Origin of the sequence: Paenibacillus terrae, assembly GCF_000943545.1 — a bacterium.
GTDB classification, from domain to species: Bacteria; Bacillota; Bacilli; order Paenibacillales; family Paenibacillaceae; genus Paenibacillus; species Paenibacillus terrae_A.
The window spans coordinates 1-47,144 of record NZ_JTHP01000055.1 but is presented as its reverse complement, the minus strand read 5'-3'; the positions used below and the strand labels follow the sequence as shown (position 1 = coordinate 47,144).

Here is a 47,144-nt window from a genome sequence, read left to right as displayed (position 1 = left end):
CCTATCGGTTGGAGGGGCTTTTTTTTGAATACTTTTCTAGGAAAAAAGTTTCACAAAATTTAGTGGGAGTTGAAAGGAAAGCTACATTCCTTGTCGAATAGTTCCGATAGATATGATATAGATAATAGATACATAACGGATACGTGGATCAGGAAACTAATTATAGGGTGGTAGGTGAGAGAGATGGCTTTTTGGAAAAAAGAGGGGAATACAACGAAGAAGCAAGCAAAAAAAACGGCTATCATTAAAGGAATCAAGGGCAGTAAGGCGACAACGGCTAAAGGAGACAAAACAGTTGGGGGGTCTTCGAAGGTCGCTCCCTGGTTGTCTAAGGCTACTCGTGTAGGCGCATACAATTTAAAGCGCTTACTCAAGCCGGAAAAATACAGTAAGGATTTTATGCATTTGGTTAAAAATTATAATCCGGTCCGTTCAGTTGGCATGAAGCTGTTTTTGATCTTTTTTACAGCGATTATGTTGTTTGTGATCAGTCTGGGAATGATTTCATATTTTAAAGCCAAAAACACAATTGAGCAAAATGCGGCTACGGCTTATCAGCAAACGGTTCAACAAACGGCAGAGAAGTTGGATATCATTTTGGAGCGCTTTCAAGATACCTCGACGCAGGTGTTTTTTGATACTGAATTAAGTGATCAGCTACAAAAGGCGGCAAAGCAGGAGAAAAATTCGTTTGATTCCTTTGTCGCTATGGGGGAAGTAAACAAGAAGTTAACGAATATTGCATTTACAAACAAGGAAATTGACTCGCTTTATCTGTATCCTGAACAAACAAATCTGGCTGCTATGGGCACAGGAACACAAAAAGATGTGCGGCAGGAAGCATGGTTCAAGGATATTTTAAAAAATAAAGGGATTGTCTGGTTGCCTACACAGGTAAATGAAAACGGCAGTAAGACCTTTCGTCTGGCTCGTTCTATGAACAGCATGTCGGGCTTGGGCGGGACTTACGTCTTGGTCATGGATTTGAAGTCCAGTGCCGTGGATGATCAGTTGAAGAGTATTGATTTGGGCGCGGGCAGTATGATTAGCCTTATTACACAGGATGGCGTTTTTATAGGCTCCAACATTGATGCTCTGGCAGGAGGAAAACAAAAGCTGGATTACGTTTCACAGCTCCAGGGTGTTGAAGGAAATCAAATTTTGGAGCAGTCTGCAGATGGGAAAGTGCAAAATGTGCTGGCCGTGCATAATACACTGGGCACCTCCAAGTGGATTCTCCTGGGTGTCGTACCTGTATCAGTGCTGGTTAAAGATGCCGAAGGGATTTTAACGGCGACCTGGATTTTTGCTATAGTGGCCGCACTGATTGCGTTGTTCATCGGCTTGTGGATGGTGCGACTTGTGGCGCTCCCTTTAACGCATTTAAAAGATCTGATGCTGGAAGGAGCCAAAGGCAATCTGCAAGTTCGTACCAACTATAACGCGCAGGATGAAATCGGACAGTTGTCTGTAAGCTTTGATACGATGATGGAGCAGATCACTTTGCTGGTAGAGCAGACGAACGTTTCAGCTCAAGAAGTGCTGGATACAGCGACGGAACTCAGTAATGCCTCGAAGAAAACGGCCATCTCAGCTAAGGAAATTGCAGCGGCTACTGAGGAGATTGCTCACGGATCTGCCAGTTTGGCGACAGAGGCTGAACGTGGCAGCGGACTGACAGGAAACATATCACAGCAAATGGATACGGTTATAGCTTCCAATCATGAAATGAGTAAGGTTGCACACGAGGTCGAGCAATCCAGTGAACAAGGAACGGTTCAACTGAAAAACCTCCTGAGTAAGACCCAGGTCACCGAAGAAACGACGCATGCGCTTGTGAGCAAAGTAGACAAGTTGAAGGAGACGACATCCGATGTCTTCAAGGTGCTGGACGTGCTACAAGATATTGCGAAGCAAACAAATATTTTATCGTTGAATGCTACGATTGAAGCGGCAAGGGCTGGAACGGCAGGGCGTGGATTTATGGTGGTGGCAAATGAGGTTCGGCAGCTGGCTGAACAATCACGTCAAGCCATTCGCACGGCGACGGGAATTATTAATAACATCGTCGGTGAGATGAATGAGACGGTTCAGGCGTTATCGGAGGTGTACCCACTGTTCCGACAGCAGATGGGAGCGGTACAGGAGACGACGGACATTTTCCAATCGGTACAGCAGCAAATGGGAGAATTTGCGCTTCGATTGGGTACGGTTACCTCATCCATTCAGGAGCTGAGTGAATCGCAGGCGATCTTGTCGGAGGCGATGACCAATGTGAGTGCGGTAGCCGAGCAGTCCTCCGCCACTTCGCAGGAAGTCGCTTCTCTCAGCACCGAGCAGGCGAATATCGGGAATCAGCTGGTAGGATTGTCTGATAAGCTGGAAGGGGTATCTGTCAATTTGAAGGAGCAGCTTTCACGGTTTACCGTGTAAAGCATGGGTCTTCATAAATTGTAGGAGCTTGCTCTCGTTTACAGGATTATCTTGTTATATGAATTTATTGTTTACCCAGAAGCCCTTTCCTTAGCCAAGACCTTGCATAGCCTATACAGTACGTTAAAACAAAGGAGGCGTTCTTGTGGGGGAAATGGAAAGAGGCTTCGGAGGAGTGTGGACATCAATAGCTGCTATCCTGACACTGTTTATTTTGTTAGTGATCATCTTGAAAACATTTCTCTTATAACATTGTGGGCTCTACTGCGTTGTACTGGTAGAGCCTTATTTGTTTGCCTGAATGCCCTGCCCTTGAGTAATCTCCTACATATGCTGAAGTGTACTACACATCAAAGGAGGGATCGAGCCATGGGTGGATTTGAAGGTGGTTACGGCGGTTGGACTTCTACTGGTGCAATTTTGGTACTCTTTATTCTGTTGGTTATCATCACTAAAGCAATTTGGATTTAGTTCGTAAATAATCGTGAAGGCAATGTTTAATAACTAACCACTCGGCTTCCCAAGCTGGGTGGTTTTGCTTTTCAACAAAACGACATGCCATATAGCATACAGATTGGAAAAAACAATTACAGGACATACTACTGGAAAAAAGATGAAAGAAGGATGCGTGTGCCGAGGCGTGGCAGCAGTTTCATTCGAAAACGTCGAATTGCATATATGGCTGTAGGCATTACGGCATTGCTACTCCTTTTGCTATTACGGCTGGCCTGGATACAGGGGACGGCAGGTATCCACATGTCCGCTTACGGAGGGCATTCGCTCAAGGAAATGTCTGTACGACAGCGACAGGAGGGAATTGCAATCGACTCGGGGCGGGGGCAATTTACGGATCGGTACGGACGCCCGTTAACTGGGAGCGTGGCATGGACACCAGTGCTTTTTCCTGATGTGGATGGTAAAACAGCCCTGCACGGAGAACAGCTTGCCAAGCTGCTGCGGACAAACAAGAACGAGCTGCTGTCTCGATGGAAGAGGCTGCAATCCCCGTTGTTATGGCGAGATGGGCGTGGAGAACCCCTGCATATCAAGCCTGATGAAGTGGACCAACTGCTTAGCCTCGCACCTTCTCTGGTAGAGCTTGTACCGTATTCGATACGCTACAATAATGTACCCAATGACAAGCAGTGGCTTGGATTTCTGTACGAACGACCAGATCGACCGGGGCAATTGCCAATCGGGGCAGCCGGGCTGGAAAGAACGCTGGAGCCACTCCTGAGTGGTGTGGGTGAAACCTTCGTTTCCCGATTTGTGGATGCGCAGCGCCGTCCGCTGGCTCATGCGCCGTTACGGGTCAGTGCGCCATCCAATGATCACTATCCTCTACAGGTCCAGACGACCATTGATCTTCCATTACAGCAGCAGCTTGAAAAGCTGACGGAAACCAATCATCTGGCAGAAGGGGCGGTGGTTGTGCTGGATGCAGGGAACGCTGATGTACTGGCGATGGTGTCTCGTCCCTTTTATAACCCTGGTCGCGTCGATCCGCAGCAGACAACAGGCTGGTCTAATCGTGCTCTTAAGGCGGTGACGCCCGGCTCTATCTTCAAGCTTGTTACGGCTGCTGCTGCGCTTGAATCGGGGGTAGCTCAACCGAAGGAGCAATTCCATTGTCATGGGACCTATGGGAAGTATGGTTTGGCATGCTGGAAAAAAGAAGGACACGGTACCCTGAACCTGGAGGAAGGGCTCGCCGTATCCTGTAATATCGTGTTCGCTCATCTGGGTGAACGGCTTAGCCCTGCCCAAATTGAGGCCACAGCCTCTGCGCTCGGATTGAGCCGGACCGTCGGCTGGCAGGAGCGGAATCTTGCAGGCATGGCGCAGTTCAGTCCGTTGGATCACGAAGAAAAGGGAGCCATTTTCGGCTCCCATACGCATGCGACTGATCCGGGTGTGCGCGTTCAAACAGCTATCGGCCAGCGAGACGTACTGGTCACACCCCTCCAAGCCGCCAATCTCATCGTGACATTGCTGCATAATGGTCAGGTGCATGCTCCACGGCTGGTGAAGCACATCGGCTATGCGGACGGAGGTACGTTGCTGGATCTGCCAGCTCACGCTTCTCCATCACCCGAAGGAAGCCATCCGATTCACGCTTCTACAGCTCGTACGCTTCGCGAAGCGATGGAAAAGGTCGTAGCCCATGGTACAGGTGCATCCTTGCGTGGCAAGTCGTGGCATCTGGCTGGAAAATCGGGCACAGCCCAGGCTCTAAAGGATGGTCAACCCGTGAATCACCAATGGTTTATCGGGTATGGCCCGGTGGAGCACCCTCGTTATGCCGTTGCCGTCTTGGTACAAAATGCGCCACAGCATTCTGCAAATCAGGCAACAGCACTGTTCGGTCAAGTGATGGACCTGTTAGCTCAATTTTCCTCGGTCCCACGAGAAGCTACACGCTCTTCCTCCTGAATTTTGACGATAAAGGGAGGCTCCTCGAATTCTTCTGTCGGAAATCGAATCCATTGCTGCAAATAGCCTTGCTGCCATAATTCCTTCAGTAAAATGATCAGGATTGGAGACAGCATCAACCCGGCCAATCCGAAGATAGACAACGAGATGATGGCAAAAGAAAGCATCAGATAAGCGGATGAAACACCGATGGAATTACCGGTGATTTTAGGCTCTGCCAGCTGGCGGACGATTACCGTAACAGCCATGACAATGAGCAGCCCTACAGCAAGGCTGGTGTTGCCTGTGATGAACAAATAGACTGCCCACGGAATAAAAATAACAGGTACACCCAGTAAGGGTAAAATATCGAACAAAGCCGCCACAAGAGCCAACGACAGGGCATTATCCACCTGCAAAATGAGTAAACCTATAAATACGAGAACAAAGGTAATGCTTACCAGCATGGCTTGTGCCTTTAAAAAGGCCGAAATTGCTTTGAGTACATGATTTTTAAGAAAAAGATAAGCGGTTTTAAGCGTCTTGGGTGTTTTACTACGGGCAATGCCTTTCCAAAGATTGATCTCCATACTTAAAAAGAAAGCTAAAATAATGGCAACTGCAAAGTTGCCCATAAAGACAGTGAAGGAGCTGAGAAACTGTATGAAAAAGGAGAGTCCCAGTTGCGCCCATTTGGTGGCAATGGCGGTCGCAGTTTCAAAATAATCGTTAACACGTTCGGTAATCCCCGGCGGTAAAGCGGCAATTTTATCTTGGGAAAGATGAAGATACCGCGTGAATTCCGTTTGGATAATCTGGGTATACTGTGGGAGATTTTGCGCCACTTTCGTAAATTGCGTAACCAGAATCAGACCTAATCCAAAAAAAATAGCGAGTAAAAGGATGATAAACAGCAAAACAGAGAGTGCGGAAGCGAAGGGCTTCTTCATACCTTTACGGTGGAAATAACGGGCCACAGGTTCAATGCACCAAAACACAACGAACGACAGGAACACAGGGGCCGCGAGCTGATACAGCTTACTGGATACGAACATAATTAAATACACGGTTAATACAATCAGGCCGATATCAAAAACGGTCCGCCAATATTTTTTGTACAATGGAAGCATATGTATACAACGACTCCTTTAAGATTTTCACCTATTGTACACTAAATTGGATCTCTATGGTGCTTACACAGTGCTAAAATACAGAATCAAAACCAACAGTATAACCGCCTAAAGCAGCAACGGGTTAGCCCAGTAGTTGATCGTTATGCTCAAGAAAGAATGCAGCAAAATCTCGGCACGCTTACGTCTTTGTGATAACATATAAGTAAGTGAGTTTTCCTCAGGAAGCCTGCTTGGTAGTCCAGAAATAGAAAAGTGGGGATAAAACGTGCAGACTTTACTGTTATGGATGTTTTACATTTCAACTTTTTATGCTTTTATTCCGGCGCTGGTCAGTCGAATGTTTGGATTCCGGGTGTTTCGGCGGGGCAAAAGTAAGCAAGAGTATGCGCTCACCTTCGATGATGGTCCTGATCCAGTGTATACGCCGCAGTTGCTTGATTTGCTGAAGCGTTTTGATGCCAAGGCTACTTTTTTTGTCGTAGGCATACATGCGGAAAAACACCCGGAGCTTTTGAAACGCATGCATGACGAAGGTCACTTGATCGGTATTCATAATTATGTGCACAAATCGAATTGGCTTATGCGGCCCGTCACGGTCAGAAGACAAATTGCCCGGACAGAGGCTGTTATTCGCCGGGTAACCGGGGAAGGAACGACCTTTTACCGCCCACCATGGGGAATTGTGAATTTCTTTGATATTTCCAACTCGAATGGTCGCCGAATCGTATTATGGTCCTCCATGTTTGGGGATTGGAAGGCAAGCATCGGAGCAAAACAGTTGGCTGAGCGGATGCTCAAAAAGCTGAGGGGTGGAGAGGTGATGCTGCTCCATGACTGCGGTACAACACTGGGGGCAGACGCAGGCGCTCCGCAAAACATGCTGATTGCGCTGGAGAAGCTGTTGGTGGTTGCCCAAGAACGGAAGCTGCGCAGCGTACGTGTTGATACCTTATTTTGTCGTGAGTCTGCCAGCAGACCTGCTACTACCGAAAGATCCAATACGAGTTGGTTTAAAAGAACGTTAGTATTCGGATGGTTGCTGTATGAGCGGCTATTTCACGTTCTGTTCCGTCTACGTCCGGTGCGTAAGGAGGACACGATCTTTTACTACAAGCGTAGTACCTATCACGGGCCAAATGTGAACATGGAGAACGGTAGGTGGCTGGAAAAAGGGGACGCCGTGGTTGAGCTGCATTTTGATAATAAAATGCTGTTTCAGTTAGGCACAACCGCCAAGTCTATGGTGCATTTGGCCATTCAACTGATTCGGATTGTAAAACGACAACTTCCTGATCTCGCCTATCGAATTGCGGATGACCCGAAAATGAACGGTATTAAGGCCATCTATGCAGTGAGTATGATTAATCGGGGACCGGAGAAGCTGGGTTTTCAGATACGAGAGCTTCCCAAGGGACTGTTCAGGATAGTGTCAACCTTATATTTAAAGCTGTTATTTAGTGTTATCCATCCTTCCGGCCCAGAGCGGTTGAATGAAAAAAGGGACGAGATGGTGCCGAAGATGATTGTGATGCCGATTGATACTCTGTTTGACCGTTTTTGGATAGGAGATTCATACCATACGAGTCAAGGCCAAAGCACAACAGACTCAAGGGATGCTGCTCCTGTTCTCCACAGCGGAGTGACCCAGGATGCTAACGCTATTCAGGAAACAGTCAGAGCCTCACAAGCTGCGGATACGAGATCAAGTAGTTGAAATTAATGCTAAAAAGCCTCCCAACCCCTGTGATCAGGGTGTCCGGGAGGCTTTTGTTTATTCGTTTTTAAAACATATCATGATAAAGATTAGATTTTCATAATACCGCCGTTGCTTGCATTGGTCACCAGCTTGGAGTAACGTGCCAGGTAACCTGTTTTAACCTTAGGCTCGAAGCCTTTCCAGTTTGCGCGACGACGTTCAAATTCTTCGTCACTAATTTGCAGCTCAATCGTACGATTGTTCAGATCCAGCTCGATAATATCGCCGTCCTCAACAAAAGCGATAGGGCCGCCTTCTGCTGCTTCGGGGGAAATGTGACCGATGGAGATACCACGGGATGCGCCTGAGAAGCGTCCGTCTGTAATCAGGCCGACCTTGGCACCAAGTCCCATACCGACGATTTGCGAAGTTGGAGCGAGCATTTCAGGCATACCCGGTCCACCCTTAGGACCTTCATAACGGATAACAACAACGTGGCCTTCTGCGATTTTACCATTGGCAATACCAGCCAGCGCATCTTCCTGTGAATCAAAGCAGATGGCAGGGCCTTTGTGATAACCACCAACAGACGGATCAACTGCACCGACTTTAATGATGGAGCCTTGCGGTGCCAGATTACCGAATAATACAGCCAAACCGCCGCGTTCGGAATAAGGGTTGTCCAGCTTGTGGATAACATTGGTATCTAGAATTTCCTGACCCTCTACGTTTTCACGGATCGTTTTTCCGGTTACGGTAATACAGTCACCATGCAGGGCGCCCGGCTTCTTCAACAATTCATTCAGCACTGCGCTGACGCCGCCTGCATTATGAACATCCTCGATATGATAGTCGGAAGCAGGTGCCAATTTGGACAAATGAGGTACGCGGTTCGCCACTTCATTGATCCGTTCGATAGGGTAGTCTACTTCAGCTTCATGAGCCAGTGCCAATGTGTGCAATACCGTATTGGTGGAACCACCCATTGCCATATCCAGCGCAAATGCGTTATCAATAGCTTCTTTAGTCACGATATCACGTGGTTTCAGGTCCAGCTTGATCAATTCCATCAATTGACGTGCAGATTGTTTAACGAATTCTTTACGTTCTTCCGCTACTGCGAGAATGGTGCCGTTACCAGGCATAGCCAGACCCATTGCTTCAGCGAGACAGTTCATGGAGTTCGCTGTGAACATACCTGAGCAAGAGCCACAAGTTGGACAGCCGTATTGTTCTAATTCCAGCAGGCTTTGATCGTCGATTTTACCAGCCTGATATGCACCTACGCCTTCGAAGACGGAGGTCAGGGAGATGGAGCGCCCGTTCTTGTCTTTACCAGCTTTCATGGGGCCACCGCTGACGAAAATAGTCGGGATGTTCACGCGCAATGCGCCCATCATCATGCCAGGTGTGATTTTATCACAGTTTGGAATGCAGACCATGCCGTCAAACCAGTGAGCGGAAACAACAGTTTCCAGAGAGTCGGCAATAATTTCGCGGCTTGGCAGAGAATAACGCATACCAATGTGTCCCATGGCAATGCCGTCATCTACACCAATGGTGTTAAACTCGAAAGGTACTCCGCCTGCCTCACGAATGGCTTGCTTGACAATTTTGCCGAATTCCTGCAAATGGACGTGGCCCGGTACGATGTCGATATACGAGTTACACACCGCGATAAATGGTTTGTCAAAATCTTCTTCTTTAACGCCCGCTGCGCGCAGCAAGCTGCGGTGAGGAGCGCGGTCAAAGCCTTTTTTAATCATATCGGAACGCATTTTCGTCTTAGCTGTCATGATGCTGGTTTCCCCCCAAAGTAAAAAAATGGTATGGCGTTCGAATGACGCCGAATTAGCGCAGATGTTTTCTAAAGAGTCTATCATACATGTGCGCATATTTCTACATATATAAGGATTTTGCAAAAATCCAAGAGCGACTGTAATCGACAATATATAGATCAAAATGGTTTGGTTCGTCTATATATTGCACCTTGGAGCGGCTGGAATCGAATTTTGTGCAAAATCCTGATGATAGAAAGTAATCAATTGGATTTTTGTGATGTCGGCAAAATATGAAAAAGCCCACTCCGCAATAAAGCGGGAGGGGCTTGAGCTTGCTTTTATAGTTTACGAAGGGTGTTTTATGTGGTACTGCACATTAATTTCTGCCGCCTTTGCGTCCAATGTCCCTGTAGAAATCTTTGTCATGGGACTCAGCCGTAGCATCGCCGCCACGTTTACCAATTTCTTGATAAAATTCTTTATCGTGGGAGTTAGCGGTAGCTTGCCCGCCTTTTTTACCAATCTCCTGATAAAATTCCTTGTTGTGCTTCTTGGATGTAGCTTCTCCACCCATACGACCTGCCTCTTCGCGACTCATTTTACCCTGATCCTGATTACGTGCCATTACAAATCACTCCTTTATGAAAAGTTGTTTTTTGTTGCGCGCATCCATTACTTACCACATCACGCCTTGATGAAACAGGCCCTTTGCTAAGTAAAGAGGGTCAGGGTCCGCCTGATTTTTCTTCTGATAGCGGATTGTCGCGTGCAGATACTTGAATCAGAATGGACATAAAAAGTTATGCGGATCGTTTAAAAAGATACGGAGACGGTTTAAGCATCCAGTCAACCCGTGGCTCGATTAAAGGATGTGTTGCATTCCGCACCCAAGGCAGAGTCAGCAGACAGCACAGACCCGCAGCACACGCTACAATCAGCATCACTTCTACCGGAGTGTCTATATAATCGTAAATTCCCTTGGCAACAGTGGTACGGACAATCAGACCATGAAGTAAAAAGACGTATAATGTCCGCCGCCCCATTTCAGTTATACGTCCAGTGACGGCTGGAACAAAGCTCAGAAACGCGATAGCCGCTATGAATTGCACTCCGTAAATGCCAATGCGGTAAATCCCCGCATACCATTCGGTATGGCCCAGCTCACCATAAGTCATGCTGCCATACAGCCAGCCTGCCGGAATGCCGTAGTACGACGTTCCCGCCAGTACCATAAGCAGAAGGGACACTACGCCTGCGATCACACGAACTGGAGTCGTGAAGAAGCGTCGAACATCTGCATAATGCAGATGATACCCTGCTACGAAAAAGGGCAAATAAACAAAGGTTCTGCTTATGCTGAGCCAGACGCCATCCACCGGGAGATATCCGACAAGGATACCCAGCAGCACGGAGATACCTAATTGGACAACAGGCGACATTCCCTGGAAAGCAAGCATCAGCAGTCTCCAGCAGATATGGCTGGCGAGGAACCATAGCAGCAGATAAGGTGCAAAAAAAGAATGATGAATATGGGGAACATGGAAGAGTGCAGCATCCAATATCGAATAGAGGGTTTGGAAAATAAGATATTGCATACCGATCTGAAGCAAGACTTTCCGGCCCGCGTACCCAGCTAACGATGTTTTGGCAAAGTACCCAGTAACGAGCACGAACAACGGCATATGAAACATGAATATCCAGCTAAACCATTGTTGGGCGATGTGAAGCGAGCCAACCAAGGGCTCCAGAGCATTGCCTGCAAATACGCATATGATCAGCATAAAGCGCAAATTGAGAAAGAAGCTTTCTCCTTGTATGTCATGGCTTGTCGTCATGTAATTCCCTCCGAACGGCACTTAGCCGAGTAAACTCTGTATAAAATAATCCTTACAAGGAACAAGGTACGATACTCTGAGCCTTACCATTGTGATTTTATTCACAATGGTAAGCGCTATCATGTCCTTATTATGTGGCGGAAGCTTGAACAGGGGAAAAAGAGCAGGCTAATGTCTGGAAATGTCTTCTTATTTGACCCTGTGTGCGCAACGATGGTACCCTAACTAGGCTATAGATAAGCTGATTTGCGCAGAAAAAGATTTCATACACAAATCATCAAACATGAGGTACGAATTACGAAAGGAACCTTTAAAATGAGAAGAAGAACGAGAAGATCATACAGCTCATATGGGACACGCGGTCCCCGGAAAATATGGAAAATTCTTTTGGGTATCCTGATTGTCATTGTGCTTATCGCAGGCTGGGGAGCATGGAAGGTATTTACGCCCTATCAGCCTGACAGCACAGCTACTGCCGCATTAGCAGAAGTAGCCGATGCTGTGAAGGTGAACGAACAACAGCATTGGGTTGGTTTTGAGCCTGCAAAAAGAAATGGTATCGGAGTTATTTTGTACCCGGGTGCGTTGGTGAAGCCCGAAAGCTACGCTCCTTTGGCCCGCCGTCTGGCGGAAAAGGGTCATCATGTGATCATTGCAAAAATGCCGCTGAACCTTGCATTGACTTCCCCGGATTTGGCGGGTGAGGTGTTGAAGGCATATCCAAAAGAAACTTTTGTGATCGGAGGCCATTCATTAGGCGGTGTTATGGCTGCCCGCTATGCCGCTACACATCCCGATCAGGTCAAGGGCGTATTTTTCCTTGCTTCCTACCCGGACAGTAAGGGGAATTTGAAGGATAAAAATCTGCCGGTCATTTCCCTGCTTGGAAGTGATGATGGAGTTATTAAAATGGATAGTGTTCAAAGTGGAAGGGCTTATCTACCAGCCGATACGCTGTATTTTACAGTTGAGGGCGGCAATCATGCCCAATTTGGCAGCTACGGAGCCCAAAAGGGGGATAACCCAGCGAAAATTAGCCCAGCCGAGCAATGGAATCAGACGGTTTCAGCTTTGCAGGACTGGATGAAAGAGAGTGTAGATTCAGCTCCAAAAAACCAGTAATGAGGAGGCGGGCTGCATGTCTGAGTTAGTCGTTCAGGGACAGCGGTTTCCATGCCGTGGCATTTTATTGGACAAGGATGGCACGCTGCTGGATTTTATTCAGTTGTGGGGTCCCTGGGCCCGTTCTATACTGGATATGCTGGAACAGCATCTTGCCGTGGCAGGTACAGATTTTACGGTGGAAAAAGGCAGCATTCTGGGTACCATCCACGACCCTGAGGGGCGCGTGATCGGCTATGATCCTTCCGGCCCGCTGGCGATGGGGACAGTGGATGAAAGTACGGGCGTACTGGCTTGGCAGCTTTATACTGCCGGTGTACCATGGAATGAAGCAGTGAGGCTGGTTCGGGATTTTAACAAAACGGCGATGGCTGATGTACGGCGACATCGGGCCGCGAAGGTGTTTCCGGGCTTACGGACGCTACTGGAGCAAAGCCGCCGTGCCGGATTGAAGCTGGCGGTCGTGACCTCTGACAGTACAGAGGCCGCGCAGGAGCATCTGGAGTGGATGGGGTTGACGTCATATTTTGACGAGGTCATCGGACACGACAGGGTTACATACGGCAAACCGGACCCGGAAATGGCTGAAAAAGCCTGCGATTTGCTAGGACTGTCGCCAGCGGATGTAGTTGTCATCGGAGACAGCAACGGGGATATGCAGATGGGCAAGCGTGCCGGGGTGCGGCTGGCCATCGGATTTGCGCCAGAGCCGGAACGTTCCGGTCATTTGCTGGATGCGGACATCATCGTCCGCGGATATGAAGAGCTGGAGGTGCGTGAAACATGGACAAAATAAAAACGTTGGCTGATTGGATACAGCAATCCCAAAACATTGTTTTTTTCGGCGGGGCGGGTACGTCGACGGAGAGTGGTATCCCGGATTTTCGTTCGGCGGCTGGTCTGTATCAGAGTGAGGAAAAATTGCCTTATCCCCCGGAGGTTATGCTTAGCCGTTCTTTTTTTGTAAGGCATCCTGAAGTGTTTTTTGGCTTCTATCGCAGCAAAATGCTGCATCCGGATGCGGAGCCGAATGGCTGCCATCGTTTCCTTGCATCACTGGAACAGCAAGGGCGACTCAAAGCGGTCGTGACGCAAAACATTGACGGCCTGCATCAGGCCGCAGGCAGTGTGAATGTGCTGGAACTTCACGGCTCGGTGCACCGCAATCATTGTATGGAATGCGGGCGCTTTTACAGTTTGAACGAAGTGATGGACAGCTCCGAGGTGGTGCCCAAATGTCCAGTAGACGGGGGAATTATCAAACCGGATGTCGTTTTATACGAGGAAGAGCTGGATCAGGATACGCTTGTCCGATCCATTCAGGCTATCTCGCAGGCCGATCTGCTATTAATTGGAGGAACCTCACTGACGGTGCATCCTGCGGCGGGGCTGATTACTTATTTTCACGGTAAACATACCGTACTGCTTAATACAGACCCCACTTCATATGATCACAAGGCGGATCTCCTGATGACCGATCCCATCGGCAGGGTTATGGGAGAACTCGGCAATCAATTGGGTTTGTAATCGTTTTCTTGTCAACAGCCGGATAAAGGCGCTATGATGTTGTTGTAATGGACATAACAATGTTTCGAGAGAGGCTGGGATAGCATGGTTTATTTGGCTGGCGATGATCGTTATGAAAATATGAAATACAACCGCACAGGGAGATCGGGCCTTAAGCTTCCTGCCATTTCACTGGGCTTGTGGCACAATTTTGGCGGGATCAACAATGCAGAGAACGGCCGTAACATGGTTACTCGTTCCTTTGATCTGGGGATTACGCATTTTGATCTAGCTAATAACTATGGTCCTCCAGCGGGTTCAGCAGAGGAATTTTTCGGACAAGTGTTGGCTAGTGATTTGAAGCCATACCGGGATGAGATGGTCATTTCGACCAAGGCGGGCTACTATATGTGGCCAGGACCTTATGGTGATTGGGGCTCGCGCAAGTATCTGATATCCAGTCTGGATCAGAGCTTGAAGAGATTGGGTATGGATTACGTCGACATATTTTACTCCCACCGCTTTGATCCTGATACGCCGCTGGAAGAAACAATGCAGGCTCTGGATCATATCGTACGTTCCGGTAAAGCGTTGTATGTGGGCGTGTCTAATTATAGTGCGGAGCAAACGGCAGAAGCGGCTCGTATTCTAAAGGAACTGGGAACACCGCTGCTGATTCATCAGCCAAAATATTCTCTGCTCGACCGCTGGATTGAGAACGGGTTGCAGGATGTACTGGATGAAAACGGGATCGGCAGTATTGCCTTTTGCCCGCTGGCTCAGGGACTGTTGACCAACAAATATTTGAACGGAATTCCCGAGGATTCGCGTGCAGCGAGTACATCTGTCTTCTTGAATGAAAACAATGTGACACCGGAAACACTTCGTAAGGTGCGGGCGCTCAATCAAATGGCAGCTGCGCGCGGACAAAGCTTGGCTCAATTCTCGTTGGCCTGGGCTCTGCGTGGTGAGCGTCTGACCTCCGTCCTGATTGGGGCCAGCCGTGTGAGCCAAATTGAAGAAAACGTTGCTGCCTTGTCCAATCTGGACTTTTCACAGGAAGAACTGGATCGGATTGATTCGATTCTGAATGCCGGGAACGGACAGGACGGCGGCACAGCCTAAAGCCCCCCAAAAATATTCCATTATCATCGGTATAACGTGCATGTTCTCATATCCGAAATACACGCAACAGCCCGCATCGTTGAAGGATGCGGGCTGTTTGCCATGTTCCGAACCATACGGATTGGTCGTTGCTCATGCTGCAACGGAAGATCAATCCCCGAACGGGGCAGGTCAGAATAAATGAACGATCAAAGTCTGCTAAGGTTGCGAATATTGCTGAACCTTGCTTCGATACTGGGTTGGCGACTGACCGCAGAAGCGCTTGAATTGACGCGAGAAATACAAAGCGTCTGTCAATCCCACCGAAGCGGCCACCTGCTCCACCGAAAGCTCGGGACGCTCGCGTAGCAGTTGACGAGACTTGTCAATTCGTAGCTTGAGCAGATAGGTAACAGGGGAGACGCCTGTTTCCTTCTTGAATATGCGTGACAAATACGCACGGTTATAACCAAGTCCTTCGGACATTTGTTCGATAGAAACGGGATGCGCATATTGAGTGGACATATATTGGACCATCTGCTTGACCGTCCGCCGAATTTGCGAATCCGCCCCGGTCGGGTCAGACCAGTCGCTTAAATGATTACCCGCTTCCCCCATGATCAGATACAGGTAACCGAGGGCTGCAAGATGCGAGCTGGATTTTCGGCTGTAAAAGGCTAACTGCATCTGCTCCAGATAGCTGGGGATCAGGCTTTCACTGGAAGCGTGAAAGACAGGCTGGTGCACGCGCAGTCCTGCTTCCTGCACCATGGTTTCGGTATGCTGCCCTGTAAACGCAGACCAGCGATACCGCCATGGCTCCTCTTCATCGGAGGTGTAGCTTACGAGCTGACCGGGATGGATCAGGAAAAAATCGTTTTTCTCAAGCTGATATGAGTGCTGCTCTGTTCGGAAGATGCCTTTTCCAGATTCTACAAAATGAAGCAAATAGTAATCATAGAGCTTCGGCCCGACGGCATGACCGGATTTGGTTTGGCTCTCGCCGGCAAAAAGCACGTGCAGCGGGCTATTTTCATAAAACACCGGATTGGAGGCCACAGCATAGCTATATGAATGCGTTTGCAAATAGGGTCATCCTTCCTAGATTTGTGAATGGTTTATTAGATACGGTATACTTACATTGTACATATCCAAGTCACATTTATCCATAGCTTTAACACATGGATGCATTACATTATTTAACGCTTTCATTTATACTGAAATCATAAGAAGCGCCAACCTGATTAAGTTTGTTACAGGGAATTCAGGGGGCCTTTACTAACGGTGATGAGGTGGATGTGGATATGAACACTACTGAAATAAAGAAACGTTTTATCGACAAATATGGTGAGAGCAGCCATGAGCTGCGGATATTTCATGCTCCCGGGCGTGTTAATTTGATTGGGGAGCATATCGACTACAACGGTGGTTATGTACTCCCGGCTGCACTGGAATTCGGTACAACGCTGATTCTTCGTGCGCGTAATGATGATGAAATTCATTTTGCTTCGACAAACCTGTCATATGAAGTGTCCATACCGCGTGGAGAAATAGGTAACAACAAAACGGACGAATGGGTGGACTATCCAGTCGGTGTGCTGGTGGAACTGGCTGAAAAGGAAGTTTATCCGTCTAGCGGATACGACCTGCTCTATCATGGAGAAATACCAAATGGTGCCGGATTATCCTCCTCTGCCTCCATTGAGGTTGTAACGGGATATGCGTTCCTCACTACCGAAAAACAGGAAACGAACACAGTCGAAATTGCTTTATTGTCCCAGCGGGCAGAAAATAATTACGTTGGTGTCAATTGCGGTATTATGGATCAGTTCGCTGTAGCGAACGGTGCGGCTGATCATGCGATTCTGCTGATGTGCGATACGCTGGAGTACCGCAAGGTGCCTTTTCGTACGGGCGTTTATAAGCTGGTGATCGGCAATACGAATAAGCGCCGCGGGCTGGTGGATTCAGCTTATAACGAGCGCCGTAGCCAATGTGCCGAAGCACTGTCCATTTTGCAGCAGCAGGAGCCGACGCTGGAATACCTCGCTCAGCTGGATGAGGCCCGTTTCGGTGAACTCCAGCATTATATTGCGGATGAAACGGTACGACGCCGGGCACAGCATGTGGTAGAGGAAAACGCTCGCGTGCTGGCCTCTGTCGATGCTCTTGCGGCGAATGATCTCGAAGCTTTTGGGCAATTGATGAACGCTTCACATGATTCGCTACGCGATTTGTATGAGGTTAGCTGCACGGAGCTGGATGTGATGGTCGAGGAAGCACGGCGCATTCCTGGCACACTGGGTGCGCGTATGACGGGAGCCGGATTTGGGGGCTGTACGGTTTCACTTGTCCATGAGGACGATGTGGAACGGTTTGTGAAGGAAGTCGGCGAAGCTTATCAGACCCGGACAGGGCTGGAAGCCAGCTTTTATGTATGTAAGGCGGGAGACGGAGTTAAAGAACAGAAGGAGGACGAATAACATGGCCATTTTAGTAACAGGCGGAGCTGGATATATCGGTTCACATACCGTAGCAGAACTGTTGGATCGGGGAGAAGAAGTTGTGGTGCTGGACAATTTGCAGACCGGGCACAAGGCAGCACTGCTCGGAGGCAAGCTGTATGAAGGTGATCTGAGAGATAAAGAACTGCTGTCCAGACTGTTTTCCGAAAATAGTATCGACGCGGTTATCCATTTTGCAGCCAACTCGCTGGTTGGGGAAAGTATGCAAAATCCGGGTAAATATTATGACAACAACGTATTCGGCGCGTTGAGCTTGCTGGAGGCCATGAAGGATGCTGGTGTGCGCAGGATCGTATTTTCCTCCACTGCGGCTACCTACGGCGAACCGGAAAAGGTGCCGATTGAAGAGGGAGACCGTACAGAGCCAACGAATGTATATGGTGAAACGAAGCTAATGATGGAGCGCATGATGTCGTGGTTTGATAAAGTATTGGGCATCAAATATGTGTCCTTGCGGTACTTTAATGCGGCTGGTGCGCATGAGAGCGGCAAAATCGGTGAGGATCATCGTCCGGAAAGTCATCTGATTCCGCTGGTACTCCAGACAGCACTGAAACAGCGCCCGCACATTGCGGTGTTTGGTGAGGATTATGCCACGCCAGATGGAACGTGCATCCGGGATTACATTCATGTGAGCGATCTGGCAGATGCCCATGTGCGTGCGGTGAATTATTTGCGCGAAGGCCATGACAGCAACGTGTTTAATCTGGGTAACGGACAGGGCTTCTCGGTGAAGGAAGTTATCGAGACGGCGCGCAAGGTCACTGGACTCGACATTCCGGTCGTTACAGAGCCACGGCGCTCGGGTGATCCGGCAGTATTGGTTGCCTCTTCTGAAAAGGCACGCTCGGTGCTGGGCTGGAGTCCGGCGCGTACCCAACTGGAGGACATTATCAGCGGAGCTTGGGGCTGGCATCAGTCGCACCCTCAGGGCTACGGCGACGAATAGACGGGAGACGATGACATAATGAGCGAGAGTCAATCCGCAGCTAGAGGCCAAGACCGGGACCATTCCCGGCCTGCGGCCCATGACATCGACGAAACTGTACAGCAATCCGCTCTGTATGCGATTGAGCAGCTGGTTGCATTCGCACAAAACCGGGGATTGATCGGTCCGCAAGACACAGATTACAGCCGTAATCTGCTGCTGGAGCAGTTCGGGTTTTCGGAGCCTTATTCTGGCGGGGAGGCAGGGGGCATTACAGCCCCCGAAGTTCTCCAGCCTGTGCTTAATGTATTGATTGATTATGGCTATACGATTGGACTCATATCGGAAAACACAGCTACGTACCGTGATTTGCTGGATTCCAAAATCATGGGTCTCCTGATGGCAAGACCGTCTGAAGTCATCCGTGACTTTCGCCAAACGGAGGCTGAACGCGGCATAGAGGCGGCGACAAATGCTTTTTATCAATTGTCTATCGACTCAAATTATATCCGAATGGACCGAGTTGCCAGCAATGTGTACTGGAACCAGCAGACACCGTACGGAGATATGGAAATCACGATTAATCTGTCCAAGCCGGAGAAAAGTCCGAAGGAAATCGCAATGGCGAAGTTTCTTCCGCCGCCTGTTTATCCAAAATGTCAATTATGCCGTGAAAACGTTGGGTATGCCGGAAGGGTGAATCATCCGTCCCGCCAAAACCTGCGCATCATTCCGTTGGAATTGAACGGGGAACCGTGGTTTTTTCAATATTCTCCTTACGTGTACTACAATGAGCATTGTATTGTGTTCCATCACGATCATGTGCCGATGAAGCTTACGAAGGATACGCTGCGGCGGTTGCTGGCATTTACGAAAGCGTTCCCGCACTATTTTATCGGTTCCAATGCCGATCTGCCGATTGTCGGAGGATCTATTCTGACTCACGATCACTTTCAAGGTGGACGTCATACGTTCCCGATTGAAAAATCGGGTGTGGACGTCTTGTACCGCAATGAAGCCTTCCCGCAGGTCACAGCAGGGATTGTGAACTGGCCAATGTCGGTGATCCGCTTTACATCAACGGATGCCGAAGCATTGCTGGAGGCGGGGAATGCCGCTTTTGAAGCCTGGAAGGCTTACAGCGATCCCGCAGCCGATGTTCTCTCTCATACGGAGCAGGACGGAGAAGCGGTGCCGCATAATACGGTGACACCGATTGTACGCCGGGATGCGGAAGGAAAGTACCAGATGGATCTGGTGCTGCGCAACAACCGGACGAGTGATGAGTACCCGGAAGGTATTTTTCATCCTCATCGCGAGATGCATCATATCAAGAAGGAAAATATCGGTCTGATCGAGGTTATGGGACTTGCGATTTTGCCGGGGCGGCTTAAGGATGAACTGGATGGTATTGCAGATATTTTATGCGGTAACGACGAGCTGGCTGTAGCTATGCAGCAGGAAGGGCATCCGCTATTCAAGCATGCGGACTGGATTTACCAGTTGAACACCCGATTTGGTCGTCTGCCTGACAAGGAGACGGCTGTTCGCACTGTACAAAATGAAGTTGGACTGAAGTTCAGTGAAATTTTGGAGCATGCAGGAGTGTACAAGCGTGATTCGGAAGGTCAGCAAGCGTTTGGACGTTTTATAAAGCAACTGGGTTATACAACAGGGGAATAAAATAAATGTAGGCAGCGCATAATACTGTGCGAGAACCCTCCCAAGATATGACATGGAACCATGCTCCTTAAGGAGCATGGTTTTTTTCTGAAAAAGAAGCAAATTTGTTTCCTGTAACTGAGAAGGTTATAATAGAGTAGTTTCTTAACATTAAACTTTGAAAAATATTGGAGGCGAACGTTTGCGATGAAAGCATTCGAATTTTATAATCCTACTCAATTGATCTTCGGTAAAGGGCAATTAGAGGCTCTCAAGCGTGAAGTTCCTAAATACGGTAAACGTGTACTGCTTGTATATGGCGGCGGCAGTATTAAGCGCAGCGGCTTGTATGATAATGTAATAAGTCTGCTTAAAGAGATTGGAGCAGAGGTAACGGAACTGGCAGGTGTAGAACCAAATCCTCGCTTGTCCACAGTACATAAAGGCGTGGAATTGTGTAAAACACATCAAATTGACCTCGTACTGGCTGTTGGCGGCGGTAGTGTGCTGGATTGCTCCAAAGCGATTGCTGTCGGGGCGAAATATGATGGCGACATGTGGGATTTTGCAGAGCGTAAAGCGGCTCCACAGGCAGCATTGCCTTTAGGTACAGTTCTGACGATGGCAGCTACCGGTTCCGAAATGAACGCAGGTTCTGTCATTACGAACGAAGAAACACAGGAAAAACTGGGCTGGGGCAGCGTATTTGCGTTCCCTGCGTTTTCCATTCTTGATCCGGTGAACACGTATTCTCTGCCACAAAATCAAACGGTGTACGGAATCGTGGATATGATGTCACATACGCTGGAGCATTACTTCCATCTGGAATCTAACACTCCGATTCAGCTTGGCTGGTGTGAAACGATTTTGCGTACAGTTATGGATGCGGCTCCGGGCCTGGTCAACGATCTAGAAAACTACGAGCTGCGTGAAACGATGATGTACTGTGGTACGATGGCGCTGAACGGCTTCCTGAACATGGGGCTGACAGGTGACTGGGCGACTCATAATATCGAGCATGCGGTGTCTGCTGTTTATGATATTCCACATGGCGGAGGACTGGCGATTTTGTTCCCGAACTGGATGAAGCACAATCTGCATGTGAAGCCTGAACGCTTCAAGCAACTGGCTGTGAATGTGTTCCATGTGAACCCGGAAGGCAAGAGTGATGAAGAAGTAGCGCTGGAAGGTATTCAGGCGTTGCGTGATTTCTGGAACTCGATTGGTGCGCCAAGCCGTCTGGCTGATTACGATATTGATGATTCCAAAATCGACGTTATGGCTGATAAAGCTGTGAAATTCGGTTCTTTTGGTGGTTTTAACAAGCTGAATCGCGAAGATGTAGTGGAAATTTACAAAGCATCCCTGTAATCCAGTCATTTAGTCATTGGATAATTGCAAGCACGTTTGTACGTCATTAGACGTATGGACGTGCTTTTTTGGGCTTGATTTGGAATTTTAGAGGAAAATTTTGAAACTTTTTAAGGTTGAATACGTAAACATAGTTATAGGCTGGAAACTAGACTGAAAAGGTACATGGAAGGAGGAGCCGCATGGAAACTATATTTTGGTGGTTATTGGCAGGGGGAGCTATCTTTACCGTGGTCAGTGTGTTGATCGGGGATGTACTTGGTGGTTGGCTGGATGGATTGGAGCTGCCTGGCCTCGATTGGTTCAGACCCGTCGTTTTACTTGGAGCGATGACCGCTTTTGGCGGGGCGGGTGTGTTGCTGACGAAATATACCGGGTTGAGCATGAGCCGGGTTGTTCTGCTTGCCCTTGCGATTGCGTTTGTGATCGGAGTGCTTGTGTTTTTTGCGTTTATCAAGCCAATGGCGAACTCTGAGGTATCCAGCGGCTTCTCGATGCGTGAGCTGACTGGCAGAATCGGTGAGGTCACCGTTCCAGTACCTGAGGTTGGTTACGGGGAGGTTATGATCCGCTTGGGTGCAGGCAACACCATACATACAGCATCGAGCTTTGATCACAAACCGCTGGCTGCGGGAACCCGTATCGTCGTGGTTGAGGTCGCAGAGGGTGTCGTCCGCGTAGCGTATCTGGACACATAGACGGCGCATTCGCTTAACTTGAAGGGAGCGTGAACGGGAGTGTCAAGTTTGCAGGATATTGTGTTGGTCCCGGGGATTGTCGTCATCGTTATCGTCATATTAGGGATCGCCTTTTGGGCCCGTTACAAAACGGTAGGACCGGATGAAGGGATGATCGTGACGGGTTCATTTTTGGGAAATAAAAATATTTCCGAGGATGATTCCGGTCGCAAAATCAAAATTGTGCGCGGCGGTGGCGCCTTTATATGGCCTATTTTTCAGCAGTCCGAATTTATTTCTTTATTGTCCCACAAGCTGGATGTAACAACACCAGAAGTGTATACGGAGCAAGGAGTTCCCGTGATTGCGGACGGTGTGGCGATCATCAAGGTCGGTAGCTCCATTGAGGATGTAGCAACAGCAGCGGAGCAGTTCATCGGGAAGCCGCTGGAGGCCCTTAGAGGAGAAGCTCAGGAAGTGCTGGAGGGCCATTTGCGTGCGATCCTCGGCTCGATGACGGTGGAGGAAGTATATCGTAATCGGGATCGGTTTGCGCAGGAAGTACAGGGCGTGGCGGCTCGCGATCTGAAAAAGATGGGGCTGCAAATTGTCTCGTTCACGATTAAGGATGTGCGTGATAAGCACGGATATCTGGAGGCGCTTGGTAAGCCGAGAATTGCCGCTGTGAAACGGGATGCGGAAATTGCCGAAGCCGAGGCGGTTCGGGATGCCCGGATTCAAAAGGCGCGTGCGGAGCAGGAAGGGCAGAAGGCTGAACTGTTGCGTGATACAAACATTGCCGAGGCAGCCAAGGAGAAGGAACTGAAAGTGGCTTCGTTTAAGAAGGAGCAGGATACAGCCAAGGCGGAAGCCGATCAGGCTTATCACATTCAGGAGGCTCGTGCCAAGCAGACTGCCGTCGAGGAGCAGATGAAGGTCGAGCTGGTGCGCAAGGAGCGCGAAATTGATCTTCAAACCAAGGAAATTCAGGTGCGTGAAAAGCAATATGATGCGGAAGTGAAGAAGAAGGCGGAAGCGGATCGGTATGCGGTAGAACAAGCCGCGGAGGCGGATAAATCGCGTAAGATGCGTGAGGCGGAATCGCTGCAATACTCGATTGAGACACAGGCTAAAGCGTCAGCTGAACAAAAACGGCTGAATGGGCAAGCAGAAGCGGATGCGGAACGCGCCAAAGGTACGGCGGATGCTGATGTCATCCGTTTACGTGGTCTGGCGGAGGCCGAGGCCAAGGAAAAGCTGGCGGAGGCGTTCCAGAAATTTGGCGAGGCAGCCGTACTCGATATTATCGTGAAAATGCTGCCTGAGCTGGCCGGCCGGATTGCCGAGCCGATTGCGTCCATTGATAAATTAACGGTTGTGGATACAGGCAAGGGAGAAGGAGCAGCGCGTGTCAGCAATTATGTCACAGAGCTAATGGCTACGGCTCCAGAGATGCTCAAGAGTGTGTCTGGTATTGATGTGGAGCAGTTAATTAAGGGGCTGACCACGGGGAAAAAGGGCCTTCACTCCGTACCGTCCTCCGGTGAAACGGAAAAGCTGCACATTCATGCCCCGGTTGAGGTTGCGCCGCGGGATAAAGAATAGCCGCAGGGCTTTCAGGAGCGGATACCCCTTAACAGAAAGAATGCTTTTCATCACAGGTTTTCCCGGTTATTGTGATGAAAAGCGTTTTCTTTTTATTGACCTTTAGCGGAATATTTGGTACTTTAACGTGGATTCCTCTGAGCTTCATGCTCTAATTCTTAGGATCAAGGTTCAGATAAAAAGAGGTGCGGATGTGAGCAGCCTACAAGTGGCGAAAGCGCTGAATAACAATGTGATTATCGGGATGCATCCCGAGCATGATGAGGTTGTTGTGATTGGAAAAGGAATCGGTTTCAATCGCAAAAACGGCGATCTTATACCGTTGGATTCAGTTGAAAAATTATTTATATTAAAAAGCCATGAGGAGCAGGAGCAATACAAGCGATTGCTTCCCAAGCTGGATGAAAAGCTCATTGAGGTCATTGGTGAGGTGCTTCACCATGTTCAGCTTCAAGCGAAGAAGCCTCTGAATGAGCACATATTGATTGCTTTAACCGATCACATCGCCTTTTCCATTAATCGTCAGAAACAGGGCATTACGATCCATAATCCGTTTTTGTATGAAACGAGAGAAATATACCCTCAGGAATACAAGATGGCTGAACAGGCAGTCTCTTTGATCAAGGACAAGATGGGTGTGGATCTGGGAGAAGATGAAATCGGATTCGTAGCCTTGCATATTTACAGTGCCATGACGAATCAGCATATTTCCGAGGTCAGGAAGGATTCCCGATTGATTGCTGATATGGTACAGGTAGTAGAGACTACGCTGGAATATCGCATTCCTCTCCAATCCCTGGATTACTCACGTCTGCTGACTCATCTGAGGTTTGCGATTGAACGTGTACGTCGGGGAGAGATTGTGCAGGAGATTTACCGATTGGACAAGCTGTTGAATGAAGAGTATCCGGAAATGTATATGTTAGCCTGGAAGCTTACGAAGATTATGGAGAAAAGGCTTCGCAAATCCGTATATCCGGCTGAGGTCAGCTATTTGACGATGCATTTACAGCGGTTGTCCCAACGTAAAGAGCAGGGAGAGCAACGTTAGAACAGCTAGAATCGAAAAAAGTATTGCCTCACTTTTGGCAGAATGCTATAATAAATTTTGTAATAAGCAAGACAACAAATGAATATCTAACGTGTTACTGATTCGATCAGGCATGAGTTGTTTTAAATTATGATTGTTTACAGCCTACCGGGGTAAGCTATATCCCAAGGTTGTGTTCAAACATACTTAATTCGGCTCATGCCTTTTTTGTTGTTTTGCCTCTGTATTCTAATTTTCAGAGAAGGAAGTGGAATGTATGTTTAAAAAGCTTTTCGGTGTTTTACAGCGTGTCGGCAAAGCTTTAATGCTTCCTGTAGCCATTTTGCCGGCTGCGGGACTATTATTGGGAATCGGCAACATGCTGGTCAATCCCGATTTTCTCCAGTACATTCCGGCATTAAATGCGGGCTGGGTTCAATCGGTAGCGACGATCATGATGAATGCCGGACAAATTGTTTTTGATAATCTGGCACTGTTGTTTGCAGTCGGCGTAGCCGTCGGTCTGGCAGGCGGTGAAGGTGTAGCAGGTTTGGCTGCGATCATCGGTTACCTCGTCATGAATATTACATTGGGTACAGCTGTAGGTGTTACACCGGGTCTGATTGCTCAAAAAATCCCGGGCTATGCGAACGTGCTGGGGATTCCAACGCTGCAAACCGGGGTGTTCGGCGGGATTATCATCGGTATACTGGCCGCGGCCATGTACAATCGCTTTTTCAAAATCGAGCTTCCTTCGTATCTGGGCTTTTTCGCAGGTAAGCGCTTCGTTCCGATTGTAACAGCAGTATCTTCGTTGTTGATTGGACTATTGCTGGTCATTGTATGGCCTCCCGTACAATCTGGACTGAACGTCGTGTCTCACTTCATGGTTGATTCCAACCCGACACTGGCCGCTTTCATTTTTGGGGTCATTGAACGCTCACTTATTCCTTTCGGATTGCATCACATTTGGTATTCACCGTTCTGGTTTGAGTTCGGCGAGTATGTGAACAAGGCAGGTCAAACGATTCATGGTGACCAGCAAATCTTCTTTAACCAGCTTCGTGATGGAGTTACATTGACAGCAAGTACGTTCCAAGTGGGTAAATTCCCGTTCATGATGTTCGGTTTGCCAGCCGCAGCGCTTGCAATGTATCATGAAGCAAGACCGGAACACAAAAAATATGTAGCAGGTATTATGGGTTCAGCAGCTTTGACCTCGTTCTTGACAGGGATTACGGAGCCACTGGAATTTTCCTTCCTGTTCGTAGCTCCACTGCTGTTCGCGGTGCATGCTGTGTTTGCAGGGCTGTCGTTTATGACCATGCAAATTTTGAATGTTAAAATCGGTATGACCTTCTCCGGTGGATTTATCGACTTCCTGATCTTCGGGATTATTCCGAATCGTACGTCTTGGTGGTACGTCATCATCGTCGGTCTGATTTTGGCGGTTATTTATTACTTCGGATTCCGATTCATCATACGGAAGTTTAACCTGAAAACACCAGGGCGTGAAGAAGCTACAGAAAATGTTGAAGGAGCCGCAGTCGGTACCACAGACGAGCTTCCAGGCAATATTTTGGCAGCTTTCGGCGGGGCGTCCAATATCAAGCATTTGGATGCTTGTATCACACGTCTTCGTATTGAAGTTAACGAGAAGTCCAACGTTGACAAGGCTCGTCTAAAACAGCTTGGCGCAGCGGGTGTACTCGAAGTCGGCAACAACGTACAAGCCATTTTCGGTACACGCTCCGATACGATTAAAACGCAAATGGCTGATATCATGGCGGGACGTACACCTGCTCCGGCCCCGGCTCAACCTGCTCCGCAAGAAGAGAAGGAAGCTGGTGAACAAAAACAGACCATCATCGTTGAAGATATCGTGATGCCTGTTAACGGAGAATTGGTTGATATTTCGACTGTTCCCGATCCGGTATTTGCAGAACGTATGACAGGAGACGGTTTTGCTGTCGTGCCAAATGATGGAACGATTGTGTCACCTGTATATGGTAAAGTATTCAATGTATTCCCAAGCAAGCATGCCATTGGTATCCAATCTGATGGCGGTAAAGAAGTGCTTGTTCATATCGGGGTGAACACAGTAAAGCTTAAAGGCCAAGGATTTGACGTTTTGGTGAACGAAGGCGATCTTGTGTCAGCCGGTCAGCCTATTATGAAAGTAGACCTGGAATACGTGAAGCTTAACGCAAAATCCATCATCTCACCAGTCATTTTTACCAACCTTCCAGAAGGCTCTTCGGTAACTTTAAACAAAACTGGAGTATTGAAGGCTGGCGAAGATGGTATAATTACGATAAAATAAACTCTATGTGTTTCGGATTCGTGATGAGGCGGCTTAGGTCGCCTCACATCGACCCGGTTTCACTACACGTATACTGCGTGTAAACAAATATTATCCATTAGGAAAGTGGGAGGAACAATTATGCAAACAACTTTTAGAATTACAGATGAAGACGGTATCCATGCACGTCCTGCAACAGCGCTGGTAAATACAGCTAACAAATTCAGCGGTGCTGAATCTTTTGCCGAAGCTAACGGTAAAAAAGTAACTTTGAAATCCATTCTGGGTGTATTGTCTCTCGGTCTGGAACAAGGCGATACCATCAACATCATCTGTGAAGGCGCTGAAGCTGCTGACGCTCTGAAAGCTCTTGAAAATGTAATCGTTAACGAAGGGCTGGGCGAAATTCATGCTTAAAATTTCCGGGATTGCCGCTTCGGCAGGCATCGCCATTGCCCGGGCGTTTATCTTGGAGCATCCGAAATACGCTGTAGAGAGACGCGCGGTTGGTGATGCTGAAGCTGAAATTGCAAGATTGGATGCGGCTTTAGTAGAATCTCAAACCGAATTGGAAGCGATTAAGGAGAAAACTTTACAGGAGCTGGGCGAGAAAAAAGCAGAAATTTTTGCTTCTCACCTGTTGATCCTGAATGATCCTGAACTGATCGATCCAGTTAAAGCTAAGATCAGAGACGAGCAGCTTAATGCTGACTATGCTCTGAACGAAGTAGCTTCACAGTTTATTTCCATGTTCGAAAACATGAAAAGTGCTTATTTGCAAGAACGCGCATCGGACATGCGTGATGTAACCAAGCGGATCCTGAATCACCTGCTTGGTGTTCATTTTGTCAGTCCTGCAGAAATTGCCGAAGAAACGATTGTACTTGCAGAAGATTTGACACCTTCCGACACAGCTCAGCTGAATCGCGAATTTGTTAAAGGTTTTGCAACCAACATCGGCGGACGTACTTCGCACTCGGCTATTATGGCTCGTTCACTTGAAATTCCTGCGGTTGTAGGAACTAAAAATATACTGTCCCAAGCTAAAAGCGGCGATTTGATTATCGTCGACGGTCTGGATGGTCACGTATTCGTGAACCCTTCCGAAGAGATCGTTGCTGAATACCGGGCTAAACAGGTGGCATACGACAAGCAACGCGAAGAGTGGCGGAAGCTGCGCGGCGAAGCTACGGTTTCCGTCGATGGTGTTCATGTCGAACTGGCAGCCAATATCGGTACGCCTAACGATGTAGCTGGTGTACTGGATAACGGTGGCGAAGGCGTCGGCCTGTATCGTACTGAATTCTTGTACATGGGACGCGATAAGCTTCCATCCGAAGAAGTACAGTACACAGCATACAAAACCGTTCTGGAAAGAATGGAAGGCAAACCAGTTGTAGTCCGCACGTTGGACATCGGTGGCGACAAAGAGCTTCCTTATCTGGATCTGCCGAAGGAAATGAATCCGTTCCTCGGATTCCGTGCTATTCGTCTGTGTCTGGACCGTCAGGACATTTTCCGTACTCAATTGCGTGCTTTGCTGCGGGCAAGTGTACATGGTAACCTGCGGGTCATGTTCCCGATGATTGCTACGCTGAACGAATTCCGTGAATCCAAAGCTGTGTTGCTGGAGGAAAAGGAAAAGCTGGTAGCCGAGGGTGTAGCCGTATCTGAAGAAATTCAGTTGGGCATCATGGTAGAAATTCCTTCTACAGCGGTATTGGCTGACCAATTCGCGAAAGAAGTTGATTTCTTCAGTATCGGTACGAACGATCTGATTCAGTACACGATGGCAGCGGATCGCATGAACGAACGGGTATCTTATTTGTATCAACCATATAACCCATCCATTCTGCGTCTGGTGAAAATGGTTATTGATGCCGCTCACCGTGAAGGACGTTGGGTTGGTATGTGCGGCGAAATGGCAGGGGATACAACAGCAATTCCATTGCTGCTGGGTCTGGGACTCGATGAGTTCAGCATGAGTGCTACTTCCATTCTGCCAGCACGCAGTCAAATTTCGAAATTGTCCCGCGCGGACATGGAGAAACTGGCTGCAAAAGCTTTGGACATGCAAACAGCCGAGCAGGTTGTTGAATTGGTTCAAAGCATTGAAGGCTAAGGAAGGGTATCACATTTTCAAGGTATATCTTTTTCCAACAAAAATTGCTGTCTACATACAGCGGCCGGTATCTAACAGATACCGGCTTTTTTGTATGCCCAAAATTGGAGTTTGCTTTTAGCTGCATGAGCAATTCAATATAGGCTTGCGAGCTGCGGTTGCTTCGTCCAGTCGCGTGACTGGAGTGGTATATGGAGCATTCAGCACCAATTCAGGCGTTTCCTCCGCTTCCCGCGCAATTTGGATCATGGTGTCAATGAAGGCATCAAGCGTCTCCTTGCTTTCCGTTTCTGTCGGCTCGATCATGATACATTCCTCTACATTCAGCGGGAAATAAATCGTAGGCGGATGGTAGCCGAAATCGAGCAATCGCTTGGCAACATCAAGTGTACGCACTCCGAATTTCTTTAAGCCCCGTCCGGACATCACAAATTCGTGTTTGCAATAGCCTGGATAAGGGATGTCAAAATGCGGAGCCAGCCGATGCATCATATAATTGGCATTCAGTACGGCACATTCGGATACCCGCTTCAAGCCGTCGGGGCCATAGCTGCGGATATAGGCATAGGCACGTACGAGAATACCGAAGTTGCCGTAAAAGGCTTTGACCCGTCCGATGGAATCTCCCTGCTCTCGGTCCCAATGGTACGTGCCCTGTGGATCACGCACGACAAGCGGCTTGGGCAAATACGGAATGAGCCGCTGCTTTACCCCCACAGGTCCCGCGCCGGGACCGCCTCCGCCATGTGGGGTACTCATCGTTTTGTGCAAATTGAGATGCACCACGTCAAAGCCCATATCCCCGGGGCGGGTGATCCCCATAATGGCGTTGGAGTTCGCGCCGTCATAGTAGAGCAGGCCACCTGCTTCATGCACAATCGCGGCAATGTCAGCGATTTGCTTCTCGAACAGCCCGAGCGTGTTCGGGTTGGTCAGCATAAGCGCAGCGGTGTCGTTGCCTACGGCTTGACGCAGCGCGTCCAGATCCACCAGCCCCTGCGGTGTGGAGGGGAGGGTGACCGTTTCGAAGCCTGCCACAGCGGCGCTGGCGGGGTTCGTTCCGTGCGAGGAATCCGGCACGAGCACTTTGGTACGCCGCTCACCACGTGCTTCGTGGTAGGAGCGGATCATCATCAGCCCGGTCCATTCGCCATGGGCGCCCGCGGCGGGTTGAAGGGTGACGGCATCCATGCCGGTTAACGCGGCCAGATCGTTTTGAAGCGTATGGAGCAGCGCCATGGCCCCCTGGATGCTGTCCTCCGGCTGGTACGGATGGATTTTGGCGAAGCCTGCATAACGGGCGACATCCTCGTTTACCTTGGGGTTGTATTTCATCGTACAGGAGCCGAGCGGATAAAATCCGTTGTCCACGCCAAAATTGCGCCGTGACAGGGCGGTATAATGTCGAATTACGTCTACTTCGTATACCTCGGGCAATGCCGCAGGCTCGCTACGCTGCGCATAATCCGGCAAAAGCTCTGCTACCGGACGGCGGGGAACATCGCATTCAGGCAGGGAATAGGCGATACGGCCCGGTCTGCTCAATTCAAAAATGAGCGCCTGCTCATGCTTTTTCATCTGATTTCGACTGGACTCGACTTCCGGATTCGGTGTACCCTGATCTTGTCCTGTAGTATGCGTCATAGCAATCCCCCCAAGATGTGCACGAATTGGTCGATCTCTTCCTTTGTCCGTTGCTCTGTCACGGCAATTAGTATGTGACCTGCATATTCCTCATAATCCCGCCCTAAATCGTAGCCACCGATAAATCCGGCAGCAAGCAATCCGGCTTGCAGTTTATTTATATCCGTACCCTCAGGTAACCGAAGGGCAAACTCGTTAAAGGTGGGTGCGGTAAAAGAGGCGGTTACGCCCTTCAAGCCGAGTAATTGCTCCAATGCGTAGCGGCTTTTGTGCAAGTTTAGCTCGGCTACTTCCGCGATGCCCTGTCTACCCATGACGGACAAATACACAGAGGCAGATAAAGCGAGCAGCGCCTGATTGGAGCATATATTAGAGGTGGCCTTTTCCCGGCGGATATGCTGCTCCCGTGCCTGCAAGGTCAGCACGAAGCCGCGTTTGCCGTTGCGGTCTGTGGTCTGGCCCACAATACGGCCGGGGATACGACGCATATGAGCCTGAGAAACGGCAAAGTAGCCGCAGGTCGGGCCGCCGAGGGAGGAGGAGATGCCAAGCGGCTGCGCGTCTCCTACGACAATATCCGCGCCCTGCTTGCCGGGTGCTTCCAGCAGGCCTAACGCCAGCGGATTGGCGCTGACGACCATAAGCCCCTTGTGCGCATGGATCAGGTCAGCCATCGGCTTTAGGTTTTCCACGGCCCCGAAAAAATTAGGGCTTTGGACCAAAACAGCCGCCGTCTGTTCCGATACGGCTGCCGCTAATGCTTTCACGTCGGTTACACCGTCTGCACAGTCGATCTCCACGATATCCAAATCCAGCCCGCGCGCATAGGCAGCCAACACCTGACGTGCCTCCGGATGTACGGTCCGCGATACGATGAGCTGCTTGCGGCGGGTGGCAGCGGCGGCCAATGAGCCCGCTTCTGCCAGCGCAGTCGCTCCATCATACATACTGGCATTGGCTACAGCCATGCCTGTTAATTCGCATATATACGATTGGAATTCGAAGATGGCTTGCAGCTCGCCCTGGCTTACCTCCGGCTGATAAGGAGTGTAGGCCGTATAAAATTCCGAGCGCGAAGTGATATGCTGGATGACAGACGGAATATGATGATCGTAAATCCCTGCGCCGAGAAAGCTGGCGTGCGTGTCGGTATTGGCATTTTGCCCGGCCAGTCCTGATAAGTGGCGGGTTAAGGCTCTTTCGTCTAGCCGAGAAGACAGAGGAAGCTCCCCTTTATACCGGATAGCCTCAGGAATATCGCTGAATAGATCGTCGATAGACGATGCGCCGACCGCGCGTAGCATTTCGGCTTGATCCTGTTCAGTCATGGGAAGATAGCGATGTTGTTTCATTGGGTCTGGCTCCTTTCAACCAACAAAATCGTAAAAACGTAGAACGATTAACAAATGATTAATAAACGATTGCCAACTGGGCAGCGTTAGTAATGGATCACGATAGTTATAGTAAGCCGAGCATTTAAATCAGCGTGGACGTTTATAAAAGGGCGCTGCTACCACCTCGGCGCGCAGGCGCTTGCCACGAATCTCGACCTCCAGCGGTGTGGATAGGGAACTGAAACGACTGTCCACCAGAGCCAAACCCAGATTACGCTTTAAGGTGGGCGACTGGGTTCCCGTTGTGACCTCGCCAATTTGCTGTCCTTCCGTAAAAACGGGATAATGGGCACGCGGGATGCCGCGGTCGAGCATTTCCAGTCCGATCAGCTTGCGTGGAATACCTTGTTCTTTCTGACGTTGCAGGGCCTCTCTGCCGATAAAATCTCCCTTATTCAGCTTGACGAAGAAACCTAAACCAGCTTCCAGTGGCGAAATGGTAGCGGACAACTCCTGTCCGTACAGCGGTAGCCGCGCCTCGAAGCGCAGCGTATCCCTGGCTCCAAGTCCGGCGGGAACCAGACCATACGGCTCACCGATGCGAAGCAATCCGTCCCACACTGCCGGTGCATCCGCCGTGGGCACATAAAATTCAAAGCCGTCTTCCCCCGTGTATCCGGTGCGGGAGACGAGCGCTTTTGCCCCGAACAATTGCACATCCTCATTGAATCGGAAGGATGCCAGCTTCGTAATGTCCGTGTCTGTCACGGCTGCGGCAATACGCGCAGCTTCAGGTCCTTGCAATGCCAGCAGTGCTACCGCATCTGATACGTTTTCCAGATGAACGGATGCAGGAGCATGGCGAAGCAGCCAATCCCAATCTTTGTCGATATTGGAGGCATTCACAACGAGCATGTAACGCTCCGACCCTTTACAGTAAACAAGCAAGTCGTCTACTACACCTCCATCCGGGTAACACAGGAGCGAGTATTGGGCCTGACCTGGCTCCAACTGACTGACATCGTTCGTCGTCACCTGTTGCAGGAATGCTTCGGCTTCCTGGCCTTCGACCAAGAATTCACCCATATGCGATACATCGAACAATCCCGCACGTTGTCGGACGGCCTCATGCTCCTTTTGAATGCCACTGAACTGTACAGGTAGCTCCCAGCCGCCAAAATCAATGCAACGAACCCCCGACAGCGTGCCGTAGGAGGAATACAGCGGCGTTTTTCGCAAGTTAGTCATTTTTTCACTCCTATCCAGTGTGATCAGCTAAACAAAAAAGACAGGCCGAAAAAAACGTATGGACGGCAGTCCACACACTTTTTTTCAGCTCTGTCCTTGATACCTGAGAGTTACCCCGGTGCGTACCAGGTTTCCCCTTGGGTGATCCGCCTGTATGGCGAATGCTCTCCAGAGATGCGTCCGGCAGAGGTCCTTTTGCCTGAGAGATTCACCTGCGGTGCAGGTTTACTCCTTCGGCGCTGCCTCTGGAACAGCTATACGTCATCCGGTCCTGCCGGTTGGTTATAGCTTGATCCGACTCGCTTGCTGCCTTGTTTTACAGGCGGCAACAGCTATGCGAGTTTTGGCAGTCTCTCCCTCCACGTTCATCCGCGTTTACAGTTATCGGGTATTTCCAAAAGCACTTGTTATAACCCATTAATACGCAAATTTATTCGAAATGTCAACAAAAATGTCATCAATATCATTTTATAAAACATTTTATTCATAAATAAGGATATGTAAGCGTTTATTATATCCTGCCGTATTTTTAGTTAGAACGATATATGGAGAAATGTGAAATATTTTTGTTAGTATTATTGACATGAGAGTTCTTGTTGTCATAATCTTAACCTGTCACAGACGGGAAGGCGAAACGATGTAATCCATATGAAAGCGAGGCGGAGCAGGATGAGTGAAGTGAAGCAGCAATTGTGGTACACGGAAGAACATGAATGGGTTCAGCGCACAGAGGATGGAACGGTACGAATCGGTATTACGGACTTTGCACAGCATCAACTGGGGGATATCGTTTTTGTGGAGCTGCCTGGGGAAGGAGCAACGATTGAGCAGGGGGCAGAGATTGGTACTATTGAATCGGTAAAGACAGTATCCGACCTGTTCGCTCCGGTGACGGGAACGGTGTTGAAGGTGAATGAAGCGCTGGAAAGTACGCCTGAGCTGGTGAACGAGTCTCCCTATGAAAAAGGCTGGATGATCGAAGTGGAGATTGGAGAAGATGTAGAGAAAGCACTAAGCAAACTGCTGTCTGCGGATCAGTACGAGCACTTGACTGCCAATGAGTAATAATGGGGCAATGTAGGTTGGATAACTGAATAATAGCGGCGTTTGTCCGCTTGATTTTGTATAAAAATAGTCGCGATGAATTGGTACAGCGGCTATTTTTTGCTGTCTTTTTTGGCAAGCGTAATTACGTTCTTTTCTCTTTTTTAGAGGATAGATCTCATACATAAATTATGACAGGATGGTTTTTCGACTAAATACTCATGTTACAGACCAAATTAAGAGGAATTATGCAGAATGATTTCGCGCCTGTTTATCTTAAATTTAAATGTTGTCATCAACGTTCATGACGAAAGTACGTTTTCATTTCGTTGATGAAGATAGCGTTGTCATTTAGTATAAATTTTAAGAAAAGGTAGTGATGCTTTTACCTGAGTATTTTGCAACAATCCCAAGAGCGATTTCAAATCAGCAATAAATAGATCGAAACGGTTTAGTTCGTCTATCTATTGTACTTTCGAGCGTTGGGAATCGAATGATGCAAAATGCTGACCTATAAGGAGGATATGAATATGAGCACAGTGGACGCAAAGTCCAATTCAAACGGTGGCGCGCGCGTTGCCGTACAGCGTTTTGGCCGTTTTCTCAGTGGTATGGTTATGCCCAATATGGGGGCCTTTATCGCGTGGGGATTGATCACGGCACTTTTTATTCCGACCGGATGGTTCCCGAATGAGGGTTTTGCACAACTGGTTGATCCAATGAAAAATTATTTGCTGCCGCTGCTGATCGGTTATACGGGTGGCACGATGATTCACGGACAGCGCGGAGGTGTGATCGGGGCCATTATGACGATGGGTGTCATTGTCGGGGCGGACATTCCGATGTTCCTCGGCGCGATGGTAGCTGGTCCGCTGGCTGCATGGATATTGAAGAAATTCGACAAAGCGATTGACGGCAAAGTTAAATCAGGCTTTGAAATGCTGGTCAATAACTTCTCGGCAGGGATTATCGGGGCGATTTTAGCGTTGCTTGCCCATGTGGCAATCGGCCCGTTTGTACAAATTATCAGTCAAGTGTTGTCAGCAGGGGTACAGTTCCTCGTGAACGCAGGGCTGTTGCCGCTCGTCAATCTCATTATTGAGCCCGGAAAAGTATTGTTTTTAAACAACGCGCTGAACCACGGAGTATTGAGTCCGATTGCGCTGGAGGAAGCTTCAAGAACAGGCAAATCCATTTTGTTCATGCTGGAATCCAACCCTGGACCGGGGCTCGGTATTTTGCTGGCCTACTGCCTGTTTGGTAAAGGTTCTGCGAGGTCGTCGGCTCCTGGCGCGGTTATCATTCACTTTTTCGGCGGGATTCATGAAATTTATTTCCCTTATATTTTGATGAAGCCGATTCTGATTCTTGCTGCTATAGCAGGAGGCATGGTGGGAACGTTCTGTTTCATGCTGACAGGTGCCGGACTGGTTGCAGCACCATCACCGGGTAGTATCATCGCTTATTTCCTGATGACGCCAAAAGGCGGATATTTGCCAATGCTGAGCGGTGTGATTGCTGCTGCGGTCGTATCGTTTGCTGTGGCTGCTGTATTACTCAAGACAGGTAAGCAAAAAGAAGAGGGGCTTGAGGAAGCGGCATCCCGCATGAAGGATATGAAAACTCAAAGCAAAGGTGCAAGCGAAAACGTCGCTGTAACGGAAGATAACCGCGAAGCTGATATTGCTGCGAAGATTGCCGAAGTTCAAACGGTCAAGGATAAATCAGATGTGAACAAGATCGTCTTTTCCTGTGATGCAGGTATGGGCTCAAGCGCTATGGGCGCCTCGATTTTACGCAAAAAAATGAAGCAGGCGGGTGTGGACGTTACGGTAACGAACACGGCAATCAGTGAGATTCCGCAGGATACAGATATTGTCATTACGCAAAAAACGTTGACAGACCGGGCTAAAACGGTAGCTCCGAATGCCGAGCACATTTCCATTGACAATTTCCTGAAGAGCCCTGAATACGAAGCGCTGGTGGAACGTCTGAAATCCGATTCTTAATCCACCGTAGTAGTCAGGCCGCCTGTGTGCAGTAGGTATTCTGCGGAGGGGATGAGCTTGGGAAGGAACGGTATGCGCTTATGAATATTACGAAACGACAACGTGACATCGTGGAATATCTTCTGGAGCAGTCCAAAGAGGTAACTGCCGGGGAAATTGCCGAGAAGATCAATGTCAGCACAAGGACGGTTCACCGGGAACTCAGTGCAGTCGAGCATTGGTTAGCGGCTCATGAGGTAAAGCTGGAGAAAAAATCAGGGATTGGAATCTATGTGGATGCCGACTCAGATCAGCTTGTATGTCTGCGGGAGCAATTGATGCATACGAAGTCGGACGAATATTCGGCTGAGGAAAGAAAGATCGTGGTTCTCTGTATGCTGCTGGATACACAGGAGCCGATCAAGCTGCTGGCGCTGGCTGCTGATTTGAAGGTCACGGTAACTACTGTCAGTCATGATCTGGACGAATTGCAAGACTGGATCGGGGAACGGGGACTCGTGCTTGTGCGCAGACGCGGGTACGGCGTCGAGATTACAGGCCGGGAGACGGACAAAAGACGGGCGATTTCCGAGCTGGCTCTAGAGTATTTGGATGAATCGGATCTGTTTTCCAGCCGGGAGGAGCTTCGTCCTGTGACACGTGTCGCTAACAAGTTGCTGGAGATGATTGGCAGAGAGAACCTGCTGACCGTGGAAAATGCCCTCTGGCAGCCCCATGAGAAATGGCTGAAAAACATGGTGGAAAGCAAATATATGGAGCTGTTGATTCAAATTTGCGTTTCGCTGGCACGTCTGCGACTCGGATACGTTGTGGACCATCGTCTCTCGTATTCCAAAACAGATTCGGATGAGAATATCATGCTGCGCACAGCTATGGTGGAACGCATATGCACGGAATTGTCAGAGGCGCTGGATATTGATTTTCCGGAGCCGGAACGATCTTATTTCAGACTGCTGTTCCGTGATGCCGAGGATCATTCTACCCGGCTGCTGCCGTTGGATGATCTCGTACTGCTGGAGTCGGTTCATGAGTTGATTCGTCGTGTAGAGGAAGAGACAGACACGCCATTGGCAGAGGATCGTGTTCTGCGTGAAGGGCTGATTGCCCATATGGCTCCGGTACTCAAACGCTTGAAGGAAGGCAGATCCATCCGTAATCCCCTGCTCCAGCAAATCCGCAAGGATTACGGCAGCTTGTTCGACTCGGTGAAGAAGGCTGCGGCGGACATGACAGAAATGGAAGTGCCGGATGAAGAGATCGGATTTCTCGTCATGCATTTCGGGGCTTCGCTGGAGCGGCTGCGACAATTGCGGCGGGAGGTGCGGGCCATCGTCGTCTGCACGAGCGGCATTGGATCATCCAGGCTACTGGCAACAAGGCTCGCCAAGGAGCTGCCACAGATCAAAATCGTGGATAGGGCCTCATGGTACGAGGCGGCGCGGATTCCGAAAGAAGATTATGATCTGATCATTTCGACGGTGGAGCTACCGCTTGAACCGGATCGCTATCTCAAGATCAGCCCGCTGCTGACGCAGGAGGAGAGTGACCGTCTGCGACATTTTATCCAGCATATTACACTCAAGGATCCCAATGATCAGCAGCAGGAGCAGGCCGTTCAGCCCGGTCAGGGCATGGAGTGGCTCACCGGGCTGCGAAAAAGTCTTGAGGAAATTGTACACATTGTACAGCAATTTCAAGTGTATACGCTGGAAAATCAGGGGATGGATATGCGCGCTACCGTACAGGCTATCTGCATGCTGGAGGCGGGGCGGGGGAACGTCACAGAGCCTACTACCATTGCTGCACAGCTCATGGAAAGAGAGCGCCAGGGGAGTCAGGTTATCCCTGATACCTCCATTGCTTTGTTTCATACGCGCAGCCACTATATTCGCGAGCCTTCGCTAACGCTGTATAAGCTGGCAGAGCCGCTGCTAGCGGATACAGGCGAACAGGTAGATTGCGTGTTGCTTATGTTGGGACCTCGCGAGCTGCCGAGAGAAAGCCTGGAGGTATTGAGCGAGATTAGTGCATTACTACTTCGGGAAGACATGGTTACGCTACTGAAACACGGTAGCCGTGAGCATATCGCCAATTATATATCGAGTGAACTGGCTGAATTTTTTCACAGTAAATTAGGGACAGGGAGGAACCTACCGTGAGCATTATGACGATAGACAAAGTAAAAATGAACGCAACCGCCAAAGACAAATATGAGGCGATTCGCATGGCTGGACAAATTCTGCTGGATGCGGGACATATTACAGGTGAGTACATTGACAAGATGCTGGAACGTGAGGAGATCGTGTCTACCTATATCGGGAACGGGTTGGCTATTCCACATGGCACGAAGGAATCCAAGACGTTCATTCAATCGACAGGCATCTCGATCATTCAGTTCCCGCAAGGTGTAGATTTTGGGGAAGAAAAAGCATACATGGTGATCGGCATCGCAGCACAAGGCGGCGATCATATGGAGATTTTGACGAGTATCGCTGTGGTGTGTGCGGAGGAAGAAAATATGGAGAAACTTCGCAACGCGGTGACCCCTCAGGAAATTATGGATCTGTTCGAAAGCGAGATGGAACTATGAGAGCCGTCCACTTTGGAGCAGGAAATATCGGTCGCGGCTTTATCGGATTAATTCTGTCGCGTGCAGGCTATGAGGTTGTCTTTTCGGATGTTAACGACACCCTTGTATCCGAGTTGCGCCGGCGCAAGCAATACACTGTAGAGTTGGCGAATGATACCAAGGATACGGAGATGGTCACGAATGTAACCGCGATTGACGGCAAAGATGCAGGGGCTGTAGCAGACGCGGTAGACCACGCTGATTTGGTAACGACCGCAGTGGGTGTCAGCATCCTCAAGCATATTGCAGCAGGCATTGCAGAGGGAATTAAGAGGCGGGTAGAGCGCGGGGCAGCGCCGCTACATGTGATCGCCTGCGAAAATGCAATTGGAGGCAGCGCCCAACTGAAAGAGCATGTTTTTGCGCTACTGGATGAGGCGACTCGTGCCAAGGCAGAGACTGCGGTGTATTTTCCGAATGCTGCTGTAGACCGGATTGTGCCGATCCAGCATCATGAGGACCCGTTGCACGTGCAGGTAGAGCCTTTTTACGAGTGGGTGGTGGATCGATCGCAAATGGCTTCTGACCATAAAGAGATCGAAGGCATCCTTTACGTGCAGGAGTTGGAGCCTTACATTGAACGCAAGCTGTTCACGGTGAATACGGGACATTGCGTGGCGGCCTACCTTGGTTATGCCGCGGGTTATGCTACCATTCAGGAAGCGATGAAGGATGACAAGGTGGTGGATTCGATACAAGGGGCACTGGAGGAAACAGGGGCGGTGCTTGTGAAGCGCTTCGGTTTGGATCAGGGAGAGCATAAGAAGTACATCTCCAAAATTTTGGATCGCTTCCGCAACCCTAATCTGACAGACGAGGTCACTCGGGTCGGACGTTCACCGTTACGGAAGCTGTCTCCCAATGACCGTCTTGTACGTCCGGCACTGCAAGCGGAGGAGTATGGCATCCCGACGGATCATCTGGCGCTAGGAATGGCTGCTGCCTGTAAATTTGATATTGCGGAGGACCCTGAGGCAGTCGAGCTTCAGCAGGTGATCCGCAGCGAAGGACTGGGTGTGGCGCTGACTCGCTATACATTCATACCCGCAGACCACCCGCTACATCGGCAGGTATTGGAGCAATATGATATTATAAATTCATAAAACAACGTAATATCGCGCTTATTTTCGATAATCCTCTTGAAGCCAATACATCTACACCAACACCCACAAAAGCGTGTTCTGTAGAGATGTGCTTCAAGAGGATTTTTTTATGCGTGATTTACATCACATAACAACCTGTCTAAATTGTTTATATTGATAATGATTATCATTATCCATCATATGGGTCATCATCATATCTTTTTAGGGAGGATTACAGTGAAACCGATCTATGTTACCTTAGGGTTTCTATTTTTGGCGCTTGGAGTCATTGGCGTGGTGGTACCGTTGCTGCCGACTACGCCGTTTTTGCTGCTGGCAGCCTTTTTCTTTATGCGGGGGTCTGAACGGATTCACCAATGGTTTTCGAATACCTCTTTGTACCATAAGCATCTGGAAAGCTTCGTCCAAACGAGATCGTTGAAGCTGTCCACGAAAATCACCACTCTGGGATTGGCGTCAGCCATGCTCATTACCGGCTTTATTTTAACCCCGCCAGTGTGGGCCAAAGTGATTATCGCGTTGGTCATCCTCTTCAAATATTATTACTTTATATTCAGGATCGGAACGGTGAGAGGCACTACAGCGGAAACTCCGTCCTCAACCTCATCTGTAGCTGAGCTTGCTGATACCACGAAGAAAAGGTCTAAAATGGTCGACAGCCGTCTGCTCGGTCTGGTGGAGCATTCCCGAAAATATATCGTTCTGGGTGTGCTTGTGCAGTGGATCGGTCTTTTAGGCAGTATAGCCGCTGTTTTGTCCATGTCTTTTGTTTTGCAGCAGGCATGGGCGGGACAAGTTACCCGTAAGCTGATTCTATCTGTGACGGCCATTGTCATTGCTGCCATTGCAGTCCGATGCTTGTGCAATTATGCAGCCAGTATGCTGTCCTATCGGGCCTCCGTGAATGCCAAAAAAACGCTGCGCTCGCAAATTTACGGCAAGCTGCTGAAGCTGGGGCCAGCGTATACGGATCATACCTCCACGTCGGGGGTTATTCAGGTTGCTGTAGAAGGAGTGGAGCAGCTTGAAACCTATTTTGGCAGATACATGCCCCAATTATTTTACAGTCTGCTTGCACCCGTAACATTGTTCATCACATTATCCTTTGTCAGCTTCAAGGCTGCCATTATCTTGTTGGTCTGCGTTCCGCTGATTCCGGTGTCGATTATAGTCATTATGAGGATGGCTAAAAAGCTGTTTCGAAAATATTGGGGCAGCTATGTCAATCTGGGTCACAGCTTTTTGGAAAATGTACAGGGCCTGACCACGCTTAAAATATATGGAACAGACCAGGAGAAGCACCAGGAAATGAACACAGCGGCTGAGGATTTTCGCAAAATGACAATGAAAGTACTGACCATGCAACTTAACTCGGTGGCAGTCATGGACCTTATCGCATTTGGCGGTGCCGCTGCGGGTGTTCTGGTCGCAGTGAGCGAATATTCGGCTGGTCATATCGGCTTGGCGGGAGCGCTGATTATTGTGCTGCTATCGGCGGAGTTTTTCATCCCGTTGCGCCTGCTGGGCTCTTACTTTCATATCGCCATGAACGGGATGGCAGCGAGTGACAAAATATTTCAAATTCTGAGTACAGAGGAGCTAGTACAAGGAAAAAAAAGCATCGAGACTACCGATATTCGACTGGATCAAGTGAACTTTGCCTATGACGAAAGGGACACTCTGCGAAATATATCTATGGATATTCCTCAGGGCAGCTTCATTTCCATTGTCGGGGAATCAGGCTCTGGTAAAAGCACGGTAGCCGGATTAATCGTGGGTCATCACGAGGGTTATCGGGGAAGTCTGACCGTTGGAGGAACCGAACTTGCCGCCATTTCGGAAGAAAGCCGTATGCGTTATATGACCTGGATCGGCTTCAACAGCTATATTTTCAAGGGTACGGTCGAAGCTAATTTGAAAATGGGCAATGAGCACGCGAATGAGGAACAAATGCTGGAAGTGTTGCGGCAGGTGAAGCTGTATGACTTCATTCTCTCACAGGGAGGGCTGGAAGTAGAGCTGGAGGAGCAGGGAGCGAACCTGTCAGGGGGACAACGCCAACGGCTAGCGCTGGCAAGAGCGCTGCTGCATGATAGTAGCGTGTACATTTTTGACGAGGCTACCTCTAACATAGATAGTGAGAGCGAGGCAGGCATTATGGAGGTTATACATGCGCTGGCAGGCAGCAAAACCGTTATTCTCATCTCGCATAGACTGGAAAATGTTGTCCAATCCGACCGTATTTATGTGCTGCAAAACGGCTTGGTGGCAGAATCGGGAACGCATCATGAGCTGTTGAGCCAGCAGGGACATTATGCGGAGATGTATCTCAGTCAACACCAGGTAGAGCAGTTTGTAAAAGGAGGTGCTGTATATGCGTAGACACGGAATGCGGATTATGGCCCAATTACTGGTACTGGCCGGGCCTCTTTTACCAGTGCTACTCATAACGATTGTTACAGGAGTGCTTGGATTTGCTTGTGCTATTGGTATTATTGTCTATGGAGCCCTTGCCCTGCTTACAGCAACGGGCATCACGACGGGCTACAGCATGACGTTCCTGCTCATGCTCATCGTGGTTTGTGCTGTACTGCGTGGGGTGTTCCGTTATGGCGAGCAAATGAGTGGTCATTACCTCGCCTTCAAGCTGCTGGCTGTGCTGCGTGACAAGGTGCTTCAAGCCCTGCGCAGACTGGCGCCAGCTAAGCTCGAAGGCAAGGACAAAGGGAATCTGATCTCGCTGATTACGAGTGATATCGAGCTACTGGAAGTGTTTTATGCACATACGATAGCGCCTGTTATGATCGGCATCATCACTTCACTGCTAATGGTATTCTTTATCGGTTCTTATGAGCCTCTATTAGGCTGGCTCGCTGCGCTTGCTTACATAACAGTCGGCCTGTTCATTCCCTTGTTAACGTCACGTATGGGCAGACGGCAGGGTATGGAATACCGGAGCAGCTTCGGTAAGCTGAGCAGTTATTTTCTGGACAGCCTGCGTGGCATGAAAGAAATCGTGCAATACGGGCGCGGAGAACAACGGCTCGCGGAGATTAACCGTCGCACGGATCAATTGGATGCCAAGCAGAAGAGCTTGAAGCATCATGAAGGCATCACAAGAGCGATAACGGATGCAGCGGTCGTGGGTTTTTCATTTCTGATGCTGCTGGCTGGATTGTATGGCATGTCCAAGGGGCAGGTCAGCTTTACAGGGATGCTTGTTTCCGTCATTGCCCTGTTTAGCTCGTTTGGCCCGGTAGTTGCGCTTAGCAATTTGTCCAACAATCTGCTGCAAACGCTGGCGAGCGGGGAACGCGTGCTGAGTCTGCTGGAGGAAACCCCGGAGGTCGAGGAAAATATCGGGGGAATGAGCGTTGCTTTTTCCGGGGCGAAGGTGGACAGGGTTACTTTTGCATATGATGGTCAGACGGTGTTGGATGATGTAAGTCTCACGATACCGCACAAGCGGATTACAGGTATTCAGGGTAAAAGCGGCTCTGGCAAGTCCACCTTGCTCAAGCTGTTGATGCGGTTCAGGGACCCACAGCAGGGCGGGATTTTGCTATCTGGACATGATTTGAAGGAAATCGGAACGAAGCATTTGAGAGGTCTGCAAAGCTATGTGGATCAGGATACGTTCCTGTTTGATGACACGATTGCGGCCAATATTAAAATTGGAAAACCTGATGCTACGCATGAGCAGGTTGTGGAAGCAGCCCGCAGGGCGTCGGTACATGATTTTATTATGACCTTGCCTCAAGGATATGACAGCCGTGTTGGAGAATTAGGGGACAGGCTGTCCGGTGGTGAACGTCAGCGGCTGGGGCTGGCCAGAGCCTTTGTTCATGATGCTCCGCTCCTGCTGCTCGATGAGCCTACCAGCAATTTGGACAGCCTGAACGAAGCGATCATTTTAAAATCGTTAAAGGAACAGCAGCAGGATAAAACAATTGTCCTTGTTTCCCACCGAAGCTCCACCATGCGGATCGCAGACGATCTGTTTCAGATGGATAACCGCAGGCTGTCCTGATTTTTTGGCCGTTTTTAGCGTGTATGTGAAGGGTTAAAGGGAATTATTTATGGTGCTTGGAGGGCTGCTGCTGTAGCCTGTTCATGGTTTTGTCATAAAATGGAGTGTGCGTGTGAAATGAAAGCAGCATCCGTATTTGAAATCATCCGACTTTTCAAGCTTGTCTTATTTTGATAGCCTAGTAGGTAAGGATTTTTGCAAAATCCTGAGGTATATTGACAAGTCGTATACATCATAAATGATGGATGAACAGAGGCTGAAAGCCGATGTACAGAAATGGGTGGTGAACAGGAATGTCTGATTTCAATCAACTCAAGGAGCTTGAGCACACAACATATCCCACATATGAAGGCCATGATTTGGGTCTTACTTATACTCCTGCGGGCAGCATGTTTAAAGTATGGGCACCGACTGCGAAGCAGGTCCATGTAGCGATGTATGACAACGCTGGATTGTACGACCAGGAAGGTAACGTTCAGGACCATAGCGGTGGCCGGGAATTTCCGATGAGCCGTGATGAGCGTGGTGTATGGTCCGTAGAGCTGGAAGGCGACTGGAACAAGTATTATTACATGTACAGGCTGGAATGGGCAGACCGCACACTTCATTATGCAGCCGACCCTTATGCGACAGCGGTATCAGCCAATGGACAGCGTACGGCAATCGTTGATTTGGCTCAAACCCATCCGGATGGATGGAAAGAGGATGCCGGCCCCACACTTGTTCGGGCTACGGATGCCATTATATATGAGCTTCATGTGCGTGATTTTTCAATGGGTACACATTTTAATACTGGAGAAAAAGACCTGTCTGCCGCCCAGGGACGGTTTACAGCCTTTACGTATACGGGACTAAAAGATACGGCAGGCAACAGCATCGGACTGGATCATTTGCTGGAGCTGGGCATTACACATGTTCATCTGCTTCCGGTGGCTGACTTCCATACGGTGAATGATTTTGCAGAACAGGGCAAGGAATATAACTGGGGCTATGATCCGCAGCACTATAATGTGCCGGAGGGATCTTATTCTTCCAATCCGGCTGACCCGGAGGCACGTATACGGGAGTTGAAGCTGCTGGTGCAATCCCTGCATACTGCTGGCATCGGTGTCATTATGGACGTCGTGTACAACCATACTTTCTCGGTGGAAAAAGGGCCGTTCGACCCTGTTGTACCGGGTTACTATTACCGTACGGATGAGCATGGGCAGCTTTCCAACGGCTCGGGTGTGGGTAATGAGGTGGCAAGCGAACGCCCGATGGTTCGCAAGTATATCAAGGATTCGCTGCGCTATTGGGCAGAGGAATATCATATAGACGGCTTCCGTTTTGATCTGATGGGACTGATAGATACGCCGACTGTAGAGCAGCTTACACAGGAGCTTCGCTCTGAGGTTCGTCCTGATCTGCTTATCTATGGAGAGCCTTGGACGGGGGGAGAATCCCCGCAGCCTCTGCTGACGTTAAAAGGAACACAACGGGACAAAGGCTTTGCCGTCTTCAATGACAACTATCGTTCTGCTATTAAGGGTGACAGTGATGGTACCGCAAGTGGCTTTGCCACGGGGGCATGGGATCAGGAGGAACTGGTGCTTAAAGGTGTTTTTGGAGCTATTCATGATTTTACAGCCCAACCTTCGGAAACGGTCAATTATGTCACGGCTCACGATAATCTCAATCTGTGGGATAAAATTTTGACGGTGCGACATTTGCGGGAACGCTGCGGTTTTCCTCAATGGGAGCAGGGTCAGCCGCAGGATGGGAGAGCGGCCGAACAAGCCGTGGCGGAAGCAGACCCGTACCGGGAAGTGAATGAGCATGACTTACTGGAGAATGAAACCGTACGCAAATCCTTGCTGGCAAACGGCATGGTGCTGACCTCCCAGGGCATTCCCTTTATCCATGCAGGTGATGAACTGTTGCGTTCCAAATATGGAAACCATAATAGCTACCGTAGTGTGGATGTGGTGAATGCTATTCGCTGGGAGAACAAGGCGAGATTTCGTCCCGTATTTGATTACTATCAGGGGTTAATCGCTTTACGGCACAGTCATCCGGCATTCCGGATGGATCACCGGGAGCTGGTGGAGCAGCATATGGAAGTGCTGCACAGCAGCGGGCATGTGGTAGCTTTTGCATTGAGGCACCATGCTAACGGCGATGCCTGGAATCATATTGTGGTGATTTATAACGGCTCGGATACGGAGCAGACGATACTGCTGCCTGCGGAATCGGATCGCTGGCATGTCGTTGTGGATGCTCACGGGGCTGGAAATGAGATACGGTATGAAGTAGCAGGCCATCGTGTGACCGTTTCGCGCTGGTCGATGATGGTACTGTATGATCAGGAGGAACCCGCTCAGCCATCCTTTTTGACCGGACAGGATCAGACTAACGAGCTGGCGGAGAACGGATTGGAAGGTTCGGATGAGGGAACAGACCAAGAAATCGCAGGTCATTACGAAGAAGCGGCGTTGTATCGCACCATTGAGTTGATTTACGAGCGTGCGGATCGACAATATTCCGGTTGGAATGTGTGGGTATGGGGCACCGGATGCCGGGACGGACATGTAGAATTGAGTGAATTGGATGACGGTCGCGCAGTAGCGCGTATTCAAGTGGCTCCTCATGTGCGGCGGATCGGCTACATCATCCGTCTCAATCAGTGGGATGCCAAGGATATTGAGGCCGATCGGTATATTGATGTAGACCTGAACCGATCTGTGATGCAGGTATTGATTCACAGTGGCAGAGAAGAATATTTGCTGCTGGTCAACGACAACCGGGCAGGATAGCTTTATAGGGGTGGTTGTCTTTCGTACATTGAATAGCATTTTTCGATTATTTCGAGAGATGCTA

General features: G+C 49.2%; 34 protein-coding genes and 2 riboswitches. Of the genes, 26 read left to right on the top strand and 8 right to left on the bottom strand.

What is annotated here, in order from left to right; all coding sequences use genetic code 11:
- Positions 1-183: 183 nt before the first annotated feature.
- The 3 genes from QD47_RS22205 (at position 184) to QD47_RS22200 (ending at position 4,866) form a co-directional block, all read left to right on the top strand.
- The gene (locus QD47_RS22205; RefSeq protein WP_044648172.1) at positions 184-2,433 is read left to right on the top strand and encodes a methyl-accepting chemotaxis protein; all 2,250 of its coding nucleotides are present in this window, start codon (positions 184-186) and stop codon (positions 2,431-2,433) included.
- Between the two features lie 369 nt (positions 2,434-2,802).
- Positions 2,803-2,904 carry a sporulation protein YjcZ gene (locus tag QD47_RS31065; protein ID WP_082067271.1) on the top strand — a complete coding sequence of 34 codons (102 nt, stop codon included), beginning with the start codon at positions 2,803-2,805 and terminating at the stop codon, positions 2,902-2,904.
- A gap of 153 nt (positions 2,905-3,057) precedes the next feature.
- A complete protein-coding gene (locus QD47_RS22200) occupies positions 3,058-4,866 on the top strand; it encodes a peptidoglycan D,D-transpeptidase FtsI family protein (RefSeq protein ID WP_044648171.1) in 1,809 nt (602 codons plus the stop codon).
- Here the strand turns inward: QD47_RS22200 and QD47_RS22195 are convergent.
- Complete coding sequence (locus QD47_RS22195; protein WP_044648170.1) at positions 4,821-5,975, bottom strand: AI-2E family transporter; 1,155 nt, start codon at positions 5,973-5,975, stop codon at positions 4,821-4,823. The genes QD47_RS22200 and QD47_RS22195 overlap by 46 nt on opposite strands.
- A gap of 268 nt (positions 5,976-6,243) precedes the next feature.
- On the opposite strand from QD47_RS22195, the gene QD47_RS22190 reads away from it, so the two are divergent.
- A complete protein-coding gene (locus QD47_RS22190) occupies positions 6,244-7,692 on the top strand; it encodes a polysaccharide deacetylase family protein (RefSeq protein ID WP_044648169.1) in 1,449 nt (482 codons plus the stop codon).
- An 89-nt stretch (positions 7,693-7,781) separates the two neighbouring features.
- On the opposite strand, the gene ilvD is transcribed toward QD47_RS22190, so the two are convergent.
- The 3 genes from ilvD to QD47_RS22175 form a co-directional block, all read right to left on the bottom strand.
- Entirely contained in the window at positions 7,782-9,470 is a 1,689-nt protein-coding gene (gene ilvD, locus QD47_RS22185; protein ID WP_044648168.1) for a dihydroxy-acid dehydratase, read from the bottom strand.
- Between the two features lie 361 nt (positions 9,471-9,831).
- The gene (locus tag QD47_RS22180) at positions 9,832-10,080 is read right to left on the bottom strand and encodes a KGG domain-containing protein (RefSeq protein ID WP_014282920.1); all 249 of its coding nucleotides are present in this window, start codon (positions 10,078-10,080) and stop codon (positions 9,832-9,834) included.
- 175 nt (positions 10,081-10,255) lie between these two features.
- The gene (locus QD47_RS22175; protein ID WP_044648167.1) at positions 10,256-11,290 is read right to left on the bottom strand and encodes an acyltransferase family protein; all 1,035 of its coding nucleotides are present in this window, start codon (positions 11,288-11,290) and stop codon (positions 10,256-10,258) included.
- A 315-nt stretch (positions 11,291-11,605) separates the two neighbouring features.
- Here QD47_RS22175 and QD47_RS22170 point away from each other — a divergent pair, with 315 nt between their 5' ends.
- From QD47_RS22170 to mgrA, 4 genes are all read left to right on the top strand, one after another.
- Complete coding sequence (locus QD47_RS22170) at positions 11,606-12,412, top strand: alpha/beta fold hydrolase (RefSeq protein ID WP_044648166.1); 807 nt, start codon at positions 11,606-11,608, stop codon at positions 12,410-12,412.
- A 16-nt stretch (positions 12,413-12,428) separates the two neighbouring features.
- Positions 12,429-13,208 (top strand): HAD family hydrolase, encoded by a 780-nt coding sequence (locus tag QD47_RS22165; protein ID WP_044648165.1) that lies wholly within the window; start codon positions 12,429-12,431, stop codon positions 13,206-13,208.
- Positions 13,196-13,939 carry an NAD-dependent protein deacylase gene (locus QD47_RS22160; protein WP_044648164.1) on the top strand — a complete coding sequence of 248 codons (744 nt, stop codon included), beginning with the start codon at positions 13,196-13,198 and terminating at the stop codon, positions 13,937-13,939. The genes QD47_RS22165 and QD47_RS22160 overlap by 13 nt, the downstream gene beginning before the upstream one ends.
- Before the next feature lie 84 nt (positions 13,940-14,023).
- On the top strand, positions 14,024-15,043 hold the full coding sequence (mgrA, locus tag QD47_RS22155; RefSeq protein WP_044648163.1) for an L-glyceraldehyde 3-phosphate reductase: 1,020 nt from the start codon (positions 14,024-14,026) through the stop codon (positions 15,041-15,043).
- 198 nt (positions 15,044-15,241) lie between these two features.
- On the opposite strand, the gene QD47_RS22150 is transcribed toward mgrA, so the two are convergent.
- The gene (locus QD47_RS22150) at positions 15,242-16,108 is read right to left on the bottom strand and encodes an AraC family transcriptional regulator (RefSeq protein WP_044648162.1); all 867 of its coding nucleotides are present in this window, start codon (positions 16,106-16,108) and stop codon (positions 15,242-15,244) included.
- A gap of 218 nt (positions 16,109-16,326) precedes the next feature.
- Here QD47_RS22150 and QD47_RS22145 point away from each other — a divergent pair, with 218 nt between their 5' ends.
- From QD47_RS22145 to ptsP, 10 genes are all read left to right on the top strand, one after another.
- Positions 16,327-17,505, top strand: coding sequence for a galactokinase (locus QD47_RS22145; protein ID WP_044648161.1), 1,179 nt, complete (start codon positions 16,327-16,329; stop codon positions 17,503-17,505).
- A 1-nt stretch (position 17,506) separates the two neighbouring features.
- Positions 17,507-18,496, top strand: a complete 990-nt coding sequence (galE, locus tag QD47_RS22140) for a UDP-glucose 4-epimerase GalE (RefSeq protein WP_044648160.1) — start codon at positions 17,507-17,509, stop codon at positions 18,494-18,496.
- 18 nt (positions 18,497-18,514) lie between these two features.
- Positions 18,515-20,158: a UDP-glucose--hexose-1-phosphate uridylyltransferase gene (locus tag QD47_RS22135; RefSeq protein ID WP_044648159.1), complete on the top strand. Its 1,644-nt coding sequence runs from the start codon at positions 18,515-18,517 to the stop codon at positions 20,156-20,158.
- Between the two features lie 186 nt (positions 20,159-20,344).
- Positions 20,345-21,508 carry an iron-containing alcohol dehydrogenase gene (locus tag QD47_RS22130; protein ID WP_044648158.1) on the top strand — a complete coding sequence of 388 codons (1,164 nt, stop codon included), beginning with the start codon at positions 20,345-20,347 and terminating at the stop codon, positions 21,506-21,508.
- A gap of 182 nt (positions 21,509-21,690) precedes the next feature.
- Complete coding sequence (locus tag QD47_RS22125; protein WP_044648157.1) at positions 21,691-22,206, top strand: NfeD family protein; 516 nt, start codon at positions 21,691-21,693, stop codon at positions 22,204-22,206.
- 48 nt (positions 22,207-22,254) lie between these two features.
- Positions 22,255-23,790 (top strand): flotillin family protein, encoded by a 1,536-nt coding sequence (locus QD47_RS22120; protein ID WP_044648156.1) that lies wholly within the window; start codon positions 22,255-22,257, stop codon positions 23,788-23,790.
- Positions 23,791-23,983: 193 nt separating this feature from the next.
- On the top strand, positions 23,984-24,841 hold the full coding sequence (glcT, locus tag QD47_RS22115) for a glucose PTS transporter transcription antiterminator GlcT (RefSeq protein WP_044648155.1): 858 nt from the start codon (positions 23,984-23,986) through the stop codon (positions 24,839-24,841).
- A 256-nt stretch (positions 24,842-25,097) separates the two neighbouring features.
- Positions 25,098-27,143, top strand: a complete 2,046-nt coding sequence (gene ptsG, locus QD47_RS22110) for a glucose-specific PTS transporter subunit IIBC (protein ID WP_044648154.1) — start codon at positions 25,098-25,100, stop codon at positions 27,141-27,143.
- A 120-nt stretch (positions 27,144-27,263) separates the two neighbouring features.
- The gene (locus QD47_RS22105; protein ID WP_014282905.1) at positions 27,264-27,539 is read left to right on the top strand and encodes an HPr family phosphocarrier protein; all 276 of its coding nucleotides are present in this window, start codon (positions 27,264-27,266) and stop codon (positions 27,537-27,539) included.
- Positions 27,532-29,244, top strand: coding sequence for a phosphoenolpyruvate--protein phosphotransferase (ptsP, locus tag QD47_RS22100; protein ID WP_044648153.1), 1,713 nt, complete (start codon positions 27,532-27,534; stop codon positions 29,242-29,244). The genes QD47_RS22105 and ptsP overlap by 8 nt, the downstream gene beginning before the upstream one ends.
- Positions 29,245-29,361: 117 nt before the next feature.
- Here ptsP and gcvPB read toward each other — a convergent pair whose 3' ends face one another.
- The 3 genes from gcvPB to gcvT form a co-directional block, all read right to left on the bottom strand.
- A complete protein-coding gene (gene gcvPB, locus QD47_RS22095; protein ID WP_412177992.1) occupies positions 29,362-30,888 on the bottom strand; it encodes an aminomethyl-transferring glycine dehydrogenase subunit GcvPB in 1,527 nt (508 codons plus the stop codon).
- Positions 30,885-32,240 carry an aminomethyl-transferring glycine dehydrogenase subunit GcvPA gene (gene gcvPA, locus QD47_RS22090; protein ID WP_044648152.1) on the bottom strand — a complete coding sequence of 452 codons (1,356 nt, stop codon included), beginning with the start codon at positions 32,238-32,240 and terminating at the stop codon, positions 30,885-30,887. Before gcvPA ends, gcvPB begins: the two co-directional genes overlap by 4 nt.
- A gap of 129 nt (positions 32,241-32,369) precedes the next feature.
- The gene (gene gcvT, locus QD47_RS22085; RefSeq protein WP_044648151.1) at positions 32,370-33,470 is read right to left on the bottom strand and encodes a glycine cleavage system aminomethyltransferase GcvT; all 1,101 of its coding nucleotides are present in this window, start codon (positions 33,468-33,470) and stop codon (positions 32,370-32,372) included.
- 80 nt (positions 33,471-33,550) lie between these two features.
- A riboswitch (glycine riboswitch) is annotated at positions 33,551-33,647 on the bottom strand.
- Positions 33,648-33,839, bottom strand: a riboswitch (glycine riboswitch). It abuts the riboswitch before it with no gap.
- Between the two features lie 300 nt (positions 33,840-34,139).
- Here gcvT and gcvH point away from each other — a divergent pair.
- The 8 genes from gcvH to pulA all read left to right on the top strand — a co-directional run bounded on the left by gcvH (position 34,140) and on the right by pulA (position 47,080).
- Positions 34,140-34,535 carry a glycine cleavage system protein GcvH gene (gene gcvH / locus QD47_RS22080; protein ID WP_044648150.1) on the top strand — a complete coding sequence of 132 codons (396 nt, stop codon included), beginning with the start codon at positions 34,140-34,142 and terminating at the stop codon, positions 34,533-34,535.
- 509 nt (positions 34,536-35,044) lie between these two features.
- Positions 35,045-36,523, top strand: a complete 1,479-nt coding sequence (locus QD47_RS22075) for a PTS mannitol transporter subunit IICB (protein ID WP_044648149.1) — start codon at positions 35,045-35,047, stop codon at positions 36,521-36,523.
- Between the two features lie 80 nt (positions 36,524-36,603).
- Positions 36,604-38,682, top strand: a complete 2,079-nt coding sequence (locus QD47_RS22070) for a BglG family transcription antiterminator (RefSeq protein WP_044648148.1) — start codon at positions 36,604-36,606, stop codon at positions 38,680-38,682.
- Entirely contained in the window at positions 38,679-39,113 is a 435-nt protein-coding gene (locus QD47_RS22065) for a PTS sugar transporter subunit IIA (protein ID WP_044648147.1), read from the top strand. Before QD47_RS22070 ends, QD47_RS22065 begins: the two co-directional genes overlap by 4 nt.
- Positions 39,110-40,255 carry a mannitol-1-phosphate 5-dehydrogenase gene (locus QD47_RS22060; protein ID WP_044648146.1) on the top strand — a complete coding sequence of 382 codons (1,146 nt, stop codon included), beginning with the start codon at positions 39,110-39,112 and terminating at the stop codon, positions 40,253-40,255. Before QD47_RS22065 ends, QD47_RS22060 begins: the two co-directional genes overlap by 4 nt.
- A gap of 216 nt (positions 40,256-40,471) precedes the next feature.
- On the top strand, positions 40,472-42,637 hold the full coding sequence (locus tag QD47_RS22055; RefSeq protein ID WP_082067270.1) for a DUF454 family protein: 2,166 nt from the start codon (positions 40,472-40,474) through the stop codon (positions 42,635-42,637).
- Positions 42,630-44,285, top strand: a complete 1,656-nt coding sequence (locus QD47_RS22050) for an amino acid ABC transporter ATP-binding/permease protein (RefSeq protein WP_044648145.1) — start codon at positions 42,630-42,632, stop codon at positions 44,283-44,285. The genes QD47_RS22055 and QD47_RS22050 overlap by 8 nt, the downstream gene beginning before the upstream one ends.
- A gap of 293 nt (positions 44,286-44,578) precedes the next feature.
- A complete protein-coding gene (gene pulA, locus QD47_RS22045; protein ID WP_044648144.1) occupies positions 44,579-47,080 on the top strand; it encodes a type I pullulanase in 2,502 nt (833 codons plus the stop codon).
- Positions 47,081-47,144 lie beyond the last annotated feature (64 nt).

What these genes read in the sequence shown, in the direction of transcription:
- QD47_RS22205 (WP_044648172.1), top strand. Translation starts at nt 184, where the DNA reads ATGGCTTTTTGGAAAAAAGAGGGGAATACAACGAAGAAGCAAGCAAAA.
- QD47_RS31065 (WP_082067271.1), top strand. Translation starts at nt 2,803, where the DNA reads ATGGGTGGATTTGAAGGTGGTTACGGCGGTTGGACTTCTACTGGTGCA.
- QD47_RS22200 (WP_044648171.1), top strand. Translation starts at nt 3,058, where the DNA reads ATGCGTGTGCCGAGGCGTGGCAGCAGTTTCATTCGAAAACGTCGAATT.
- QD47_RS22195 (WP_044648170.1), bottom strand. Translation starts at nt 5,975, where the DNA reads ATGCTTCCATTGTACAAAAAATATTGGCGGACCGTTTTTGATATCGGC.
- ilvD (WP_044648168.1), bottom strand. Translation starts at nt 9,470, where the DNA reads ATGACAGCTAAGACGAAAATGCGTTCCGATATGATTAAAAAAGGCTTT.
- QD47_RS22180 (WP_014282920.1), bottom strand. Translation starts at nt 10,080, where the DNA reads ATGGCACGTAATCAGGATCAGGGTAAAATGAGTCGCGAAGAGGCAGGT.
- QD47_RS22175 (WP_044648167.1), bottom strand. Translation starts at nt 11,290, where the DNA reads ATGACGACAAGCCATGACATACAAGGAGAAAGCTTCTTTCTCAATTTG.
- QD47_RS22170 (WP_044648166.1), top strand. Translation starts at nt 11,606, where the DNA reads ATGAGAAGAAGAACGAGAAGATCATACAGCTCATATGGGACACGCGGT.
- QD47_RS22165 (WP_044648165.1), top strand. Translation starts at nt 12,429, where the DNA reads ATGTCTGAGTTAGTCGTTCAGGGACAGCGGTTTCCATGCCGTGGCATT.
- QD47_RS22160 (WP_044648164.1), top strand. Translation starts at nt 13,196, where the DNA reads ATGGACAAAATAAAAACGTTGGCTGATTGGATACAGCAATCCCAAAAC.
- mgrA (WP_044648163.1), top strand. Translation starts at nt 14,024, where the DNA reads ATGGTTTATTTGGCTGGCGATGATCGTTATGAAAATATGAAATACAAC.
- QD47_RS22145 (WP_044648161.1), top strand. Translation starts at nt 16,327, where the DNA reads ATGAACACTACTGAAATAAAGAAACGTTTTATCGACAAATATGGTGAG.
- galE (WP_044648160.1), top strand. Translation starts at nt 17,507, where the DNA reads ATGGCCATTTTAGTAACAGGCGGAGCTGGATATATCGGTTCACATACC.
- QD47_RS22135 (WP_044648159.1), top strand. Translation starts at nt 18,515, where the DNA reads ATGAGCGAGAGTCAATCCGCAGCTAGAGGCCAAGACCGGGACCATTCC.
- QD47_RS22130 (WP_044648158.1), top strand. Translation starts at nt 20,345, where the DNA reads ATGAAAGCATTCGAATTTTATAATCCTACTCAATTGATCTTCGGTAAA.
- QD47_RS22125 (WP_044648157.1), top strand. Translation starts at nt 21,691, where the DNA reads ATGGAAACTATATTTTGGTGGTTATTGGCAGGGGGAGCTATCTTTACC.
- ptsG (WP_044648154.1), top strand. Translation starts at nt 25,098, where the DNA reads ATGTTTAAAAAGCTTTTCGGTGTTTTACAGCGTGTCGGCAAAGCTTTA.
- QD47_RS22105 (WP_014282905.1), top strand. Translation starts at nt 27,264, where the DNA reads ATGCAAACAACTTTTAGAATTACAGATGAAGACGGTATCCATGCACGT.
- ptsP (WP_044648153.1), top strand. Translation starts at nt 27,532, where the DNA reads ATGCTTAAAATTTCCGGGATTGCCGCTTCGGCAGGCATCGCCATTGCC.
- gcvPB (WP_412177992.1), bottom strand. Translation starts at nt 30,888, where the DNA reads ATGACGCATACTACAGGACAAGATCAGGGTACACCGAATCCGGAAGTC.
- gcvPA (WP_044648152.1), bottom strand. Translation starts at nt 32,240, where the DNA reads ATGAAACAACATCGCTATCTTCCCATGACTGAACAGGATCAAGCCGAA.
- gcvT (WP_044648151.1), bottom strand. Translation starts at nt 33,470, where the DNA reads ATGACTAACTTGCGAAAAACGCCGCTGTATTCCTCCTACGGCACGCTG.
- gcvH (WP_044648150.1), top strand. Translation starts at nt 34,140, where the DNA reads ATGAGTGAAGTGAAGCAGCAATTGTGGTACACGGAAGAACATGAATGG.
- QD47_RS22075 (WP_044648149.1), top strand. Translation starts at nt 35,045, where the DNA reads ATGAGCACAGTGGACGCAAAGTCCAATTCAAACGGTGGCGCGCGCGTT.
- QD47_RS22070 (WP_044648148.1), top strand. Translation starts at nt 36,604, where the DNA reads ATGAATATTACGAAACGACAACGTGACATCGTGGAATATCTTCTGGAG.
- QD47_RS22060 (WP_044648146.1), top strand. Translation starts at nt 39,110, where the DNA reads ATGAGAGCCGTCCACTTTGGAGCAGGAAATATCGGTCGCGGCTTTATC.
- QD47_RS22050 (WP_044648145.1), top strand. Translation starts at nt 42,630, where the DNA reads ATGCGTAGACACGGAATGCGGATTATGGCCCAATTACTGGTACTGGCC.
- pulA (WP_044648144.1), top strand. Translation starts at nt 44,579, where the DNA reads ATGTCTGATTTCAATCAACTCAAGGAGCTTGAGCACACAACATATCCC.